General features: G+C 47.7%; 64 protein-coding genes (1 of these 64 only partly in view). 7 read left to right on the forward strand and 57 right to left on the reverse strand.

The window, feature by feature from the left end:
* The 5 genes from B5G03_RS01675 to B5G03_RS01695 form a co-directional block, all read left to right on the forward strand.
* Nucleotides 1–341, forward strand: the 3' portion of a protein-coding gene (locus tag B5G03_RS01675) for a helix-turn-helix domain-containing protein (RefSeq protein WP_025543819.1). The gene continues 157 nt to the left of window position 1, outside the view; the window shows 341 of its 498 coding nt (coding positions 158–498); the start codon falls outside the window, past its left edge; it ends in the stop codon at nt 339–341.
* 467 nt (nt 342–808) lie between these two features.
* Nucleotides 809–1,318, forward strand: coding sequence for an RNA polymerase sigma factor (locus tag B5G03_RS01680; RefSeq protein ID WP_242962253.1), 510 nt, complete (start codon nt 809–811; stop codon nt 1,316–1,318).
* A gap of 580 nt (nt 1,319–1,898) precedes the next feature.
* Entirely contained in the window at nt 1,899–2,276 is a 378-nt protein-coding gene (locus B5G03_RS01685) for a type II toxin-antitoxin system PemK/MazF family toxin (RefSeq protein WP_087180050.1), read from the forward strand.
* Complete coding sequence (locus B5G03_RS01690) at nt 2,269–2,511, forward strand: helix-turn-helix domain-containing protein (RefSeq protein ID WP_006354177.1); 243 nt, start codon at nt 2,269–2,271, stop codon at nt 2,509–2,511. Before B5G03_RS01685 ends, B5G03_RS01690 begins: the two co-directional genes overlap by 8 nt.
* A 147-nt stretch (nt 2,512–2,658) precedes the next feature.
* A complete protein-coding gene (locus B5G03_RS01695; RefSeq protein ID WP_242962254.1) occupies nt 2,659–3,816 on the forward strand; it encodes a tyrosine-type recombinase/integrase in 1,158 nt (385 codons plus the stop codon).
* Between the two features lie 139 nt (nt 3,817–3,955).
* Here B5G03_RS01695 and B5G03_RS01700 read toward each other — a convergent pair whose 3' ends face one another.
* The 23 genes from B5G03_RS01700 to B5G03_RS01810 form a co-directional block, all read right to left on the reverse strand.
* A complete protein-coding gene (locus B5G03_RS01700; RefSeq protein WP_087180051.1) occupies nt 3,956–5,488 on the reverse strand; it encodes a recombinase family protein in 1,533 nt (510 codons plus the stop codon).
* Nucleotides 5,485–7,089, reverse strand: a complete 1,605-nt coding sequence (locus B5G03_RS01705) for a recombinase family protein (RefSeq protein WP_343286877.1) — start codon at nt 7,087–7,089, stop codon at nt 5,485–5,487. The genes B5G03_RS01700 and B5G03_RS01705 overlap by 4 nt, the downstream gene beginning before the upstream one ends.
* Before the next feature lie 28 nt (nt 7,090–7,117).
* Nucleotides 7,118–8,737, reverse strand: a complete 1,620-nt coding sequence (locus B5G03_RS01710; RefSeq protein ID WP_087180053.1) for a recombinase family protein — start codon at nt 8,735–8,737, stop codon at nt 7,118–7,120.
* A 144-nt stretch (nt 8,738–8,881) separates the two neighbouring features.
* Nucleotides 8,882–9,112: a DUF6870 family protein gene (locus B5G03_RS01715; protein WP_087180054.1), complete on the reverse strand. Its 231-nt coding sequence runs from the start codon at nt 9,110–9,112 to the stop codon at nt 8,882–8,884.
* A gap of 650 nt (nt 9,113–9,762) precedes the next feature.
* Nucleotides 9,763–10,188 carry an RNA polymerase sigma factor gene (locus B5G03_RS01720; RefSeq protein WP_087180135.1) on the reverse strand — a complete coding sequence of 142 codons (426 nt, stop codon included), beginning with the start codon at nt 10,186–10,188 and terminating at the stop codon, nt 9,763–9,765.
* Nucleotides 10,189–10,701: 513 nt separating this feature from the next.
* On the reverse strand, nt 10,702–11,007 hold the full coding sequence (locus B5G03_RS01725) for a winged helix-turn-helix domain-containing protein (protein ID WP_343286878.1): 306 nt from the start codon (nt 11,005–11,007) through the stop codon (nt 10,702–10,704).
* A 235-nt stretch (nt 11,008–11,242) separates the two neighbouring features.
* Nucleotides 11,243–11,596 carry a response regulator gene (locus B5G03_RS01730; protein ID WP_087180056.1) on the reverse strand — a complete coding sequence of 118 codons (354 nt, stop codon included), beginning with the start codon at nt 11,594–11,596 and terminating at the stop codon, nt 11,243–11,245.
* 64 nt (nt 11,597–11,660) lie between these two features.
* Nucleotides 11,661–12,392, reverse strand: a complete 732-nt coding sequence (locus B5G03_RS01735; protein WP_071433743.1) for an ABC transporter permease — start codon at nt 12,390–12,392, stop codon at nt 11,661–11,663.
* Between the two features lie 12 nt (nt 12,393–12,404).
* Nucleotides 12,405–13,136, reverse strand: coding sequence for an ABC transporter permease (locus B5G03_RS01740; protein WP_071433745.1), 732 nt, complete (start codon nt 13,134–13,136; stop codon nt 12,405–12,407).
* Complete coding sequence (locus tag B5G03_RS01745; RefSeq protein WP_087180057.1) at nt 13,129–14,052, reverse strand: ABC transporter ATP-binding protein; 924 nt, start codon at nt 14,050–14,052, stop codon at nt 13,129–13,131. Before B5G03_RS01745 ends, B5G03_RS01740 begins: the two co-directional genes overlap by 8 nt.
* 17 nt (nt 14,053–14,069) lie before the next feature.
* Nucleotides 14,070–14,495, reverse strand: coding sequence for a DUF3887 domain-containing protein (locus tag B5G03_RS01750; RefSeq protein WP_087180058.1), 426 nt, complete (start codon nt 14,493–14,495; stop codon nt 14,070–14,072).
* A gap of 12 nt (nt 14,496–14,507) precedes the next feature.
* Complete coding sequence (locus B5G03_RS01755; RefSeq protein WP_087180059.1) at nt 14,508–15,275, reverse strand: ABC transporter permease; 768 nt, start codon at nt 15,273–15,275, stop codon at nt 14,508–14,510.
* 92 nt (nt 15,276–15,367) lie between these two features.
* A complete protein-coding gene (locus B5G03_RS01760; protein WP_087180060.1) occupies nt 15,368–16,291 on the reverse strand; it encodes a sensor histidine kinase in 924 nt (307 codons plus the stop codon).
* 2 nt (nt 16,292–16,293) lie between these two features.
* Complete coding sequence (locus B5G03_RS01765; protein ID WP_087180061.1) at nt 16,294–16,995, reverse strand: response regulator transcription factor; 702 nt, start codon at nt 16,993–16,995, stop codon at nt 16,294–16,296.
* On the reverse strand, nt 16,988–17,176 hold the full coding sequence (locus tag B5G03_RS01770) for a helix-turn-helix domain-containing protein (RefSeq protein WP_087180136.1): 189 nt from the start codon (nt 17,174–17,176) through the stop codon (nt 16,988–16,990). The genes B5G03_RS01765 and B5G03_RS01770 overlap by 8 nt, the downstream gene beginning before the upstream one ends.
* 188 nt (nt 17,177–17,364) lie before the next feature.
* Nucleotides 17,365–17,670, reverse strand: a complete 306-nt coding sequence (locus tag B5G03_RS01775) for a winged helix-turn-helix domain-containing protein (RefSeq protein WP_343286879.1) — start codon at nt 17,668–17,670, stop codon at nt 17,365–17,367.
* Nucleotides 17,671–17,885: 215 nt separating this feature from the next.
* Entirely contained in the window at nt 17,886–18,248 is a 363-nt protein-coding gene (locus tag B5G03_RS01780; RefSeq protein ID WP_087180063.1) for a metal-dependent transcriptional regulator, read from the reverse strand.
* Nucleotides 18,249–18,258: 10 nt separating this feature from the next.
* On the reverse strand, nt 18,259–19,671 hold the full coding sequence (locus B5G03_RS01785; protein WP_087180064.1) for an ABC transporter ATP-binding protein: 1,413 nt from the start codon (nt 19,669–19,671) through the stop codon (nt 18,259–18,261).
* A 14-nt stretch (nt 19,672–19,685) separates the two neighbouring features.
* The gene (locus B5G03_RS01790) at nt 19,686–20,369 is read right to left on the reverse strand and encodes an energy-coupling factor transporter transmembrane component T family protein (protein ID WP_087180065.1); all 684 of its coding nucleotides are present in this window, start codon (nt 20,367–20,369) and stop codon (nt 19,686–19,688) included.
* Nucleotides 20,369–20,962 carry an MptD family putative ECF transporter S component gene (locus B5G03_RS01795; protein ID WP_087180066.1) on the reverse strand — a complete coding sequence of 198 codons (594 nt, stop codon included), beginning with the start codon at nt 20,960–20,962 and terminating at the stop codon, nt 20,369–20,371. Before B5G03_RS01795 ends, B5G03_RS01790 begins: the two co-directional genes overlap by 1 nt.
* A 26-nt stretch (nt 20,963–20,988) precedes the next feature.
* Entirely contained in the window at nt 20,989–22,713 is a 1,725-nt protein-coding gene (locus B5G03_RS01800; RefSeq protein ID WP_087180067.1) for an ABC transporter ATP-binding protein, read from the reverse strand.
* Entirely contained in the window at nt 22,706–24,457 is a 1,752-nt protein-coding gene (locus B5G03_RS01805) for an ABC transporter ATP-binding protein (protein ID WP_242962255.1), read from the reverse strand. The genes B5G03_RS01800 and B5G03_RS01805 overlap by 8 nt, the downstream gene beginning before the upstream one ends.
* A gap of 117 nt (nt 24,458–24,574) precedes the next feature.
* Nucleotides 24,575–25,195, reverse strand: a complete 621-nt coding sequence (locus B5G03_RS01810; protein ID WP_087180068.1) for a TetR/AcrR family transcriptional regulator — start codon at nt 25,193–25,195, stop codon at nt 24,575–24,577.
* 342 nt (nt 25,196–25,537) lie between these two features.
* On the opposite strand from B5G03_RS01810, the gene B5G03_RS01815 reads away from it, so the two are divergent.
* Nucleotides 25,538–25,906 carry a helix-turn-helix domain-containing protein gene (locus B5G03_RS01815; protein WP_087180069.1) on the forward strand — a complete coding sequence of 123 codons (369 nt, stop codon included), beginning with the start codon at nt 25,538–25,540 and terminating at the stop codon, nt 25,904–25,906.
* Between the two features lie 254 nt (nt 25,907–26,160).
* Here the strand turns inward: B5G03_RS01815 and B5G03_RS01825 are convergent, their stop codons facing one another.
* The 25 genes from B5G03_RS01825 to B5G03_RS01945 form a co-directional block, all read right to left on the reverse strand.
* Nucleotides 26,161–26,649: a winged helix-turn-helix domain-containing protein gene (locus B5G03_RS01825; protein WP_087180071.1), complete on the reverse strand. Its 489-nt coding sequence runs from the start codon at nt 26,647–26,649 to the stop codon at nt 26,161–26,163.
* Nucleotides 26,650–26,703: 54 nt separating this feature from the next.
* Nucleotides 26,704–27,396, reverse strand: coding sequence for an ATP-binding cassette domain-containing protein (locus B5G03_RS01830; RefSeq protein ID WP_087180072.1), 693 nt, complete (start codon nt 27,394–27,396; stop codon nt 26,704–26,706).
* Entirely contained in the window at nt 27,389–28,807 is a 1,419-nt protein-coding gene (locus tag B5G03_RS01835) for a hypothetical protein (protein ID WP_140401617.1), read from the reverse strand. The genes B5G03_RS01830 and B5G03_RS01835 overlap by 8 nt, the downstream gene beginning before the upstream one ends.
* A gap of 12 nt (nt 28,808–28,819) precedes the next feature.
* Complete coding sequence (locus tag B5G03_RS01840; protein ID WP_087180074.1) at nt 28,820–29,146, reverse strand: hypothetical protein; 327 nt, start codon at nt 29,144–29,146, stop codon at nt 28,820–28,822.
* A gap of 27 nt (nt 29,147–29,173) precedes the next feature.
* On the reverse strand, nt 29,174–30,292 hold the full coding sequence (locus tag B5G03_RS01845) for a helix-turn-helix domain-containing protein (protein ID WP_087180138.1): 1,119 nt from the start codon (nt 30,290–30,292) through the stop codon (nt 29,174–29,176).
* 158 nt (nt 30,293–30,450) lie between these two features.
* Nucleotides 30,451–30,780, reverse strand: coding sequence for a winged helix-turn-helix domain-containing protein (locus B5G03_RS01850; protein ID WP_481808402.1), 330 nt, complete (start codon nt 30,778–30,780; stop codon nt 30,451–30,453).
* A 314-nt stretch (nt 30,781–31,094) separates the two neighbouring features.
* Entirely contained in the window at nt 31,095–32,459 is a 1,365-nt protein-coding gene (locus tag B5G03_RS01855) for a sensor histidine kinase (protein ID WP_087180075.1), read from the reverse strand.
* Complete coding sequence (locus B5G03_RS01860; RefSeq protein WP_087180076.1) at nt 32,450–33,109, reverse strand: response regulator transcription factor; 660 nt, start codon at nt 33,107–33,109, stop codon at nt 32,450–32,452. Before B5G03_RS01860 ends, B5G03_RS01855 begins: the two co-directional genes overlap by 10 nt.
* A 39-nt stretch (nt 33,110–33,148) precedes the next feature.
* On the reverse strand, nt 33,149–33,526 hold the full coding sequence (locus tag B5G03_RS01865) for a NisI/SpaI family lantibiotic immunity lipoprotein (RefSeq protein ID WP_087180077.1): 378 nt from the start codon (nt 33,524–33,526) through the stop codon (nt 33,149–33,151).
* The gene (locus B5G03_RS01870) at nt 33,519–34,262 is read right to left on the reverse strand and encodes a lantibiotic immunity ABC transporter MutG family permease subunit (RefSeq protein ID WP_087180078.1); all 744 of its coding nucleotides are present in this window, start codon (nt 34,260–34,262) and stop codon (nt 33,519–33,521) included. The genes B5G03_RS01865 and B5G03_RS01870 overlap by 8 nt, the downstream gene beginning before the upstream one ends.
* A gap of 2 nt (nt 34,263–34,264) precedes the next feature.
* Nucleotides 34,265–35,002: a lantibiotic immunity ABC transporter MutE/EpiE family permease subunit gene (locus tag B5G03_RS01875; protein ID WP_087180079.1), complete on the reverse strand. Its 738-nt coding sequence runs from the start codon at nt 35,000–35,002 to the stop codon at nt 34,265–34,267.
* 2 nt (nt 35,003–35,004) lie between these two features.
* Nucleotides 35,005–35,706 (reverse strand): lantibiotic protection ABC transporter ATP-binding protein, encoded by a 702-nt coding sequence (locus B5G03_RS01880; RefSeq protein WP_087180080.1) that lies wholly within the window; start codon nt 35,704–35,706, stop codon nt 35,005–35,007.
* Between the two features lie 240 nt (nt 35,707–35,946).
* The gene (locus B5G03_RS01885) at nt 35,947–37,338 is read right to left on the reverse strand and encodes a relaxase/mobilization nuclease domain-containing protein (RefSeq protein WP_087180081.1); all 1,392 of its coding nucleotides are present in this window, start codon (nt 37,336–37,338) and stop codon (nt 35,947–35,949) included.
* A 92-nt stretch (nt 37,339–37,430) separates the two neighbouring features.
* Nucleotides 37,431–37,832: a hypothetical protein gene (locus B5G03_RS01890; RefSeq protein ID WP_087180082.1), complete on the reverse strand. Its 402-nt coding sequence runs from the start codon at nt 37,830–37,832 to the stop codon at nt 37,431–37,433.
* Nucleotides 37,833–37,923: 91 nt separating this feature from the next.
* Complete coding sequence (locus B5G03_RS01895; protein ID WP_087180083.1) at nt 37,924–38,268, reverse strand: plasmid mobilization protein; 345 nt, start codon at nt 38,266–38,268, stop codon at nt 37,924–37,926.
* Nucleotides 38,265–38,678, reverse strand: coding sequence for a hypothetical protein (locus tag B5G03_RS16950; RefSeq protein WP_140401618.1), 414 nt, complete (start codon nt 38,676–38,678; stop codon nt 38,265–38,267). The genes B5G03_RS01895 and B5G03_RS16950 overlap by 4 nt, the downstream gene beginning before the upstream one ends.
* 294 nt (nt 38,679–38,972) lie before the next feature.
* Complete coding sequence (locus B5G03_RS01905; protein ID WP_087180085.1) at nt 38,973–39,899, reverse strand: DUF4316 domain-containing protein; 927 nt, start codon at nt 39,897–39,899, stop codon at nt 38,973–38,975.
* A 12-nt stretch (nt 39,900–39,911) separates the two neighbouring features.
* On the reverse strand, nt 39,912–40,544 hold the full coding sequence (locus B5G03_RS01910) for a hypothetical protein (RefSeq protein WP_087180140.1): 633 nt from the start codon (nt 40,542–40,544) through the stop codon (nt 39,912–39,914).
* Between the two features lie 472 nt (nt 40,545–41,016).
* Nucleotides 41,017–41,856 (reverse strand): radical SAM protein, encoded by an 840-nt coding sequence (locus tag B5G03_RS01915; protein ID WP_087180086.1) that lies wholly within the window; start codon nt 41,854–41,856, stop codon nt 41,017–41,019.
* A 180-nt stretch (nt 41,857–42,036) separates the two neighbouring features.
* The gene (locus tag B5G03_RS01920; protein ID WP_087180087.1) at nt 42,037–42,516 is read right to left on the reverse strand and encodes an MGMT family protein; all 480 of its coding nucleotides are present in this window, start codon (nt 42,514–42,516) and stop codon (nt 42,037–42,039) included.
* Nucleotides 42,517–42,762: 246 nt separating this feature from the next.
* Nucleotides 42,763–43,137 carry a cysteine-rich VLP protein gene (locus B5G03_RS01925; RefSeq protein WP_087180088.1) on the reverse strand — a complete coding sequence of 125 codons (375 nt, stop codon included), beginning with the start codon at nt 43,135–43,137 and terminating at the stop codon, nt 42,763–42,765.
* A complete protein-coding gene (locus B5G03_RS01930) occupies nt 43,134–45,242 on the reverse strand; it encodes a type IA DNA topoisomerase (RefSeq protein ID WP_087180089.1) in 2,109 nt (702 codons plus the stop codon). The genes B5G03_RS01925 and B5G03_RS01930 overlap by 4 nt, the downstream gene beginning before the upstream one ends.
* Nucleotides 45,239–45,382, reverse strand: a complete 144-nt coding sequence (locus tag B5G03_RS01935; RefSeq protein ID WP_087180090.1) for a DUF3789 domain-containing protein — start codon at nt 45,380–45,382, stop codon at nt 45,239–45,241. The genes B5G03_RS01930 and B5G03_RS01935 overlap by 4 nt, the downstream gene beginning before the upstream one ends.
* A 185-nt stretch (nt 45,383–45,567) precedes the next feature.
* Nucleotides 45,568–46,050, reverse strand: coding sequence for a GNAT family N-acetyltransferase (locus B5G03_RS01940; RefSeq protein WP_087180091.1), 483 nt, complete (start codon nt 46,048–46,050; stop codon nt 45,568–45,570).
* A gap of 64 nt (nt 46,051–46,114) precedes the next feature.
* Entirely contained in the window at nt 46,115–46,642 is a 528-nt protein-coding gene (locus B5G03_RS01945) for an SLOG family protein (protein ID WP_087180092.1), read from the reverse strand.
* Between the two features lie 153 nt (nt 46,643–46,795).
* Here B5G03_RS01945 and B5G03_RS01950 point away from each other — a divergent pair, with 153 nt between their 5' ends.
* Nucleotides 46,796–47,110 (forward strand): helix-turn-helix domain-containing protein, encoded by a 315-nt coding sequence (locus tag B5G03_RS01950; RefSeq protein ID WP_087180141.1) that lies wholly within the window; start codon nt 46,796–46,798, stop codon nt 47,108–47,110.
* A gap of 106 nt (nt 47,111–47,216) precedes the next feature.
* Here the strand turns inward: B5G03_RS01950 and B5G03_RS01955 are convergent, their stop codons facing one another.
* The 9 genes from B5G03_RS01955 to B5G03_RS01995 form a co-directional block, all read right to left on the reverse strand.
* Nucleotides 47,217–48,215, reverse strand: a complete 999-nt coding sequence (locus B5G03_RS01955) for a nucleotidyl transferase AbiEii/AbiGii toxin family protein (RefSeq protein ID WP_087180093.1) — start codon at nt 48,213–48,215, stop codon at nt 47,217–47,219.
* Nucleotides 48,208–48,828 carry a DUF6088 family protein gene (locus B5G03_RS01960; protein WP_087180094.1) on the reverse strand — a complete coding sequence of 207 codons (621 nt, stop codon included), beginning with the start codon at nt 48,826–48,828 and terminating at the stop codon, nt 48,208–48,210. The genes B5G03_RS01955 and B5G03_RS01960 overlap by 8 nt, the downstream gene beginning before the upstream one ends.
* Before the next feature lie 129 nt (nt 48,829–48,957).
* Complete coding sequence (locus tag B5G03_RS01965) at nt 48,958–49,371, reverse strand: dUTP diphosphatase (RefSeq protein ID WP_087180095.1); 414 nt, start codon at nt 49,369–49,371, stop codon at nt 48,958–48,960.
* A complete protein-coding gene (locus B5G03_RS01970; RefSeq protein WP_481808400.1) occupies nt 49,368–50,111 on the reverse strand; it encodes an FAD-dependent thymidylate synthase in 744 nt (247 codons plus the stop codon). The genes B5G03_RS01965 and B5G03_RS01970 overlap by 4 nt, the downstream gene beginning before the upstream one ends.
* A gap of 10 nt (nt 50,112–50,121) precedes the next feature.
* The gene (locus tag B5G03_RS01975; RefSeq protein ID WP_087180096.1) at nt 50,122–50,448 is read right to left on the reverse strand and encodes a hypothetical protein; all 327 of its coding nucleotides are present in this window, start codon (nt 50,446–50,448) and stop codon (nt 50,122–50,124) included.
* A 13-nt stretch (nt 50,449–50,461) separates the two neighbouring features.
* Nucleotides 50,462–50,944, reverse strand: coding sequence for a hypothetical protein (locus tag B5G03_RS01980; RefSeq protein WP_087180097.1), 483 nt, complete (start codon nt 50,942–50,944; stop codon nt 50,462–50,464).
* A 69-nt stretch (nt 50,945–51,013) separates the two neighbouring features.
* Nucleotides 51,014–55,975, reverse strand: coding sequence for a class B sortase (gene srtB / locus B5G03_RS01985; RefSeq protein WP_343286880.1), 4,962 nt, complete (start codon nt 55,973–55,975; stop codon nt 51,014–51,016).
* A 51-nt stretch (nt 55,976–56,026) separates the two neighbouring features.
* Nucleotides 56,027–57,190, reverse strand: a complete 1,164-nt coding sequence (locus B5G03_RS01990) for a DUF4366 domain-containing protein (protein ID WP_087180099.1) — start codon at nt 57,188–57,190, stop codon at nt 56,027–56,029.
* Nucleotides 57,180–57,437 carry a DUF4315 family protein gene (locus B5G03_RS01995; RefSeq protein ID WP_087180100.1) on the reverse strand — a complete coding sequence of 86 codons (258 nt, stop codon included), beginning with the start codon at nt 57,435–57,437 and terminating at the stop codon, nt 57,180–57,182. The genes B5G03_RS01990 and B5G03_RS01995 overlap by 11 nt, the downstream gene beginning before the upstream one ends.
* Between the last annotated feature and the right edge of the window lies 1 nt (nt 57,438).

Consider the following 57,438-nt stretch of genomic DNA (forward strand, 5'->3'; position numbering starts at 1 on the left):
GTTTTAAGGTATCTACTGACTATTTGTTAAAGGACAATATTACCGAGCCGACCCCACCACAAGAATCTGCATTGAAAGGAAACAAGCGAATGTCATGGAGAACGTGGCTTGGAGGAAGTTTGTTTGGAATATCGGCGCTGATTATATTTGTATTATGGCGACTTTCTGTTCGTTTTCCTATTTCGGGAATGACCGGAAACGGTGTCCATTTAACCGGATTTAGTGGCTTTCTTGGCTTTCATGGAATTTTACATGAAAGCTATGTAATAGTTGCGATTGGAATAATCGGTTTGATACTTCTGATTACTGACTTTATCCGCATAAAAAAGAATAATCGCTGATGACCGGACAATGCAGAGTTGATCTTAAACTGAATAGGTTTATTTCGGCTCGGCAGCATTGACCTGTCGGTAGAAATACATATATTTGAATTAAGAAAGGGAGTGATGCTGCCGGTGTGCCGTCCGTTTGTATGGACAGGAGTCTGATGCACTATGCAATACCTCAAGAAGCGCATTATGCTGTTCCGCTGTCTTTACGCACCACGACACACGGCTTACAAGACAAAGAAAATCATCTTTATATGGAAGTATGGTGGCCGGGAGTATTGTTCTAAAAGCGAAAAGCCTCCACCTGCCAAAAGATACTTTTTCTGCGGACTTTTTAATAAACGACTTGGAGCGGTCGAATTTGTACTGAGTTACAGATTCGGCCGCTTTTTGATTTGTTCTCGACTACTTGGTCACTGGTGTCGAGCACCACCACTTCCGATTTGTTTTCCACAAAAAACAAATCGGAGGTAACAGAGGTGCAAAATTATCGCAAAAGCGACTATGCGATAAACAAAAACAGCCCAAATATCGTTTATCGCTTTCATAACGAAATCATAGAAATCACACTGGAGGATTATCTGAAGGAGAATCCTGACAAAACGGAACATGACTTTGCAGAGCTGAAAGCCCTGTCCGATCAAATTTACTATGAGCAGGATCGGGCAGAGAGCGCCCAGACCCGCAAGGATGTTTCGATCCACGGTTTGGAGGAAACGGAGCATTGTGCCACTCGCGCTCTGGATGAAGAATGGGAAGAACGAGTTGTTGACATACAGAACCGCAAGTATGCCTGGAAAGCCCTGGAGCAGCTTTTTACAGTGGGCGCTTTGACCGAGGTTCAGAAACGGCGATTCCGGCTTTATGTTTTTCAGGGACTCTCTACCCGGCAGATCGGTCGCATGGAAGGGACAAGCCATCAAGCCGTTGCCAAGTCCATAAACCTGGCGATTGCCAAACTTAAAAAATATTTTGCGGCACAGGGTTGACACCCCTGCGGTTTCAGGACGATAGGTGAAAGGCATTCTTTCGAGTGTTCTTCTTTCACCTGTACCTTGACAACCGCATACTCATTCATCAGTAACATCCCCCCTTTCCAGCTCGAAGAGCTAAAGCCGATTCAGGGGCCGCGCCATGATATACAGACATGATGAGCAGATCCCACCTGATTATCATAATTGGTCTTGCATACAATCCTGTCCTGTATGAGCGAGTAACGGCAGCCTGTAAAAACCGGGCAGCACCCGGCGCGGCCATGACAGGAAAGGGGCATAATGGTACTCCTGTCCAGCCACAGCCCTGCTTAAGATCAGAGTAGTCCATAACATTTGGAAACCATCTGGTTGCAGGATCACGCAATGGGGGCAGCTCGGAGAGATCCTCGGAGGGGTGAGATTCCCGTGGGCCGGTTCGCTGCCGGTCACTGATGACTTCCCAATATGTGCGGGGTGTCAAGGACAAATGGCACATAACAAGAAAACAAATCGGATTTTGTATTTCGCCGGAAATGGGGCAGGTCTTATGGCCTGCCCCGTTTTCCGGCTTACTTAATATTCAGGAGGTCAGTTTATGCGAAAGGCTATCCGGCGTGGCGATCTGTTCTATGCAGACCTGAACCCGGTGGTCGGTTCCGAGCAAGGCGGCATCCGCCCTGTCCTTGTTATCCAAAATGATGTGGGGAATCACTTTAGTCCTACCGTTGTTGCAGCAGCCATCACCAGCAGAAAAGCGAAGAACAGTCTGCCTACCCATATCCTACTTGAGAATGTGCCGGGGCTTGCGCCTACCTCTCTGCTTCTGTTGGAACAACTGCGGACAATAGACCGGAAGCGGCTCCGTGGTTACATTGGGCGTATCAGTAAAGAAAAAATGCTGGAGGTAGATGCAGCCCTGGCAATCAGCATCGGCATAGGATACCTCAACGAAAGGAGGACTCACAATGTATGAAAATGACGGCGGCCTACTCTCTCCCAGAGATGCCTACCGATTGATGTTAAAAGACTACCCGGATGTGATGGACATTGGTCAAATGTGTGAGGCGCTTGGCGTCAGTACAAAAACCGGGTACAAGTTACTTAAAGATGGGAAAATTGAGTACCTTAAAATTGGACGGGCTTACCGCATCCCCAAAGCCCACATTCTTCGTTATTTGAAAATCACCTGCTCCACTTTTGCGGAGTAGCAGGCTATGGTGTCGATCTTCACCGGATAGACGCAGAAAGTTAACAATTCTGACGCGGATTTACCTGGAGTTTTGTTCTGTCCGATGATACAATAAAGGTGTCATTGGTAGGTGAACTCAATGCCGCAAAAGGAGGAACAGATCAGTATGCCAGCGGTACACCTGCAAGAAAACAGCAAACTAATCTCCGGCCATGTGGCCGAGAAAAAAGGGTATCTCTATTGGGTTCTAAACCTTACCGATGAGAACGGTAAGAGAAAGCCCAAATGGATTCCCACCCATAAGAAAGTCAAGGGCAATAAGACCTGGGCAAACAATATGCTTCCCACCATCCGAAAAGAATGGACGGAAAAGCTGCTTCAGGAGGCTACGGCCTCACAGCAGTCGGCTTCTCCGTCTGGCCCGTCATCCGCAGCGATTTCCTTTGTGGATTTCCTGTACCAGTGGCTTGAGTACAAGTACAAGTCTGCTACCGGACGGGTGATGGACAGCAAGCCCATTGAACTCTCGACCTATTCGGGATACGAACAACAGCTTAACAACCCCATCGCCCCGTATTTCCGAGAGCATCCTGTCGCACTTTGTGACCTTACCAAACAAGATATTCTCGCTTTTTATGAGAAAGAATTGGAACGGGTCAAGCCGACCACCGTTAAACATTACCACGCTCTGATTCATGGGGCGTTGAATTATGCGGTTGACAAAAATCTGATTCCAAGCAATCCGGCTGACCGGATTATCATTTCCAAGCCTGAACCCTTCAAGGGTGACTACTACCTGGATTCGGAAGTCCTGAATCTGTTTGAAGTTATCAAGGGGCATAAGATCGAGCTGGTAGTTCTACTGACTGCTTTTTACGGCCTGCGCCGCAGTGAGGTTATCGGTTTGAAATGGAGTGCCTTTGACTTCAACCATAACTGCTTCTCCATTCGGCATACGGTAACAACCTGCAATGTAAAGGGAGAGCGGGTCACGATTAAGAAGGACAAGGCAAAGAACAAATCCAGTCTGCGGACTTATCCATTGATTCCTTTTTTGAAAGAACGGTTGCTGGAGGCCAAGAAACAGCAGGAAGAAAATCGCAAGCTGTGCGGGCGCGCCTACAACAAAGAATATCTGGGATATGTCTGTGTCGATGTGATTGGCAATCTCATTAAACCCAACTATGTGTCCTCGACCTTTGGGAAGTTGCTTGCCAAGAACAATTTACGGCACATTCGTTTCCACGATCTTCGCCACCCTTATGTCAAGCCCACGACAAAAAAATATTTATTTTTTCTTGTCCCCATGATACAGCTTTCTTGATAGGGATTTTGCCGCCTCCCGTTTCTGTTCGGCGGCAAAAAAAGCATGAAGTCGTTCCTTTTCTTCCGGCAGCATACAGCCAAAAGTTGTGCTGCCTTTTCTGTAATAAAACGCAATCCGCATAATCAATCCCTTTCCCTCATTTGTGAGCTGCCAAACTGTCCCTTATCTTAAATTCAACATCCACCCGTTTATCAGGGTAAACATAAATCTTATCAATCAGAAGATCAACCAATTCCGAAGTCAGCCCATCGCTTTCCGTCAGCATCCGGGAAATATCCATCTGCTGGCGCTGGTGCTGCCGTTCTTCCTGTTCGGCTTCAAGACGGGCCATGACAACCGCTTTGGTATTCTGCACTTCCAACAGCCTTTCACTGATCTGCTCTTTTTGCTCCTTGTATTTCGGGAGCGGAATCCCCCCGGAAACAAGCGATTCATACAGCTTCCGCTTTTCTTCCTGCAGTTCAAAAACCTGCCGGTCAAAGTCAGCTTGACGTAAAGTAACGGTATCTACCTTACGGAGATCCGCTAAGCTGTCAACGCCAAATGCTACCTGGAACTGTTTGCACAGTAATTCATAAACAAGCTGGTTCAGTTCTTTTTCTCGGATATGAATATTATAACAGTCCAGTGAAGGAATCGTGCTGGAAAAGCGGCACCGGTAAGATGTCCCGTTTGCCAGGTGCAGGGCATGTTTACAGCATCCACAGATAACCTTCCCACGCAGGAGATAGTTGTGCTTTTTCCTGTTTGGAATCTTAAAACGCTGAATAGAGGCATTGGCCTTTGAAAAGATTTCCTCATTCACCAGCGGTATATGATGGTTCGGTATTTTGATCCAGTCGCTTTCCTCTTTGCTCCGCATCTTGTGGCCGCCAATTTCCGTAACCTCTCTTTTGCCAATCACATAAGTGCCCATATATCGTTCGTCAGCAAGAATCCGAAGCACCGTAGAATTGCACCACATTCCGTGAGTTCTTGAAACATCGTGTGTCTTAATTCCTTTTCGGGCCTTATGTTCTCCGGGCGTGGGAATTTGCTGACGGGAAAGCTCCCGTGCAATATCGGCTGCGTTCATGCCATTTACGGCATATTCAAAAATTTTCTGGACTACTTCGGAAGTCTCCGGGTCCTGCACCATCCGTCCGTTTTCCCCTTTGCGATAACCGTAAGGGCAGATTTTACTTTGGTATTCGCCACGCTGGAATTTCAGGTATTTGGCCGTTTTGGTCTTTACCGACATATCACGGCTGTAATACTCACTGATTAAATACTTGAAGGCGACTTCCATACCTCCGGTATCACCTTTTAACTTTTGGGTGTCAAAATCATCATTGACAGAGATAAAGCGGGTATGAAACAGCGGAAATACCCGCTCGATAAAGTAGCCGGTTTCCAAACTGTTGCGACCAAACCGGGAAAAATCTTTTACCATGATACAGTCAATCCGATTGGCCCGTACCAGGTCAAGTAATTCCTGCACCGCAGGGCGCTCGAAGTTTGCCCCGCTGTACCCGTTATCTACAAACTCCATAAGTTCCGCATTGGCATATTCAGGCAGTTCAGAGGCATATTCCCGAAGGATGCTTCGCTGGCTGGAAATACTCATACTATCTGTTTTGGCATCCTCCAAAGAAAGACGGATATAAAGAGCAATCATATATTTTTTCATTCTGCCGCCGCCTCCTTAAACGCCTCAAATTCCGTGCGGAATGTAAATTTTACATCTACCTGTTTATTCGGGTAGACCGTGATCCGCTCAATCAAACGCTCAATGAGGGCGGCAGTCAGGGAGCCTCCGGCCAAAAGTTCCTGCTCGTCTTTTTCCAGGTGCTTGCACTTTTCGGCCTGCTTCTGACGGGCGGCAGACTGGTTTTCATAAGAGGAAAGCTCTTTTTGGGCCGCCTGCATCTGTTCTTCGTAAGTCGCTTTCAAGACGAAATATTCTTCGCTGTCAATCGCTCCGTTCATCAGATTTTCATAAAGAGTCTGCAAAAACTCACGGCTTTGGTTAAGCTGTAACTTTGCCCGGTTAATTTTCTCACGGGTGGCAGCCTCTTTTTCCTGCTTTTGAATGTTGTCGTTCAGAAGCAGTGCGTAATCCCCCAGGACGGCAGCAAGTTCCCTTTTAAGAATGTCCAGCACCGTTGCGATCAGCTCGGTTTCGCTGATGGAAACACCAGCGCATTTATCTTTATGTACCCTGGTAGGGGTCAGACAGTGGAAGCGATACACTCCATGAGAACGCTGCCGGTGCAGGCTTCTCCCGCAGTCTCCACAGAAAATCCGCCCCTTGAAAATATTGGGCGTATATGGAATAACCGGATGCTTCTTGCTTTCCTCGGCCACTTCTGCCCGGTACTTCTGGACAGCATCAAAAATCTCTCTGGAAACAATAGGCTCATGGGTGCCAGTAACCACAATCAGGTTTTCCTCGCCTGCGGGCACCTGCCGGTGAAGAACGGTTTTTGTCCGCCCTTGCACCATGTCGCCGGTATATTTATCTTCCTTCAAAATCTTGGCAACTGTCCAGGTCTGCCAGTAGCCGCGCCCGGCTAACGCCTGATGGGTGATCTCCCCGGTCTGCATCTTATATTTTCCGGGAGAGGGGTAGTTTCCTTCATTAAGCAAAAGCACAATCCGGTTGAGGGGGACTTTCTCATAAGCCCACTGAAAAATCTGGCGTACCACAGGAGCCGCCACAGGATCAATAATCAATTTGTGGCAGTCATCAGGGTCTTTCATATATCCAAATGGCGCCCTGCCACCCACATACTTGCCCTCTTTCATATCCTGACGGGCTTGGGCCTTTATCTTACGTCCTATGTCCAGAGCATAGGCTTCGTTAATCATATTTTTCAGCGGAAGGATAATACCGCCGTGGAGATTATCAGGGTTTTCAGAGTCAAATTGATCCGTAACGCTGATGAACCGGACATTATGGGAAGGGAAATACCGCTCAATGTAATATCCCGTGTCAATGGCATTGCGTCCCAGGCGTGAAAGGTCTTTGACGATCACACAGCCTACTTTACCGGATTCAATATCCGAAAGCATCCGTTGGAAGCCGTCGCGGTTGAAATTCGTTCCAGTTGCTCCATTGTCAATATAAATGTCATAAAGACGCAGTTCAGGTTTTCCCAATAGGAATTTTTCGAGAACCAGCTTTTGCGTTTCGATAGAATTTCCACGTTTATTGTTATCCTCCACAGACAGCCGGATATACAGCGCCGTGCTGATAAACGGGGAAGCAGGCATGGCAGCCTGCGCCATAGTATGTTTCCTGCTCTTTCTCGCCATTTCAGACCACCATCCTTTCCTGTACCGGCGTAATCAGGGCGAGGGCTTTTTCATATTCGTCCTGATAATTAAATTGAATCTGCAATTCGTCTTTTCCCAGCACTGTAATCACCTGCACAAGCTGGATCACCGCCTTGCGGTCCAGTTCTTCCAGATCGGAAAAACGCCTGAAATTCTCAATCCAGCGATTCCGCTCACTCCGGTTTTCCATTACATCGGTCCGTTTCTCCTTAAGGGCGGCAACCGCCTGTTCCAGTTGGGTGATACGGGCACTGTAACTGCTTTTGTTATAAAGGAACTCCGACTTGTCCAGAAAGCCGTTTACCATGCTCTCATACAGTTTCATCTTATATTGACGGATCTGCTCCAACTGCTGCTCATTTTGGGCGATCTGCCGCGAATACTCTTTGATAAGTTCACGGTTGATACGGCTCTGGTCTATGCCGGATAAGATTTCATCCAGAGAGACTACATTGGCAATAAACCCTTTCAGGCTGTCCCGCACGCACTCCATCAGCTCATGTTCCTTTACCATGACCGGATGGGCGCAGCCGTTCTTCTTTCCGGTGGGACAATAGTAATAGTGATATTCTTTGTCTTTGTAGCGGTTCGTTTTGCGTACCATCCGGCTGCCGCAGCAACCGCAGACCAGTATGCCGGAAAACAGATAGACTTTATCTTTTTGGGGAGATGTACGGGTGTCCAGGTTGCGAATCCTTTGCACCAGGTCAAAATCATTCCGATCAATAATGGCTTCGTGAGCATTTTCCACGCGAATCCACTCGGAGGAAGGGCGGCTCTCCATCTCTTTCAGTTTGAAGTGCTGAGAACCCTTTCGGCCCTGAACTAGCGTGCCGGTATAAGTTTCATCCTGCAAGATCCGGGTGACGGTATTGGCCGACCACCGGCAATCCTTCCGGTCTGTATAGCCTTTCTTGGCATGGGGAAGGCCATAATACTTTTTATATGCCAAAGGAGAGAGCGTACCCAGCCGGTTCAGCTCATTTGCGATAGCGTAGGGGCTGAATCCTTCCAGGCGCATCCTGAAAATGCTCCGCACCACCTGGGCAGCATATTCGTCTACTACAAGAAGATTATGGTTATCTTCGGATTTACGATAGCCGTAAACCGGGAAAGCTCCAACGAAATCCCCATTCTTACGCTTAGTTTCCAGGGAACTTCTCGTTTTGATGGAAATATCCCGTGCATAGGCTTCATTCATAATGTTCTTTACTGATACAGTCAGGTCATCGCCTGCACTCTCATTGAGAGTATCAATATTGTCATTGATGGCAATAAACCTCACGCCATAGGCCGGAAAGACACGGCGCATATAGCGGCCAGTCTCAATATACTCACGGCCAAGACGGGAAAGGTCTTTGACGATGACACAGTTGATCTTTCCCTCCATGATGTCATCCATCATTTCTTTAAAAGCCGGACGGTCAAAGATAACCCCGCTGTACCCATCGTCTACCTTTTCGGAAACCAGCTCGATTTCCGGGTGACGGCTCACGAAATCTTCGATCAGCTTTCGTTGATTGCCGACACTGTTGCTTTCATTTGATTTGTCATCCGTATAAGATAAGCGGATATATTTGGCAGCTTTATAAACCTGCATAGAAAAACACTCCTTTCATCACGGAAAAATCCCCGCAATTCAAGGAGTGCAGTCTGCGTATCGGTATTCAATTCCTTTTCCATGTTTATTATAACGCTCCATGCGGGAAAAATCAGCCCCCAAAATAAAAAATATCAATGATTTTCAGCGTAGGATTCCGCGGAGGCATTCTTCCAGGGTAGCGCCTCCCTGAGAAAAACTTGCCCTGACAACAAATCCACCGCATTTGAAATGATACGGGTCCCGGATCTGCCGGACAAACTCGGCAATCCTTTCTTCCCGCGGCAGGTCCTTATTGACAGATACATCCCGGATGTCGGCAAGTCTGTCTGCTTCCGGGGTATGTATGACCGTATAGGCCGGTGTTTGAGTCATAACAACAGCTCCTTTCTTTTCATACAGGATCATCAAAATCACATGAATAAGGCCGGACACACGAAAAGAGCGGCCCGGCCTCATGGTATCTGATTTCGATTTTATAAGAATCCATGCCGCTGCTCGAAAATCAAAACAACGGCATGGATGTTTTCTTAGTAGCTTGCCGTATTTGCCACGCCCCCCGGCAGGCCCTTTTCCGGGCCGGGGATGCCACAGGCTGCGGCCAGCTTTACCGCATCATAGCCCTGCTTGTGCCGTCGCTTCGCCAGAGCTAACGAACACAGAAGGGACTCCCCCCAAGTCTTTGACGGGTCGTGAGAAAGTATCATTATACCCTGTATCAGTCATCGCGTCTGGCCTGCCACAGCCAGATCAATGGATAGCGTAGATCGCTCGGACGGCTGGGCTTCATCACCTCCTTAAAGCCGCCTGTCATCGCGCCGCTCTATTTGCCGCTCGGAATACAGGGAAAGTACCTATGGCACCGTATATGCAGTTTTCAAGGTCCAGATGAAGGATTGGGAGCTTGTCTGCATATACAGGTGGGTGTGGCACCGTTGAAGGTTCTCACTCACCGAAATGGCATTGTCCCCAAAAATTGTCCTTCTATAAGTCGTGACATTTTCGGGGGTAAATTTATAGGGGGTTTAGAAATTTTCTTCTAAAATTTTTTCCAGACGCAGAAGTCCGCGCCGAATACTTTCATGGACAGCATGGAGAGAAACACCTTCCATCTTGGCAATATCCATCAGGGTAATGCCGAGAATATAGTGAGCGTACACACGCTGGCGTTGTTTCTCTGGCAATGAAGAAATCGCCTGGTACAGCCGTTCTTCCTCCAGGTGCCTTTCTACGATCTCCTGCAGCGTTGGGGTAAAAAGAACAGCTTCGCGTTCAATATCATCCCCATAATCAAGAGAAAGGAATGCCTTATGCCGGTATGTACGGCGGCGATATGCCACTTCTTTTCGCTGATATTCTACCAGCACATCTACAACCTCATCGGGCAGGCTGATAAACAGATCCGTTTTATATATTTCCGGGTAAAATTCCCGCAGATTGATTTCTTTCATGGTAATCCTCCAATTTCGATTTTTGAGTGGGTTAATGGGCAAATCGAAATCAGAGGGGCGGTGACCTACACCGTACAGGTCCGGCGGCAGGCTTGTCCTGCGCCTTATTTGTAAAAAAGAGCGCCCACCGTACAGCGGTAAGCTGCGCCTGTCGTATTCCGTCACCATCTGACGGAGCAGAATGGAAAATGCAAAATCCTGTCGAATGGAAAAACCCCGCAATCCATCGCAGGATTACGGGGTTTGAATCTCTTTTATATGACCGGCTATGTCGAGGCCGGTATTCTGACCTCGGCAGCATTTTCCATGCCCTCCTTTATTGAAGGAGAGCAGAGTTACCTATTATGTCCACCTCCCTCATTTTGGGGCATTATATAGGGATAAATGCTATAATTCTTCCAGAAGCGTCATGGTTTTACTGAATTTAATCAACAATACATGACAAAATCAGGCATTATCCACACAGCAGAAAAAACGAAAATTTAAGGGTGCGGCAGAAATACCGCACCCTTTCTATACATCAAATTTATAGCCCACACCATAGACGCTTTTCACATAATCCGGCAAGTCGGGGGCAACCCGGAGCTTCTTTCGCAGATTGCTTATATGGTTGTTGATCGCTTTCCGGGAATAGTAGGAATAATCCTCATGCCATACCAGATCCAGGAACATTTCATAAGTGAACACCCGCTTTGGGTTCAGTATGAGCAAAGCGAAGATTTCAAATTCCTTGACCGTCAGCGGAATTATCTGGCTCCGTACAGTAACAAGGCGCTGCTCTAAGCAGAAATATAAAGCACCTTCCCGGATTTCTGTCAACGGCTGATCTGCCTGCGGCGGGATAAAATACTGGCCTCGAAGAAGTGTAGAGTATGGGACATCAGCCGGAATATTGCCAGCATCATAGTCACGAACAAACTGAGCCAGTTCCTTCTTTTGGCAGGGAGAAAGCAGAGCAAAGAGCTTTTCACCGATTTGTCTGCCAGAATCTTTTAAATCCAGTACGGCTAATTTCCCATAATATTGTCACCTCCTTAGCGTTCGATAGGCAATATCAGATTTCAAAATTCACCAGTGCTTTTATTTTAGTAATCAAATTACATTCAGTTTTACAGCAGTAAGCACCGCCATAAAATTGGGCCTGTTGTTTTATCAGGTAATCATCATCACAAGTCATAAGCAGAAAAGGAACAGAGATTCCTTTATGGCGTATATCTTCGAGCAAATCCAATCCTGTGCCGTCCTTCATATTATAATCAGAACAAATTGCTTCGACTTTTTGATATTCCAGCAATCGCAACGCATCTTTTACCCCTGTTGCTGTATAAACCTCAAAATACTTTTCTAAAGCAGAGGTCAAAAAACCTAAAAAATCCAAATTGTCGTCTATGACAAGCAATTTTTTCATTAACTTCCCCTTTCTATCAGCTCCTTACTGTGTTCCTATCTGGTTGGTAGTTAGATAATCTGAATTATTTTGCTTTCCTGTTCAGCCCTTTCAGAATGAAAAGCGCCAGAGCAGCACAGGCCAGCAGAACTATGATACCAATGAAAACCTGAACCATATTTGCATCGTAATAGCCGGAGATATTGAAAACGGCTGTCATGGGATATACCGTTTTTAGCTGGCTGGACATACTTGCGAACAGCCCGGCGAACGAATAAATTTCAGCAAATACCAGCGCCAGCCAGTAACCTTTTTTCATCCGGGCCACCAAAGCGATGATCGGAGAAATGGCAAGGAACACACCAATCCCGTCCAGAAGATATGTTTTCAGGTTTTCCAAAACAAGGCCAATGGAAAGAGCTTCAAAGTGTAAAACGGCCTCAACGAGAAAGGTAATCGCAAAAAGCAGAAGATAGATTAAGACGCTGAATACCAGAGCAAGCACCATTTTGGAGAGCGTCAGCTTCACTTCATCCACGGGAATGAGCCGCAGGGATTTTAGGGTGTCCTCCTGTTCCTCCCGGCAGATCATATAGCTTCCCAGCAGGGCAATGACCGCAGGCAGCACATAAAAGGTGGCGAGGGATTGGGCCGCTGTCATAAACCATCCGGCACCGTCAATATAGCGGCTTTCATAAAATGTGAACTGCCCCTGTGCAAAGACAATCAACGCCACCATGACCGTTGCAAAACCGGCAATCCACAAAATTTTGGAACGGCGGAGTTTCCGGCGCTCCGCCCAAAGTAAAAGCTCCATTTCAAATGCACCTCACTTTCTCTTTTTCAAAGCAGCCCCAGCCAGCAGGACAGAAGCAACGCCCCACACGCCTATGCAAAGGAACGCCCCCGGAATATTGAGTGGCTGGGTAATTACGACACCCGGAATATCCCGCATAACAATGGCGGTCATGCTGGACAGCGGATGCAGGTACATATTCACCATCAAGAGGATAAAGCCGAGGAATGTATAAACCAGTGTCAAGCAGACGGGAAGAATATACCCCTTTTGTGCTGCGGCAGCCGCCAGTATTGGCAGTACCGCAAAGGCGGTCAGCAGAGAGATTTCCATACACTTCCGCAGAAGATAAAGGACGCTCCCGCTGTCAAAGGCAATATAGCCGGGCAGGACGCCGGTAAGGATGGACGCGGCTGCGGTAATCAGCATGAAGCAGACCGAGTACACCAGCACCACAGCAAATTTGCTGAAAAAGTACGCCATCTTATTGACCGGCACAATCCAGAGCTGTTTGAGCATATCATATTGGTTTTCGTTATACATCAGCATGGTACACAGCATCCCCAGCACCACCGGCAGGATAATCCACGGGGTATAGCTGAACGCCGTCCACTTGTAAAACTCGATGGGTTCCACGCCGGTTCCCTTAACACTTGCGAAGTAGAACACGGCGGCCAGCGGCATAAACAGAGCTGCCAGCAGCATGAGCCAGATAAACTTTCTCCGGCGCAGCTTTAGAAATTCAACCTGTATCAGTTTAAGCAATGCCCTCTCCCCCCGTAATCTGCTTGAAATAGTCCTCGAGGGTATCATTGCAGATTTGGGAGCTGATAACAGCCACATCCTGCACCACAAGGGCCTTGTTGATTGCCGCCATATCCAGTGCGGTGTCATAGAGCCGCAGGCTATGTTCGTCCTGCACCGCATAATCCGTCACATGGAACTGCCGTTCCAAAATCAGTGAGGCTTTGGGGACATCCGACACCTGAAGCTGGATGTATTTCCGATTTTTCTTTTCCAAATCCTCCATGCTGCTTTCTTCCAGCAGTACGCCGTGGTCGATGATGCCAATATCATCCGCCAGAAGTGCGATTTCGGAAAGAATGTGGCTGGAAATCAGGATGGTTTTGCCGCGATCCACACTTAAATCCTTGATAAATTTCCGCACTTCGGCAATGCCGATGGGGTCAAGCCCGTTGGTCGGTTCATCCAGGATCAAAAGCTCCGGGTCATGCAGGATGGCGTTGGCAATGCCGAGGCGCTGCTTCATACCGAGAGAATACTTGCTGAACAGCTTTTTGTCCCGGTAAGGAAGTCCCACGACTTCCAGTGCGTTTTTGACGGCGTTGGGCCGGGGCGTCCCGCGTAGCTTCGCAAAGATTTCAAGGTTTTCTGTGCCGGTCAGGTTCGGGTAAAAGCCGGGAGTTTCGATGATAGCCCCAATACGGGGATAAATGCGTTTCTCATGGCCTTTGATGTTCTGGCCGAACACATCCACTTCGCCAGAAGTGATTGGCGTAAGGCCCAAAATCATTTTCATAATGGTGGTCTTACCGGCTCCATTTCGGCCCAAAAGCCCGTAAATCCGGCCCGGCTTCACATGAATATCCACAGAGCTGACGGCGGTTTGCTCGCCGTAAATCTTCGTCAGCTTTTTGGTTTCAATCACAAAGTCACTCATAAAGATGCCTCTCTTTCTTATTCTGCTTCATTTTTCCAAATGACATAGTTGTAAAGACTGCCATCCGGGGAATAGTTGATGAACACTTTGAAATCGCCCTTTTCACAGGGAATGACAAATTCAACACGGATTTGGTCGGAGTGTTCCGGCACATAACAGGACACCTCCGGGGAAGCGTCCTCCGGCAGTCCGCCCAGCTTATCGGCTTCTTCCTCCCATGTTTCCTGTATCGCCTCCGCAGAAGTGTTGTCCTGTACGCCCTGCGGCAGCGCATTGAAGAAAGTTTCAAAATCTCCATCCATCATCTGGTTAAAGTATTCGGTTGCTTCCTCTGTAATGGCCTGCTGGTCGGGGGCCTTGATGGAAGATGGGGCGGCCTGCTGGCAGGCGCAAAGTGAAAAAGTGAACAGAACACAGAGGAATAAACTAATCAATCGTTTCATAGGTCTTTCCTTTCAGTAAGATTGCTTTTTTAGAGCCACGACGGATGCGGCGGCAAATGCGGCACCAATCAGGAGCAGCGAACCGGAACAAACAAGCGGTGAAGTGTGGGGCAAAACACCTTGCATCAGGCTTTCTACCATAACCGCGGCTGCTTCGGAAATATGGGGATAAATCCCCATCACGCTTGCCAGCGGGTGTATTCCCGTAAGGTAGGCTGGGGCAATGACTACGGGAACCAGATAAAGCAGCGTTGCGCCAATCGGCAGGATATATCCTTTTGACAGCGTGGCAAGAAATACTATCGGGAGCATGGCTATGGGGATTAGAAGCCCGCCCGCCAGATACAAAAGGCCAGCATCCATCAGCGTTTTGGCGTTCAAGTCGGGAAAGCCCCCGGCGATCACCCCGCCGACAACGCACAAAAGAAAGGTAATCAGGCACAGTCCCACAGACATCAGGATCACCACAGCGACTTTTGAAAAGTATAGCTGCGCTTTTGTGATCGGGATGATAAGCAGTTCTTTCAGCGTGTCGTTCTTGTGTTCGTCAAAAAACAAGGTTGTGGCGAACATTCCCAGCACGATCGGCAGGAACAGGCTGGACAAGTTCTTAAACGCCAGTGTGTAAAGGTCGCCAAAGCTATCCATGTAGGGGCTGCTCCTTGCAATGCTGCAAGCCCGCTCAATCGCAAATGCTCCAAACAGCAGCGTCAGAGCCAGAATACACCAGACAATCTTATTTCGCTTCCATTTCTGGATTTCAGTTGCAATGATCGTCATGCGGTTTCCTCCTTTCATGGTTCCCATTATAAAGGGCAAACCTTGCCATAACCTTGCCGAGAAAAAATTTTTTCAAAAAAAGCTCTGTGATTTCACAGAGCTTTCGGAAGCATGATGGTAAATGTTGTTCCAGCTTCAAGGATACTGTCTGCCGTAATGGTTCCTTTATGGACGCTTACCAGTTCCTTAGCAATGGAGAGGCCCAGCCCGTTCCCTTTGGCAGATCGGGAGTGGTCGCATTGATACATCCGCTCAAAGATATGGGGGAGATCAGCGGCGGAAATCCCTTTCCCGTTATCAGCCACTATGATTTTTGCCTGCTGCTCCGTTTCGGTCACGGTCAGGGTCACTTGTCTTGCGCCGCTGTGCGTCAGGATATTTTGCAGCAGGTTATTGAGAATACGGGTGTAGGCGGTAGGGTCAACCCTCGTCATGTATTCTGTTTCGGGTATCTCAATTTCATAGATGAGATCGTGGCTTTCCAGCAGCGGCACCCAGTCAGCCATGATGTCGCGGGAAAGCTCGTTCAGGTCGCAGACTTCAAAATGAAAAATCTGCTCCCCGGCATCCAGCTTCACCCATTCAAACAGGGCGGTCACAAAGTCTTTCAGGTGGTGGGCTTTTTCCATAGCCACCCGGATATATTCTTCCTGCTCGGCCCCTGTCACCATCTTGCTTTCCACGGCTTCCAAATAGCCCACCAGAGAGGCAAGCGGCGTTTTCACATCATGGGAAAGGCTTGTCATAAGCCGTTTATAAGCCTGCTCGGATTGCTTCTGCTGTATCAGTCGGGATTGGCTGCTCATAGCAATCTCGTTGATGTCATAGCAGATTTGTTTCGTCAGATCGCTTTCCCGCGCCAGTACACGGCGGTTCAAGTTCCCGTTCTTTATATCTGCCAGAGCGTCTTTGATAAGGGAAAGCTGGCCCCGGACGCGGTGAAGTTTTGCCAAAAGGTAGCCGATCACCAGCAGAGCAATCAATAGGGTCAGCAGCAGATAAAGATTTAACTCCATGCTCATGCCTCCTTGTTGAACCGATACCCCACACCCCGGACGGTTTGGATATAAAACGGCTGTTCTGGATTTGGCTCAATCTTCTTCCGTAGTTTACTGATAAAGGCCATGATATTGTTATCGTCAAAGTCGTATTCTTCCGTCCATACCTGCGTGTAAAGTTGCTTTTTTGTAAATACCCGTCCCTTATTGGACGCCAAAACCAGAAGCAAATCAAATTCCTTGCCGGTTAGCTCTATCGGGATATTTTGGACAGTCACCGTCCGATTGACTTTATCAATCACCATATCTTTCAGAAGCATGGTGGCGGCCTCGTTCCCGGTCACGGGATTTAGGGTGGTGTAGCGCCGGATTAGGGAATTGACGCGGGCCATCAGCTCGTTAATGCCGAAAGGCTTTGTCAGGTAATCGTCCGCCCCCAGCCGCAGGCCGGAAACCTTATCTTCCTCGTCGCTTTTGGCGGTCAGCATCAGCACCGGCACATTATTTTTCTCCCGGATTTTTTGCAATACCTGAAAGCCGTCCATACCCGGCATCATCACATCCAGAATAATCAGGCAACAGGTGTCTTTGTTTTCTCCCAGCAGCTGTAAGCCCTCTAAACCGCCATACGCCACCACCGCAGACAAGTTTTCCTGTTCCACGCATTTCTTCATCAAGGCACAAAGTTCCTTATCATCGTCTATAATCAAAACACTATTCATGTTTCAAAGCCCTCCCTTGCTTTGTCCTGCCGTCCACTGGCTTTTGGGCGTCTTTGGGAATTAACCATAGTGTTGCCATTTTCACAGCGCCGGGAATACGGCCAGCAGCGCAGTAATAATTTATTTGACGGGCAGAAACGCCCCATTTTTCACTGGCTTCTTTAATCGTCATATAGTCCATACCTTCACCTCCAACATAATTCATTATATTTCTTTCTCTCGAAGAATACAATATGTGGAATGTAAATAATAGCGGATAGGGATAGGTAAAATGGCATACCGGTCAACAATATATGACAAAATCGGGCATTATCCACACAGCAGAAAAAGCGAAAATTTAAGGGTGCGGCAGGGAATACCGCACCCTATCTATACTTCAAATTTATAGCCCACGCCATAGACGCTTTTCACATAATCCGGCAAGTCGGGGGCAACCCGGAGCTTCTTTCGCAGGTTGCTTATATGATTGTTGATCGCTTTTCGGGAATAGTAGGAATAATCCTCGTGCCATACCAGATCCAGGAGCATTTCATAAGTGAACACCCGCTTTGGATTCAGTATGAGCAAAGCAAAGATTTCAAATTCCTTGACCGTTAGCGGAATTATCTGGCTCCGTACAGTAACAAGGCGCTGCTCTAAGCAGAAATATAAAGCACTTTCCCGGATTTCCGTCAATGGCTGATCTGCCTGCGGCGGGATAAAATACTGGCCTCGAAGAAGTGTAGAGTATGGGACATCAGCCGGAATATTGCCAGCATCATAGTCACGAACAAACTGAGCCAGTTCCTTCTTTTGGCAGGGAGAAAGCAGAGCAAAGAGCTTTTCACCGATTTGTCTGCCGGAATCTTTTAAATCCAGAACGGCTAATTTCCCATATTGTCACCACCTCCTTAGTCCTCTAAAGCATCTTTCAGCTTTTGAAAGGATTCATTGCTAATAACATGTTCAATCCGGCAGGCGTCGGCCTCCGCAATCCTGGGGTCAACGCCTGCTGCGATAAGCTGCTCGGTAAAAAAGCAATGGCGCTCGTAGATTTTTTCGGCAACCTCGCGGCCCACATCGGTCAGATGGAGAAGGTGATCTTCGTCCATTGTGAGAAAGCCGCCGTCCCGCAAGACAGCTACCGCATGGCACACGCTGGGCTTTGACACCTCCATGTGCCGGGCCACATCTACGGAGCGTACCATACCGAGTTTCTTTTGGAGAACAAGGATGGTTTCCAGGTAGTCCTCCCCGGACGCATAGAGTTTCATCTGAACCTCCTTATTTAGTTGTGAGATCGTAAACAGAGATTGATTCATTTGATATTTCCATTCGACGAGTACACAACAATCCCATTAACTCACGATCATGTGTCGCCACAAATACTATTCTATTGGAAGATAACTCTTTGATAAGTTCACAAACTTTGATCATGTTGCCATAATCCAAGCCGCTGGTCGGTTCATCAAAAATCATAATATCTTTATTTGCAAGAGTGGCTACTGCCAGAGCAAGTCGCTGCTTTTGACCTCCAGAGAGTGTCATAGGATGTTTATCCTTGTAATCCAATAAGTCCAGTCGTCTTAGAATTTTCGTGATTTCCTGTTCATCAACAGTTTTATTGAGAAGAGAAAATTCTTCCCATACACTATCCGAAAATAACTGATGGACAACATCCTGCATCGTCATGTAACACAGTTCTCGGCGCTTCTTATATGGATATGGCTTTCCATCAAACACAATTCTTCCTGCTTTTTCTTTCATAAGCCCACAAAGCACACGCAGAAAAGCGGACTTTCCACTTCCATTGCGTCCAGTAACTGCAATAATATCCCCGCGAGCCGCTGCAAAAGATGCGTTGCTGAAAATGGTTCTATTTTTATAGCTCACGGATAAATTATCAATCTCCAATATGCCTGAATTACACTTCGTAGGCACCTCATCTTTTTCGTTGTCTAATTTGAAGCAACGCAATCCAAGCCTAATACGTTCTGAATCCGCTAACGCACGAAATTCATCGCCTGTATATACTTTCTGAATAGCGCCGTGTTCAATATAAACAGCCTTATCCACTAAATCCATGAGAAAATATAAGCGATGTTCTGAGATCACAATCGTTTTACCCATTTGCTTCAATTTGAGAAGAATTTCATGCAGCCGGTCAATTCCATCTTTATCAATATTTGCCGTTGGTTCATCAAGGACATAAATATCCGGATTTACGGCATAAATAGAAGCGAGAGCAAGTATCTGTTTTTCGCCACCAGAAAGGCCAAAAACACTTCGACCCAACAGATTTTCAATCATAAGATCGTGAGCTACTTCTTGAACGCGGGCATTTATTTTGTTTGGCTCTATTCCTAAATTTTCCATTCCAAAAACCAGTTCGCTATCAGAGTCAAGATTAAAAAATTGAGTTTTAGGATTTTGAAAAACTGAGCCTACATCTTCTGATATTTCATAAACTGGTGTTTTGGCAATTTCTTTTCCTTTAACAACAACAGAGCCAGAATATTTTCCTTCTGTGAAATGCGGAATCAATCCGTTGATGCACTTGGTTGCAGTTGTCTTACCGCAGGCACTTCTTCCACAAAGAAGGACAAATTCCCCCTTTTTTATTTGCAGGTCAAGGGAATTTAACTGTTCTTCACCTGTATTTCCATAGGAAAATGACAGGTTTTCAAATGTTATCATAAAATCCCCCCTTCTTAAAGCAACACAAAAGCAATAATAAGAAGTACAATAGCGACAAAGCAGAGTACATAATCCTGTATATGGAACCGCATAGATACTGCACAGGTTTTAGGGCGTGGATTATCTATACCACGCGCAGTAATAGCCTGACTTAATTCATCTGCTGTTGTCGAGGCTGATAACATGAGCGGTACATAGATATACTCCAATTTTTGAAAAACACCATGTACATTTCTCAATTTCATCGCATCGCTGATTGCCTGTTGTTCTTCACGCAAAGTAGGGAAGTAGCGTACTGTGATTGCTAACGGTATAATTACAGTCTGAGGTAAATGCCACCTTTGCAATGCGTGCATAAGCAACCGAATAGGTGTCGTCTGAACGAGCAAAGTTGCTAATGTTACGCAGGGAAGCAACTTGCGGAAAGTAATGACAACAATATTCAGCGAAGTTAATATAATTTCCGGGCAAAATGGCAGCAAAAAGTATTTGATTGCAAGTAGAGCTATATATGTAACCGCGCTTTTTAGGGCAGCCTTATAAACGCCACATAACAACAGGAGAATAATTAAAGCTGCCATTACAATTATTTCAGCCCAGACATAGCTATTTGTGAAAACATAAATATTGATCCCCAACAGCAGGAGAATTTTGGTTCGTGGGTCAAGAACCAAAATTCCCTTTTTCATTGTACCCATTAAACGATTCCTGCCTTTTCAAAATGCTTTTTTAACATTTTGCGTCCAATTAAAGTTCCAATAAAACCGCCAACAAAAGCAACCGCCAACATTCCAATAAATGAGCCAACTGAGATCATAGACTGTAGCCCTTCCACATACTCTACACCCATACCCATTTCTTCAATGGATTTCATATAAGATTCTTGAAACAGCCACATAGGTAAAGGAGAACCAATAAAACCAATCGCAGAAAAACCGCCAGCTAATGCAATGCCTTTGAAGGATTTATATCCGAATATTTTTCTTGCAATTTCTCCCAGAATGCCGGCAACAGCAAATGTAACGATAATCACCCATGTGCATTCTCCTGTCGCAAAAAACAGGATACCGCTGATAATTGCAAGAAGGAGAGCAGATCCCATTTTAGGCACTTTTGCCAACAAAAGAGTAAAAAATGCTCCGCCGAACAGACCTGCGATTCCTGGCCAAAGCAACCAAAGAACGGGTGTGATTCCCACAGGAAGCATCACTACCATTGCGATGGCCATATACAATGCTGAAAAAATCCCAATGTTCACTAAGTCTTTGACTTTAAGTTTGTTGTTTTCCATAATACTCTTTATCCTTTCCTTGTGTTTTATAATTTCCAAGAGGACGCTGTCTGCCGTATTTTTACAAACCTACGGTAAATGCCATCCTGTTGAAGCAATGTTTCATGTGTCCCCTGTTGGACAACATGCCCGTTATCCAGAACGATAATCTGGTCGGCATCCTTGATTGTGGAAAGCCGATGGGCAATGATAACCAGCGTTTTGCCACATGTTAGTTCGTTGATAGCTGTCAACAATGCGTGCTGGTTTTCAGGATCAACACTGGATGTGGCCTCATCCAAAATGATAATAGGAGCATCCTTTAGGATTGCTCTAGCAATAGAAATACGTTGCTTTTCACCACCAGATAGTGTTGAACCACCTTCACCAACAATTGTCTGATATCCATTTGGTAATTTTTCGATAAATTCATTGCAGCATGCTCGACGTGCCGCTTCAACAACTTCTTCATGCGTGGCAGTAGGTTTTCCAAATTTTATATTGTTTTCTATAGTATCGTGAAACAGGTATACCTTCTGAAACACAATGCTCATCAGTTTCATCAATTCCTCAAACTCTATTTCTTTGATATTTTTGCCACCAATCATAATTTCGCCTTGCTGCACATCCCAAAATCTTGTAATCAAATTACATAGAGTTGTTTTTCCAGAGCCAGACGGTCCTACAATAGCCGTTACTCGATGTTCTGGGATTTTTAATGTAACATTCTGAATGATGGGACGATTTTCATAGCCAAAGGATATATTATGAAGTTCAATATTATAATTCTGTATTCTATCTATGGTGTCATTACCTGACATCTCCGGAATTTCCAATACAGACTCAACTTGACTAAGAGCAGTATCTACAATTCGTAGCAGAGCAATATTAGAGGCAAGTCCATCCATCTGTGAGTAAACAAGAAAAGCTGCGAAAAGGAACATAACACAAATAGGAAATGCCATTTCTTGTCTTACATAGAGCAATGCGGAAATCAATACTACTCCACAGCTCGCCAGTCGAAATATGTATCTGTAAAAGCTGATTGGCCAGATCGCTGTATTTTCCAGACGAATGTCTGCTTCCTGTTTTTTATGGAATGCTTCTTTTACTCTGTTCAAACCATCCCGCCCTGTTCCAAAAAGGCGCATAACCATATTGCCCTGTATAAATTCCAATGTTTTCTCTGTCATTTCTTCCTGAGCCTGAAAACGTACTGGCATTACTTTTTTTGCGTTTTCTTGTACGACACGGAGCAAAAGAATTCCGATTCCAAGGCCCGCTAATGTAATAAGCCCTATTCTCCAGTTAAAAAGAAGCAATACTAAAGTACAAACCGCAGCATAGATCAGGCTGCCCAAAATGTTTTCTACAACAGACATTGCCGAGGATTCCAAAGCATTCATATCTGTAGTCATTGCCATCTGGATTTCACCGAGGTTCTTTTCGCTGAAATAACCCATCGGCGCTCTCTTTAATTTTTCACCAGCCTCCAAACGCTTTTCATAAAAGACATCATAGCTGGAACCAGATATATGTTCAGTTATCTGATACTTACAAATAATCTTGCCTGTAAGACCCACAAGTAAAATCGCAGCAGCAACTCCAATTTTCTGTTGGGTAAGGGTATTGATAGAAAAAGAAATATAAAGTATGGCAAATAAGTCCATTGCGGAAAAGAAGGAATGTAATAAGCTGATGATAATTCCTATTGTAATTTTGTGACGATATTTGCCCGCCATTGCCAAAATTCGCTTTATGGTTTCAAGCATTGCAATCACCTCTTTTCCGCTCTGAAGTTAATATTGTCTCGTTCCACAGTCGCTTATAAAGCGCGCAATTTTTTAATAATTCGCTTTGTGTTCCTTCAGCTACAATCTTTCCTTGATCTACAACAACAATCTTATCTGAATTTTCAATCGTTTCCAGACGATGGGCAACTACAATAAGCGTTTTGTCTTTTACCAACTCATTTATAGCTTCTTCAATATACACCTCATTTTCTGGATCGGCATAGGCACTTGCCTCATCCAGAATTACAACATCTGCTGGTTTTAATATTGCGCGGGCTATCGTGATGCGTTGTCTTTCTCCGCCAGAAAGCTTTCCTCCTGCATCTCCGACTAAAGTATCGTATCCATATTCCATTTTGCTGATAAACTCATCACATCTGGCCGCTTTTGCTGCGGCAAGGACTTCCTCATCGGTAGCACAAGGGTTTCCCATTCGAATGTTTTCCTTGATACTAATATTGAAAAGAAAGTTATCCTGTGACACAAAACTAATGTGTTTCATTAACTGGCTTGTTGGAATATTGCGAATATCTTGGCCTCCATAAATGATGTGACCGCTAGTTACATCCCAAAAGCCCGCCATCAATTTTGTTATGGTTGACTTACCTGAACCAGATGGCCCTACTATGGCTGTTTTTCCACCCGCCACAGGGGAAAAGGTTATATCATGTAGCACTTCTTTTTTATCATATCCGAATGAAACATGCTCAAAATGAAAGCCATCATCTGTTAGCAAAACTTCTTTTGATGGCCGCACCAGTTCTTGTTCATCAAGAAAATTTCCTACTTGCCGGATACTGGCATCAACAACAGCAAAATTATCAGCATAATACGTTGCTTGAATCAGCGGACCGGCAATTCCAAGGGATAAAATAAGGCATGTAATATAAATAGAAAAACTGATACTTCCTTGCATAAGAAGATACGCTCCAACGGGAATACCTCCCACAAGGGTAGCAGGAATTACTGTTAATCCAAGTGCTGAATATAGCCAGGTATTTTTCCACCAATCCAATGTCGTATCATGGTAATTCTTCACAGCATCAGAGAATTTTTGGAATGATTTCCCTGTTTGGCTGAAAGTCTTGATTACTTCAATTCCATTGACATACTCAACCAAAGAGCTGTCCATGTTGCTACTGGCTTCAATATATCTATCAGATCTATTCTTATAGTCTTTCATTTGCCCCATTAAGAGTAAAAAGCCAATAGGAATCACAATCATACAGGCCAGTGCCATACGCCAGTCCAAAATGAAAAGTAAAATAATAATGCAAAGCGGTGTGAAAACATTTGCTGTAATCTCTGGCAACATGTGAGCTAAGGGCTGTTCCAATTTGTCAACAGTATCTACAACCATCGCTTTTAACTTACCTGATGGGGTATCAACCATAACTCCCATAGGAACACGCATCATTTTCTCAGCCAGTTTGCATCGAATATTCCCTAAGATATGATAAGCTACCCTGTGAGCTTTCAAAGAGGAAACCGTATTAAACAACATTTTAAGAGTCTCGCCTAACACAGCAATTCCCACATAGCAAAAGATGCGTTCTGCCGTTAAAGTGTTTTGGATCAATCCCGACAAAATTCCTGCGAGCGCAAAATAGGGTGCCATTCCCCACAATACTCCAATCACAGCCAATAGAATAGCTACCAACATTTTGCCTTTACATCCGCTTGTAAAAGAATAAATCCAATACAAGCTACCCTTTACTTTCACAGTCCATCCCTCCTATATAAGCTAATGATTTTAGTTAGCATTAACTAACCCATAAAACAGAAAAATTTTAGGACGATAACGCCCTAAAATTCAGTGCAGTCATTTATTATGTAATTTTCAGAAGCCAAGGACTTCTTTCATACCAGGGTAAAGCATTTTACCGATGAAGTCCAAATGCTTCAATGCCTGTTCTCTTGTATATTCATGTTTAATTGTTTCACAAAGAGCGGTGACAAATGTGGTACACAATATATGAAGTTCATTATCTGTTACTGTTTTATGCGGCAGTCCTCGCTTTTCAAGTACGCCAAACAAATCAATAATTCCTTGCATTTCGATTTCCACAAGACGCTCCTGAAAAGATTCGTAAGATGTACCTTTTGAACAAACAAGTAATAATCGAAAAACATCATAATTGTCATACATGAAGTTAATAGATTCCCTGTTTTTTTCCGTTCTGAACTCGTTAAAATTTTTGAGGAAATCATCGTCACTAAGTCGAGAATATGTTTCTTCCATAGAAACATCGCACATCTTCAAAAAGTCACTCGTGACTGGTTCTACCATTGCAGTAAACATAGCCTCTTTACTTGGAAAATGGCGATATATCCCCGCAGCAGTAATTCCTGCTCGTCTTGCGATATTTTGCATAGACGCTTTCTCATATCCATGCTCCAAAAATTCCTGCTTAATACAAGGGAGCAATTTATTATGTGTATCTGTCTTATCTCTTGGCATATAAAAACCTTCCCGTAAGTTAATCTAATTAGCTTACGTCATTCACTATACCACATAAGAAATAGAAATGCAAGAGAAAAGTGTTAGTTTATACTTACCATTTTCTGCTGCTTCTTGTTTACGAGAGAAATTCATCCAATATAGTTTTCTTCACCTACGCCTTCAACATGTTCATCAGCCCCGATAGCACATGGGATCATAGACTTTAAGTTACTCGGCGTGGACCTGTATCTCCAATATGTAATTCCTCTTTGCAAACGAATTATAAAATGAAACTAAAGCGCATATCATATCATTCCCAGCACATCCTATGAACAATAGAATGTAATAGGGTGATGTGATATGCCGAATGTAAAAGATTGCCCTGGATTTGAAACCTTCGGAGCAGATGTTCAGCAGGCGCGTGAAGCTGTGAAAATGTCCCGCCGGGAGCTGGCCGAAAAGGTCGGCATCGACCCGCGCTATCTTGCAAATATTGAGCTGTGCGGCACAATACCCAGCGTGCAGGTTGTGATGCAGCTCATCCGCATTTGCAAGCTGCCCGCAGAACGCTACTTCAACCCGGAACTGCTTCGGGAGGACAGTGAGCAGCGCCAGCGGACAAGCCACAAATTACAGCTTTGCCCGGAGAAATATCTGCCCATTGTGGAAGGTGTCATTGACGGAGCCATCAAATTGAAAGATGCGGATGATGAGAAGGAGGATGTGTAAGCCTCCTCTTTTCTCGTTTGAAGAAATACCGCCCGAAAGGGCAAAAATACGGGGTACGAGAAACCGGCAAGCAATGCAAACATATACATGTTTTGCGAATTTAGCCGGATTGCACCGGCTAAAATGCTTGTTGAGGGATAACCCCCAAGCCCCCAAGATCGCCACCTTCGGTGACGGCTACGCATCCTGCGGACGCTAAAAAAATCTTCAAAAGGAAAGCTGCAGAGTTGGTAATTGCTCTGCAGCTTCCTTTTTCATATATCGAATTTATAGCCTACACCGTACACACTTTTTACATAGTCCGGCAGATCCGGGGCAACCCTGATTTTCTTTCGCAGGTTGCTTATGTGGTTGTTAATCGCTTTCCGGGAATAGTAGGTGTAATCCTCATGCCATACCAGATCCAGGAGCATTTCATAGGTGAACACCCGCTTGGGGTTCAGGAGGAGCAAAGCAAAGATTTCAAATTCCTTGACCGTCAGTGGAATTATCTGGCCCCGCACAATGACAAGGCGCTGCTCCAAGCAAAAATACAAATCACCTTCCCGGATTTCCGTCAATGGCTGATCTGCCTGCGGAGGGATAAAATACTGGCCTCGAAGGAGTGTTGAGTATGGGACATCAGCCGGAATATTGTCAGCATCATAGTCACGAACAAACTGAGCCAGCTCCTTCTTTTGGCTGGCAGAAAGCAGAGCAAACAACTTTTCACCGATTTGTCTGCCGGAATCTTGTAAATCCAATACGGCTAATTTCCCATGTTATCACCACCTTAGTTACCAAACTTTTTCTTAACCTCAAACACAATTTCGGAAAAAAGCACTCTCCAGTTGAGCAAAATCCCGTGGATTTTCAAGTTGAAAAATCTTTCTCTGCTTGTCAATAAAAACCACATCGTCACAGAAATTCGCAACCAGATCAAGGTTATGGGCTGAAAAGAGTACAAGATTCCCAGCATCACGATATGCAAGCAGCAGCTTTTTTAGGGTGGCAACACTTTCTGGATCAAGACCATTAAAAGGTTCATCCAGGATTAGATTTCCTGCGCCAGAAAGAAAAGCTGCAATCAAATATACCTTTTGTTTCATGCCAAGCGAATAATTTGCAATATATTCGTTCAGCGACCGCTCCAATTTGAACGCAGTTGCTAATCCCCCAAGCGTTTCCTTTGCTTTTACGGCATTTTGATGATAGAGCTGTATAATGCACTTTAAGTATTCATTTCCTGTCAAATTCAGAAACATCTCTTTGCTGTCTGGAACATAGAAAAACTGAAACTTAGACTTAAACTCCCGATTATCAATCCCATCAATCTCCACCTTTCCGCTGTCCATACTGGCCGGTTGTGTGATGGCATTTAATAGTGTGGATTTGCCTATTCCATTGATACCAACCAGTGCATAAATCCGTTGATTGTCCAAAGAACAGGAAATGTTTTCAAAAATTATTTTGTTTCCATACTTTTTTGATATGTCTGTTGCTTTAATCACGAAAGCTCCTCCTGCAAATCAACCAATATACGCACTCGATCGCAACAACACAACCACTCACACAAACAGCAAATGGCAACAGAAAAATATAATCAATGATTTGCGTTGTAAAATAGATTTCCCCAACAGTCAAAGTTATCGAAGCAAAAAGCACGATTACTTTGCTGATATTTCCGTGGAGCAGTTCATTTGTGCTATTGGGTGAGCGGGGCATTTTGTAGTCTAAAAATACTCCAAGCCATACACAGCCATAATTCATTACGGTTCCATAAATGAGAAGCAAGAAGGCATCCAGTGCAGATATACCATGAAAAAATGTTGCTCCCACCCAGAACAGCAATACCGTAATTTCTCCCCAAAAGAAACCTTGCAGGGTTTTCCAGAAAAATAATCGGTGTGTGGATATGGGAAGAAATGAAATATATGCTTTATTCGGATCGCTGGAATAGGCGGTGCTTGAAATGGTGTTCACAGCACAGCAGGACACCAACAGAAACAATTCTAAAGTATATCGTTCGGACACTCCTATCCAATCAAAGTTTTGCACCAATAGCCCGCACAGAACAATCACTGTCAGGATATTCTTTATGTTTGAAAAGAAAATGAGTTCCTTGTTTCTTGATACCCGTTTCCATTCCAACAGGAAGTACGGATTTTTAATTTTTGTAGGCGCTATGGCTTTATTGGCTTTTCGATACTGGAAGTTCTGGGTGTTCAAATACCCTCGAACATATCCAGCCTTTACGCAAAAGCAAGCGCAAAGAGTTGACGAAGCTGCGGCCAGTATTGCAATCAGGAGCCACTTGTCAGGGCAAAATACTTTATTCAGGTTTTCTAAAAATTCCGGCCTAAATAAAATCTCCGACACAAGATTTCCTGCTGATAGCGCCAACAACAAAAATGCTCCATATTGTAAGAGGATAAATCCATATCCCACAATGGATGCCGGAAGCAAATTGGCGATAGCCATAGAAATCAGCAGAACAAGCAGATCAATCAAACAGCTACCTATCCAACAAAACAGCATGATTGTTACTGTCGAAAACCAATCTGAAATGACATACAAAAAGCAGGCCCAAAATGCAGAAATGGTGACGCCTAATTGTAAACAGGCAAGACGGCCAATAACTAATAGGACTAATCTGCCTGACGATAGTGGGAAGCACAGAACATCTTTTATCCGCCGGTTGGTAAAAAGCTGATCGGGTATTTTATATATTCCAATAAATGCACTGATCCAAATTGCAAGGATGGACACGAATACACGATAGTCAGATATTGATCCGGGCAGGTAGTGACCCAATACATACCATATCAAGTACCCCACATAAATACCGATCATGGAAAGTGAAAGCGTAATAATGGGGGTGCTTCTGCTTTTTAAGATTGCTTTATAGAGTGTGCGCTTCATAGTTCATCCGGCTTATATCTGTGAAATATAGGATGCCATCATGATTACTAAAAGAACAGCAAACACAATGCTATTCATTTTTGAAAGCCGCTTCTGCTTGATAAAGCCGATGTTTATAACCAGCGCAATGATTGGAAGCAGCCAGACAGCTAAAACGCTGGGTAAGGGATAATAGGTATCACCCGTATGCAAAATAGAAATCTGCTCCGGCAGGAAGAACAGCATAATGCCGGACAGGAGAAACATCAAAAGAATAATCGCAAAATTGACGGTTGCCAGTTTTGCATTATTTTCGGTGAAATTCTCACCAAGAAGGTTTTTTAACAGTTTGCGAATCATTTTATTAGCCTCCGTTGCTAAACCGGCTCAACCATTTTCTTCAAGGGTTTTCAGCCGCTTTATGATATTTTGGAAATGAACATCGTCTTTCAACGGTTCAAAGGTCTTGCAGTTAATAATGGCTTCTACTGCGCTTTTCTTAATCGTCATCTCATTGCGCGGCATATCGCTTCCCATTGTGAGCGTGTTTTCCAGCCAGCCATCTAAAAGGTCAAAGTATTCATCGCCATGTAAGCTCAAGGGATAGATATTGCTGGTTGCCAGTTGTGTATAGCCTTCCAGCAGCTCCAACGCTTTTTCAGAGTTTCCCAGTTTCATATATCCTTGTGCAATCGTGAAATACAGTGGAAGTATAATTCCTGGGTGCAATTTAGTCAGATTAAAAGCCTCTATCATTGCATAAGATTTTCTTGCAGTTTCTTCAAAAGCATCTTTGTTCTCTAAGCAAAGGCCCAGATAAATGGACAGTAGATTGATAAGTACAACGGTATGTTGAAAAATACCCACTTGTAAAATACTCTTGGCCTCTTTTTTGTTGCCTAAAAAGTGGTAGGCCGAAGCCAGCAAAGGTTCTGTGGATGTCATAGAAAAATCTGGCTCGCCCAAAAGATTTAATACTTCTGATGGATTGCCCAGGGTTAATTGGCATAGAGCCTCCATATTGAGGGCCTGTTTTGCCAGATCCACATTGTCTGTTTCGGACTTTACCCGTTCAAATAACCTGCTGGCATCCTCTAACATTTCTTTTGCCGCAGTCTTATCCTCAACGAATGGGCTATAGTTTACATACAAGCTCCCAATCTGATACAAAAGAGGAAAACAGGAGAAATACTTTTTCGTGATCTCACGGCATTGCTCCCGTACCTGTGCTATCGGCTGCGTAGAAAAGTCAGTTGCTAATTTTCGATACAGGGCTCGAATCTGCTCCTTTGTCATTTGCGGCTCATAGCCAATCAGTTCGTCAATACTGATATTAAAATAGGTAGCAAGCTGCGGTAACAAAGTAATATCAGGATATGTCATTCCGGTTTCCCATTTTGAAACCGCGGCTTTCGATACTCCTATATATGCGGCCAGTTCATCCTGGGTAATCCCGCGCTTATGGCGGTTTTCAACCAGAATACGGCCAAGATTGATTTCTTTCATTATCCCTACCTCCTGATAATAGTATAGAAAACTGGAATCAAAAAAACAATGGAGCATATTTTAACTTCCTGGGGAAAAGTCAACCAATAGGAAACCAAGGTATCTCATGCACCGCCCCAATATGAATAAAGGGTGCGGCAGGGAATACCGCACCCTTTCTATACTTCAAATTTATAGCCTACACCGTAAACACTTTTCACGTAGTCCGGCAGATCCGGGGCAATTCTGATTTTCTTTCGCAAGTTGCTTACATGGTTGTTGATTGCCTTTCGGGAATAGTAGGCATAGTCCTCATGCCATACCAGATCCAGCAGCATTTCATAGGTGAACACCCGTTTTGGATTCTGTATAAGCAAAGCAAAAATTTCAAACTCCTTGACGGTCAGCGGGATCACCTGACCTCGGACAGTAACAAGGCGCTGCTCCAAGCAGAAATATAAATCACCTTCACGGATTTCTGTCAACGGCTGATTGGCCTGCGGTGGGATAAAACATTGATCTTGAAAGAGTGTTGTGCATGGGTCATCAGCCGGAATATCGCCAGCCTCATAGTCTCGAATAAACTGAGCCAGTTCCTTCTTTTGGCAGGGAGAAAGCAAAGCAAACAGTTTTTTACCTATCTGCCTGCCGGAATCTTTCAAGTCCAGTACGGCTAATTTCCCATGTTGTCATCACCCCCATATTTTTCAAATACTTCCTTATCATCTTCTGATAGTTAATTTCTTATAAAATTATCATAAATGCAAGTTTTGAAGATTTCATAAAGATTTGAAAAAAAGGCGGCCCAAAGCCGCCCTTAAGGTCAATACGGAATTGAGATTGTTACCTGTGCGCCACCAGTTTTTTCGGAATTGCTCAAAATAAGCTGTCCGCCATGCTGTTGGACAATGGATTTTGTAATAAACAGCCCCATTCCGAAATGCAGGTTAGAACTACGGCTGCGGTCTGCCATGTAAAACTGTTCTTCGGCGTGCAGCAAATCTTCCTGCGAGAAACCGGGGCCTGCATCTGTTACCGAAATTGTCAGACTTCCTTTATCACCCGTCATTGAGATTAAAATGGGGCTGTCCTGCGGAGAATAATCCAACGCATTATTTACTATATTCATAATTGCCCGTTCCAGCAGTAATTTATCCGCAGGCAGGACAGCAGGTAAGTGTTCTATTTCCACCTGCAATCCGATTTTTTTCGTCTGGCACAGAGCGTCAATCTGCCCCCGTAACTGTTCCACATAGGCAGGCAGATCAATATCCTCCATGTGGAGCTGATAGCCGGTCGCTGCCCGTGAAATATCAATCAATGTCCGAATATATAACCGCATCTGTTCGGAACTGCTGCTAATATATTCAGCATATAAACGCTGTTCTTTATTCAGCTCTGTTTCGCTGATAAGGTCAGCATTTCCCTGAATTACTGTCAGGGGTGTTTTCAGATCATGGGCGAGTGCTGCAATCTGTTCCCTCTGTAATTTTTCCGCGTTCCATTGCTTTTCCAAAGATGATTTCAAATTGTCTTTCATGGAAGAAAAAGAACATAGGACATCCTCAAATTCTTTGATGTTTGAATGTCCCACTTCAAAATCAAGATTTTGTTCAGAAATTTCTTTTGTAGCTTCCATAAGTGGGCGAAGTTGTTTGCGAAATATCTTTGCAAACCTTGCTGTTAAAAGGGTAATAACCAGTAAGGAATTAACAACAATCAAAACCAGCATAAGGATATCTGGGGATGGAAAAAAATCAGGCAGCCACGAAACAGTAAATTGTGAGCCTATAAAATATTGCAAAACGCACAATTCATTATCCCTAACAACAAGGACATATTGCCGCTTGCTCCCTTGATTGATATATTCTCCTTTTGCATAAGATAGTGCATCTTCCTTTTCGTCAGCGGCCATATTGCTGTATAACTCGTTAAAGTCCTTGTCTAAAATTAGATAACGGCACCCCTGCGGCAATACCACTTTGGTTACATCGGGTGCAACCGTCAGTGTCGGAACAATCTCCCTTACTTGTAGCTCACTTTGATTAGCTCTTGTGGCTATCCCCATATTGACGGCGGTTGTTTGCAGCAAAATAGGAACTAAAATAGCAACGCCCAATAGCACAACGAGCGATAGAGCAAATCTACGGAATAATGCTTTTACGGTATGTGATCTTTTCATTCCCATTTATACCCAATCCCCCAGACTGTAGAAATTGGCTGAATATTTAGCTTTTCCAGTTTGGCACGAATATTTTTTATATGAGTAGCAATGGTAGAATTATCGCTATCACCATCCAAACCGAAAACAGCTTCATAAATCTGTTCTTTGGTAAACACTTGACCTTTATTTCGGGCAAGATACTCACAAATAAGATATTCACTTTTCGTCAAAGTTACTCGATTTCCCGCAACCCAAAGTTCTTTCGCTGCCAAGTCAAATTTAATTCTCTCAAATGTGAGGGTGGAATGTCGTTCTCGCTGTTCACGACGCAAATGCGCGTTTACTCTGGCCCTTAATTCCGCTATGCGAAACGGTTTTGTAATATAATCATCAGCACCTATACCCAAACCATATAGTATATCTTCTTCCAGCGTTTTTGCCGTTAAAAAGAGAATAGGGCAGTCAACTATATTTCTGATTTTTTTGCAATATTCAAAGCCGTCCACTCCCGGCATCATCACATCTAAAAGGATAATGTCGTATAAATGGAGTTTCTGCATATCTACATCAGCGACAGTTTGGCAAGCTGTTATCAAATAGCCATCTTTCCTAAGACCATTCTTTATCAGTTCTAAGATGGGCTGTTCATCATCCACCACAAGTATATGCGTCACAAGATCACCTCCATTTTTATTATATCACTCCATGCGGCTTTAGTCAGTCATGTCTTTTGCTGTTGCTTGCCGGTATTCATTGTTTATGTTGACAGCAACAGCAACACTTGTATCAACATTTTCGATACGGTACACATATCCAAAGCTGAAATCTTTTCCCTCTACATTCTTGAAACGCTTTGATACTTGTCCGATTTCTTCTTCCAAGTCTGTTCTGTTCAGGCAGATGTCCGTAATGACATAGGTTGTTCCGTCATAAGATATTTCACTGTAATCCGCAGTATTCAGCTCATAATAGGGCAATGTTTCATTTAGCTTTTCGTTTTTATCCGCCGTATCGCGTAAGTTTCCACACGCTGATAATATAAGCACACTCATCAGAAACAGAGATACCATTGTAAACGCTTTTTTAGTCATTTCCTTTACCTCCTTCCCAAGAGCAAAACCAAATTATGCTAAAAAGGAAAAACAAAAGCGAACACAGCAGAGCGATCACGATGCCACTCATAAAATCAGCACTTAATAGCTTGAAAATATCTGGCTGGCTCCATTCAAGCACGATATAATCCATGGAGCGTACCCCCCATGCCCAAGGATTATATTTCCACACAACATCGCCTAATCCAGTTATCATAAGTGCTGCAATCAAGCTGCCTGCAATGCCAAGCCCCATAGAAGCGCCTTTGCCAAAATTCAAGCCAACAAACAAATGTATCAGATATAAAGGAAGAGAGGTCAATATTAGTAAAGTACCGGCTTTCAGATATAGTGCAAACGGTGCCTCTTGATATATAAGCGCAAAAACGCCCAGTGCTAATACTACTGCTCCGATGGCTCCGATTATCAGCAACAAAATCTTTCCAATATAGGTGGCGGGACGAGATGGAATTGTACCAAGCATGAGTTGATAATGTCCCGCTTGATGTTCAATCTGAACTACTATTCCAACGATAATGCCTGCCAGAAACGGAAAAGATACTGCTAAAACCTCCAAATACGCACTAACCTTTGTTTGGACATCCCAGCCGGAAACCAGAAAATACCCAGCAAAAATGATAGCTCCCAGTAAAGGGATCAGTATGTGGATGTAGAGCAATACACTATGTTTACATTTCAAGAACTCGGCTTTCAGGCAACGAAAGATTGAGGTCATTATCATTTTACCTCCTTTTCAAATCCTTTTGCCGTAACAAGCGAAAGAAGTACAAACACAATTACGGAAAGTAGAAGTGTGAAGCCAATTTCCACAAATGTGAGTGGAGTGTTTTGCATTGTTGTGGGTACTCCGTTCGGCATGATTTTTAGTACAGAGATCATCAAATGTGGAACCCAGCTATACGGACATAAAAACCACAAATTCGAGGTCGCTGCAAAAATCCCTAAGATACTGCCAACTCCTACATTCAGAACAACAGTCAAAAAGATGCCAACCTTTTTTGAAAGCCATAGGGACAACGGCACTTCCCACAAGCTTGCAATTACAATGCAAAGTGTACCGAAAACAGCCCGTAAAACATTGACAGCGAGAGGAATTTCATAAACCGCAAAAATTATATAGCCGCCAACCAGATTTAAGACAAGAAACAATAGATTTCCCCATGTCACATAAAGTCCGGCAATTCCAATTTTTGCTTTCCATGTTTCCCTTAGATCAACTGGTAAGGTGAGAACAGCCTGATATTTCAATTTGCCGTTATCCCGCTGTTCCAACATAGCACATACCAATGTTAAGAAACCGGGATAGAGCAAGATATACCACCAATTATAGGAATTGAGCTGGAACCAAAGAGGCGCAAAGATATTCATAAGCACCGTGACCACTGGTGCAAGCACTATCAACTTTTTGGCAAAAGTTCTCTTGTTCTTCAAATGTTCAGCCTGCAAATAGTTCATACTTACACCTCCTTAGAGTATTCGCGAACGACTTCCATAAACAGTTTTTCCAAATCTTCCCCTGCATGGAGTTGACTTTCATATCCCAACACACCACCGGCAATAATGCCTACATGGTCGGCAATCTGCTGGACTTCCGATAAAATGTGGCTGGACAAAATCACTGTAATCCCTTTTGCTGGGAAAGAACGGATCAGTTCCCGTAGTTCTTCAATGCCTACCGGGTCAAGACCATTGGTAGGCTCGTCAAGAATTAAAAGCTGCGGGTTATTCAGCAAGGCGATGGCAATGCCAAGCCGCTGCTTCATACCGAGGGAAAATTGTCCGGCCCGCTTCTTACCTGTATCGGTCAGACGGACGATGTGCAGGACTTCATCAATTCGATTATCCGGCAGCCCCAGCATCGTTGTCCGCACTTTCAGATTTTCGTATGCGGTCAGGTTTTCATATAAGGGCGGCGTTTCAATCAATGCACCGATCTGTGTCAAATCGCCACGCTGCCACGGATGACCGTCAAACTCGATGCTGCCGGAAGTGGGCCTCAAAATACCTGTAATCATTTTTAGCGTGGTAGACTTGCCTGCACCATTCGGCCCCAGTAGTCCATATACGGAATTTCTCTCGATGTTCAGCGATACGTTATTTACCGCCATCTGCCCTTTGAAGTTTTTGCAGAGGTCGGTTGTTTTCAAAATCATATCCATGCTTTCAAGTCCTTTCTTTTGATTTCAAAGACAGGGTACAAAATAACTTTGAAGATTTCATAAAGATTGCAAAAAATAAAAAACAACTCGAAAGCAGTCTGCGAAATCACCAATACTATAATTTTACAGAAGTGTCATGGTTTCGGTGAATTCCACCAACAAGTTATGACAAAGCCAGGTACTATTGGCACAGATAAGTTGGCTAATATTCTATTGATAAGGTTGTAAATTCGGAATTTTTTAAGAGTGTTCTATAGTTTGATTTTTCTCTGTAGACGATCCCAGCAGATAGTCAATATTGGCCTTCACATTCTGCAGCTCCCGCATTTCTTCCCGTACCTGTTTATATTCCGCATAGGCTTTTTTCTTGGCCTCCAGCACTTCGGCATATTCTTCCCGCAGAGCTTTTATGGTAGGCAGCTTCCCCACGCCCAGGCTGTCAAAGTATTTCTTTGCTGCCTGGTGGATCAGGATGTCGGCCTCATGCTCGGCCCGGAACTTTTTGCTGTAACCGGCTTTTCGATACTCAATGTAGACAGTTCTCGTCTTAGAGTAGTTGACGATCTGTTTCTGCAATTCTCCATTTTGAGATAAACGGCTCTCCATATCCTTGATCTGCGTGGAAAGCTCATTAAACCGGGAAGTCATGGCCTGGGACTTTGCTTGAAGGTCCTCATAGCTCATATTCCCATGCTCCTTCAAGTAAGCAACAGCTTTCGCAAGCTGCTTCACATTGAACACTTTGGCCCAACGCTCATAACCGGCGCCTTTACCGGCCCGCATTGCGGCGTCAATATCAATCAGCATCTTCACCGAAGAATTGGACCGTTTGGGCTGAACAGAGGAAATATAGGTTCCGGCGATCCTTTCCCGTATGGCCTGCTCGGTATAATCTCCTTTCAGAGTATTGCAGCGAGTAGGCTTCTTTTGGCCGGGAACACGGAAGTTGACAGATTTCCCGCGCCGGGTGACTTCCACACCGGACGCTTCCAGAATTTTGAGAAAATCCTCAAAGGTGGAGGGGGACTGCTCCAGGGCGGCGTCAATGGCCTGTCGGATTTGATTCTGAAAGGAAAGAGGTTTGTTTCCATCACCCAGCCATTTCCCATAATGGCCGCGGCTGGGTTTGGGATCTTCGACAATAGAAAGGCCATGCTCCAGGCACAACTTATCGCTGATCCGGCGCAAAGCCCAGGAGGAACCCCAGAAGTTGCGGAATTTCCGGGTACATTCCAAATTTACCGCGCTCACGATGATATGATTATGGACATGGTGCTTGTCTATGTGCGTGCAGACGATAAAAGCGTTGTTTCCCTTCGTCAGCCTCAGGGCAAGTTCCTGGCCGATCTGATTGGCTTCCTCCGGCGTCACTTCACCAGGCTTAAACGCTTGCCGGAAGTGATAGGCAATCACATCATCTGTGCCCCGGACTCTGCCGGTCAGGTTGATATACTGCCGCTTGGCTAAGGTAAATTCTGCATCCGCTGTACGGGTATCACACTCAAAACCGTAAATCAGCTTCCCATAGTCGGTTTTCTCTGGATTTTCTACATAATCAATGATGTCCTCGATTGCGGTGGAGAAGGAGCGGCCCTCTCCGATATGCAAAGGCATCAGCCTTGTGGTCGCCATTGTCCACCTCCTTTGAAGAATGTGCGTTACCAAAACATTTTCAATAAATAAAAAAGCGGCCCGCCGGTTGATCGGCGGGCCAAATCCTTACCTTATGCAATTTTGTATCGTGCCCGCAGGTGAAGGGCAAAGACCAGTACCGCCCCCAGCGCCCACACCACATAGGTCCACACCATATCCTTGCCGGAAAACTCATAGGCCATGGTAGCGAAAACAAATCCCCATACAATGGACAGACCGCCGCCGATCAGCCAGAAGCCGGGGCGGGTACAGTGCAGCAGGAGAAGCCCCAAAAGGACAGCAATGCCAATCACAACCGCCAGGGCAGGATGAACCCCTAAAAGCCCGTGGGAAAGAAAGCCCGCCAGGATTGCCAGCGCAATGCTGTCAAAAACAATGATGTTTCCCCAAAAAAGCCCGATCACCGTCACAATCAGTCCGATCACAATGCCGATTAGCAACTCTAAGCCAACGGCCAGTAAAGCAGCGCCCATACGATGGCCTCCCTTCTCAAAAACAGGTTTTCTCCTTCTATGAAAATTCTACCGCTCCCGGCCACAGGAAAGCAACCGTTTTTTTGAATGTTCATGGAATGTTTGTAAATTCTGTCAGCAGCTTTTTTGCAATTTCCCAAAGCCCATCCATGCGGGATTGCAGATCTGCAATATCCACCGCATAGATACTGCCGGTCTCATGGGCTTTCCGAGCATACTGGTTCAGATTGTTGGAGCAGATACGCAGCAGCCGGGTCAGCTCCCGGACTTCGGACAGATCCAGGTTGATCACATATCCGTCAATCGCCATTTTACGGATAAAAGCCGAAGTATTTGTGATACCGGTTTGCGCCATGCGTTCCCTGATCTTATCCATTTCCTGTTCTGAAATCAAAATGTGAATCTGGGCGCTGCGTTTTTCTTTTGGGGCCTTCATCGCTGGGGCTGTTCCTTTGTCTTTTTGTTAGGAGCCGGGCGCGGAGCATTTGCGGCGGCCTCTTTCAGAAAGTGGGTGACAGAACGCTTTTCTGCCGCAATCATTTGATCCAGGTGATTTTCAAACACGCCGGGTATAAAGTTATGCCGGTATTCCTGTTCGCTTGCCAGAATCCCGCGCAGCAGGCCCGGAACAGCCGGCTCCAGCCGGAATTTCTCGGCTTTGCCAAATTGGGCGTGAAGGGACAGCTTATGCTCATGGTAATACGCATAACGAAATTCCATTGGCTCGCTCTGGCCTTCAAACTGGACGGTCACGGACGCAGCGGGAAGGGCGGTCCGTTCAATATGCTCCGCCATAGCCCTGTAATCCTGCGTATAGAGATTTCCCTTGATTGCAGCGCCTTCCATGCCGGTGATCTCCACCGTGTACGCAAGGATCGTATCACGGGTATCTTTGTAAAACTGCCAGGTGTAAAACGCATCGGAATCCCGGATAAAAACATCCCGTTCCCGGAAGCACCATGTCCCGGAGGGGCGGGACATCCAGAACAGCGGGGTACGCTCCGGGTGCTTTGTTTGGGCGATACGCTCCATGCTGCCAACATCATATTCAAAATCAGATTGATAATGCTTTGTGTTCCGTTCCATAACAGAGCGGAGGCATTGTTCCACATCCACATTTTCAAATTTCAGCTTCAAGCCTTAAAGCCCCCTTTCCGGCGGGGAAGGCTGAAAACCACGGGCCTCATGCCCCGTGCGGTCTGCCCGCAGCTTTTCCATGATCGAAGGCTTCTCATTGGGCAGCGTTTCCGGGGCCAGTTCCCTCACTTCCTCATGGGTCTGCCCATCGGTAAGGTCGGCCCGGACCGGCGGGTCGTTATTCACAATGCCGTCAATCATGTTGTAGTTGCCCTTTTCGCCCTCCAGGTCCAGCTCCGCGTTGCGAAGATAGTTTTCCGGCGCCTGGAAGGGCTGGCCCGCAAACAGGATTTCCCGGCGCGGGGTGAATTGCCGCAGAACACCTTCCTGCAGGCGGGCAAATTCCATATACAGATCCATCGTCAGCCCCCGGTCCAGCATTTCCTCCTGTGAGTGCGACCAGCCTTCCCCATAAAGGAAATAATACATTTCCGGCATATCGCTCACAAAGCATAAAGAGCCGTCCCGGTTGTCATAGCTTCCCGGCTGGCCTGGGGTAAAGGAATAGCGTTCCTCCTTGCCAAGATATACCTTATTGTCAGCGGCAAGCATGGCGACCATATTGGCATAGTTGCTGTGTACCGCAGAGCGGATCTCCACAACCGGGTCCGCCTCCGGCGCCATCTGCCTGCCGGGAATCTCATTATGTTTTTCGGCCACCTCATTTCTCGGCACACGGTCCACCGGGCCAACAGCTTCCATATCCGGCTGCGAGGCCGGGACTCTTGCAGCGTTTGGTTCCGGTTCTTTCTCTTTGACAAAGTAACGGACATTGACCGTTGCCTTACGGTTCAATTCCAGGGCATAAGCCTGGGCCGCCTCCAGGGATTCAAATTCCAGGGGGCGGCCATCTTCTTTGCACCATGCTTCCGCATGGCCGAACATGGAAGCGGCACTTCTTACCGCCCAAACTCCATACACCTGTTCCATTTCACATCCTCCTTATCGTTCCGGCTCCTTTGCCGCCTTTTTAGGGGCAGCCGTTTCCGGGGCTTTATTATTTTTAAGCTGCTGCCGGATAGAGTGAGGCCGCCCGGCCTCCCGGTCAGCCGAAGTGATATTGACATATTCCCCTATAATGCAAAGTGCCTTATGATAACTGTCACAGGAAAATACCCGGTCTGCCATTCCCTTCGCCTGGTCGGGCATCCCATGGGCTTTCAGAGTGCGGGAAGCAATACCTACCAGGTTGAAGATATTCCCATCCTGGCCGATCAGCGGGCAATCCGGCTTTTCTGGCACTTCCTGCGCCGGTTCATGGTCCAGGCGGTTGTCGATATAATCGGACAGCCAGGTGCCGCCGAAAGTATCATGGGTTTGCAGACGCCACATAGCAAGTTTCCCTATATCCAGCTTGACATCCTCAAAAGGGAACAGCAGACAGGTAAGATCCTCATTTTGGAATACGCTCACATGGGTAAAGGTGGTTCCCTCTAAAAGAATCCCATCCTGTGTCAGCAGGTCATTGATCCCCTGGACCCACTCACCAGGCTCACCGCCGCATCCCTGCAAAATAAGCCCTTCTTTATCCTCCATACGGCGAAGATCCTCCACCGTGATATTCTGAATTTCCATAGATTCCTCCTGATTTGAGATCATTTTGTTATATGCCGGGGAAAGGGCTTCGGAAAGCACCTGTTCCCACTGTCTGCCAAATCCCCGGACCACTGTATCGGGAAGCGCACCGTTGCGCTGAAACATTTCTAAGGTATCAAACGCCCGATTGAACAGGGAAACATTTTGGGCGTCCACATTCGGGGCAAAATGAATGACACCCGCGGGATAGCTCTTTCCAGTGCCTACCCAGCCGCGCACAAAATCATCAAAGCCACTTCTGATTCCGGCTTGGGCCAGATCATCGGCATGGCTGCCGGGCAATCCTCTTGTTTTCCCGTATTGCTGGCCCAAAACCAGAATACCGGTCTTGGGATTATACATAAAGCGCCGGTTTGAAATATCCTGCATATCAAAAGCCTGGACCGCCACATCCAGCTTCATCATTGCGGGGATTATCGGCACAACTTCAAGTTTCTGCTTCTCCGTATCATCACCTCCCGTCAGATTCTTTCAGTTGGCTCATTACAATCGCCGGACGGACCCAAAGCCGTTGAAATTTTCTCCATTCACTGTCTACAATGCCTTTTTCATCCCGGTAGAGCATGGCATAGGGAATAAACCCGGCTTTCCAGGCATCCCGCAGGCGCTTTTCCGCTGCCTCCATGGTATCGCCCCGGTAGCCGATCAGGACATAACAGCAGGCTTTATGCGATTTCCTTTCAAACCCTCCAGCCTGCAAAAGCCGTCCGGCCTCCACAAGCGGCTCATAGTCATCCGGGGTATCAAAAGCAAAATACATGCGCTGCGTCCTGGATTCCCGCAGAAGGTCCACATGCCAGGGCCGAAGAAGGCGGGCCTCCAGCCCGCCCGTAAAGGCCGGACGCTCTTTCTGCCTGCCCAGCATTTCAAATACCGCTTCAATATGCTGCCGGGAACAGGCAAGCAGGTTATCGTCCAGCACTATATTCCCTTCGGTGATCGGCAGTTCCCTAAGCCTTCCGCCTTCCCGCCTGGGGACGGAACAGAACCAGCAGCGGTTGGGACAGCCCCTTGAAGTGATAACATAACCTTTTTTCAGATACATCCCCGGCACGAAATCACCGCCAGGCATATTGAAGGCAGGACCGCCCATGTGGACGGGGACGCCCAGCTTCATCCACTGTTCGGCAAGCTGGCACGCCTTCTCCATGTCATAGGTAAAGGCCACAGAAACATGCACTTCTTCCATATCTGGCAGGCCGCCCTTTGGCGGCGGTCCGGTAAATGCCAGAGGATCATCCGGCGTTGCTTTTGTACGGCGTGGAAATACACGCACAATCTTCAAATACACATCCCTCCTAAAATTTAATTGTTTGGTCAGTTACATTTCCTTTCTCCCAGCATCCGGGCAAAGAAAAAGCAGAAAACCTCTTTCAAGATTTCCTGCTCGGTGGTGCCGCCGGTGGGCGGCGAGTATTCAGTTTTATAAAGTTTAGCTCAGATTGACTATATGAGGTACAACTCAAAATTGCTATTTCAAATCAAAAAGAACACTTTCATAGTCCTTCACGAAATACTTTATATTGGTGCGTCCTTTCTTAATAATTGTGTGACCTTCTGCTTCCAGCTTTTCCTTTTGTGCCTCTATACCGCCGGGATATTTTGCATTCAACTCCCCGTTTGCCTTTAAGGTTCGCCAATACGGGGTTTCATCTTCGGAACGCTGATAACTCGCCCATGCTGCAATAGACACAAAAATTCCTGCTGTGATAGGCTCTGTGAAATCCGCCCCATTCAGTTCAGCAAAATATTCACGGATTTTTCCGACAGTGATTACTTTGCCATACGGAATTAGTTTCATAACCTTGTCATAGTCGATTGGTGGGGCAAAGTACATTCTGCTTCCGCCATATTTCTCAATGCTTTTCTGGTCAGTAATGGTCTGAAATTTAGGCATATCCTTGCTATCGTGTAGCATGGCATTAAAATCTTTCTTATCTTCATTCGCCATCTCTCAACACCTCCTGCTTTAATTATAGTGGAGTAGACTATTCCATGCAATGAGACGGTTTGAAAAAATCTTGAGAAAATGTATGTACCACGATTTTCAACCGAAAAACAGATAAAAATTTATGTTCCCTTTGTCCGCAACTTAACCTTCCTATGGAGGGGCAGAGTATAAATCTCTTGCCGCCTGTAAAAGCGTGGCCGGAAAGCCTTATAAATCAAGCCCCAAAAAGGCTAAGTTGCAGACATATCATCCCTTGTGATGGCGAATCCGGCGCTTGCGCTTTTTATCCGCGTCCCGTCTGGCCCAGGTCCGACAGGCGTCAGAACAATACGCCTGGCTGGTGACGGGAAGATACAGCTTCCCGCATATCGGACATTTTTTCTGGCGCTGGGAAGTATCGTTTCCCGTCAGAACTGCTTCCAGGGCCGGTTCAACTGGCAGCACTGACCGCTCAAAATACTGGCAAAGGCCGCCGGTCCACCATTTATGGAGCATATAGCAGGGGCAGTCCAGGGGAAGGCAGAGCTTTTCCCGCTCGTCATAGTTGGCGCATAAGCCTGTTACCAGCCTTCGGATCGCTGCGCGCTCGGAGCGGGTCAGCTCCCGCGGCGGGCCGGTCATTTCTTCCGTCCCCGCTGCTGCGGAAATTCCAGCTTGAAATTCACATACTTTTCGCCGGTATCGTCCAGCACCACCACAGCGTCATAGGTTTTGCCGGTTTTCTCACTGAAAAGCCCGGACATGGAAACGCGGCCCTCTTTTAAGAGCGCCGCGGCAACAGTTTTTGTGATAGTTTTCTTTTTACTGGAAAAGAACCGGTTTTCTTTCCAGAGCGCAAAGGCGCAGCCTTCATTTTCACAGAAGAAGCCTTTCTTCCCCTCATAGACAGCGCCGCCGCACCGGGGACAGGTCCCGACAGCTTCCCGGTTGGCCGCGCTCTTGCTTCCGAATAAAGAGGAATAGGCAGGATCGGGGGCGGTGTTCTGCCGGATCAGGTCACGGATTAAACCGGCAATTCCTTCCATAAAAGCGTCAGCCGTCATTTCTCCGCGTTCCACCTGTTTCAGCATGGACTCCCATTCCGCTGTAAGCGCCGGGGATTTTATCACATCGGGCAGGACCGCAATCAGGTTGACACCCTTATCCGTAGGCAAAAGCTGTTTCTTTTTCCTCTGAACAAATCCCGTGGACACCAGCTTTTCCAGTGTGGCGGCACGGGTGGCCGAAGTGCCCAGCCCTTTTCGCTCGGCGTCCTCCGGCATATCCTCCGCACCGGCTGTCTCCATAGCCGCAAGCAGAGAATCTTCTGTGTAGTGCTTGGGCGGGCTGGTTTTGCCTTCCCGGATCGTGGCGGCAGCCTTTTCAAATCTCTGTCCTTCTTTCAACTCCGGCAGGCGGGACGTATTTTCATCGCCGTCCTCCGGCTGTTTTTGTTTCAGGCTGGCACGGAAAGCCTGTTCAATGCCTTTCCATCCCTCATGCAGAATCGTTTTCCCTTTGGCGGTAAATGTATGGCCCTCGGACTCCAAAACTGCCAGCACCGCCTCAAAGCGGTGGGGCTGGGCGGTAGCACAGAGAAGGCGGCAGGCAAGGAGCATCAGGACATCCCGCTCACCGGCAGGCAAAATAGACAGGTCGGTGCGGGCTATCTCCACCGTGGGGAGAATGGCATGGTGGTCCGTTACCTTGCTGTCATCAATAATTCCTTCCAGCTCCGGTGCCGTGGTACTGTCCTTGCCAAAAGGCATATTCTGCCACAGCCACAGGGCCAGAGAGCCGACTGTGGCCTGCATATCCGCTGTGATATACTGGCTGTCTGTTCTCGGATAGGTCGCCAACTTTTTCTCATACAGGCTTTGTAAATAATCAAGGGTCTGTTGGGCAGTAAAGCCATACAAGCGGTTGCACTCCCGTTGCAACGTAGTTAAATCGTAAAGGCGGGGCGGCTGGACAGTCTTTTTCTGCCGCTCCACTTTGCGGACAACGGCAGGCTTTCCGTCACAATCTGTCTGTATTGCCTCCGCAGCCGCTTTGTCCTCCAGCTTCTCCCCGGCAGTGGTAAACCCTCCACAGGTGAGTTCCGGCACATAGAAGGGCTTGCTCTGGAAAGAGCGGATCGCATCCTCTCGCTGGACGATCAGCGCCAGTGTCGGCGTCATTACCCGGCCCACATTCAAGGTATCACCATACAGGACAGAGAAAAGGCGGGTGGCGTTAATCCCCACAAGCCAGTCCGCACCGGCCCGACAGAGTGCCGCCCGGTAAAGCAAGTCATAGTCCGCACCAGGCCGCAGGTGTTCAAATCCATCACGGATAGCCGCATCCTCCATAGAGCTGATCCAGAGCCGGAGAATGGGCTTGCTGCATCCGGCGTGCTGATAGACCAGCCGGAAAATCAGTTCACCTTCCCGGCCAGCATCGGTAGCGCACACCACAGCGTCCACACGTTTATCCTCCATCAAACGGCGCAGGACGCCAAGCTGCTTTTTCTTATCCCTTGCCACATCATATTTCCAATGGGCGGGAAGGATAGGCAGATCCGCATACCGCCATTTGGCGTACTGCTCCCCATAGGCTTCCGGCTGGGCCAACTCCACCAGATGGCCCACGCACCAGGACACCAGCCAACCGCTGCCCTCCAGATACCCATCTTTTTTCTCCTTTGCTCCCAGCACTGCGGCCAAAGATTGGGCCACGCTGGGCTTTTCGGCTACCACAAGTTTCATTCGTCCGAACCTCCCTCTTTATCAAAGAATTTTGTAAACTGCTCGTCTGCCTGCCTTCCGGCCTGCAGCAGACACATCAAAGTTACGCCTGCGATTGTGCCAAGCGTGAAAGACAGAAAATGTGATACTGCGCTCCACATGTGCCGAACCTCCTTTGGATTTTGAATATGAAAAAAAGCGCAAAGGGATAAAAACACCTTTGCGCCGTGGTTATATAGCAAAACGCCACAGAAAGGTTCTGCGGCGTGAATTCATAGTATTTAGTTTTGGTTGACAACTTAGGATTTGTCACTCTGTTCAACTCCACGGTAAATGGAAAGTTGTCTTAGAGTTTTAATACAGCAATCTGTTCTTCTCCGTCTTTTTCTCCAGTCTCTATAAATCCAAAAGAGGCATACAGTGATTTGGCAACCGCATTTTCTGGCTCATATGACAGCCAACAGAAATCGGCTTTACCACAGGGAAATGTTCTGATAAATCTTAAAGCAAGTTCTACTGCCTGTTTCCCATATCCTCTGTTTTGATAGTTCTTATCTATCATCAATCTCCACAGGTTATAGTTCCCCTCTGCTATGGCAGGTGCATCCTTCCAATAGTCATCTTTGTCATAACCAATCATCACAAAGCCGACTGGGTTATTGCCTTCAAAAATTCCAAATGGAAAAGCATATCCGTTGGATGTAATAGCGATATACGCTTCAATAATACTAATATTATTGCTGGCGACAAAATTTTTCTGACTATCTGAAACATTTAGCTTTAGAATATCCCAGATATTTTCGCCATTTATTTTTTCCAGATGAATCATTCTATTCCCCCACAAATTCCAATTTGTCCACTTATATTTCTTATTTTACCACACTGGCAAATTCTTATCTACCAGAAGCGTTCCTGAAATATCCAAGATTTATCATGCTTTCAGGAAGATACGGCCCCACAGGAACCTCCCGCATTTCTTTTCTCTGGGCGTGGACCATGCGGATTGTGGACACCGTGCCACCGTTTTCCCGTCCATCATAGACAGCGATCACCCGGTCCGCCTGGCCTACCATATAGCGGTTGCGCTTCATGTAGACATTGGAAGCCCATTCTTCGCTGATAACCTCGACCTTCGCACATGCCTCCAGCATGGCCCTGGTCCGCTCGTCCTCCACCAGCCGCTTATAGCGGTTGCGGTAAGGAATCGCCGCCTCCAGGCGCAGCGCCGGATTATCTTTGGCCTTTTCCAGAACAATCCCGGCAAATAGCTGATCTGCACCGTCAGCAAAGCCGGAAATAAAGTAGGTATAGCCGTCCGCAATGGCTTTTTCGATTTCTCGCCGCAGACCTTGTTCTGCCTGCTCCATATATTCAGCGGGGATTTCCCGGTGTCCGGTCACTCCGCATACTTTTTCTTTCATATTGCAGCCTCCCTTTCAGATGATAGTTGAAAACTACCATACCTCTTATTTTAATAGGTTATATTTAACGTGTCAACTCAAATACCCCTTTTCATTTAGCGAATAGAGCCAGCCTGTAAGGTACAATCTATTATAGAATGGGAGGTGACTATGGTGTATGAAGATTTTGTCCCGGAAAGGCTGGCAAAATTGAGGATGCAGAAGGGTGTTTCCGCACGGGATATGTCGCTGTCGCTTGGGCAGGCCAACAATTATATCAACAACGTGGAGAATAAGAAAACGCTTCCTTCTATGCAGTCCTTCTTTTATATCTGCGAATACCTGGGCGTGACACCGCAGGAATTCTTCGATGAAGGCAATCCGAATCCTACCGCCTTAAACGAATTTATCGCAGAGGCAAAGAAGCTGGATTCCAAAGCGATGTCCTACATCCTCGGTATTATGAAAGAACTGAACAGCAAAAAGTAGAAGCAGTCGGCACGATGAGGCAGGCTGCTTTCTTTATCCATAAGTATTTCCATTTGCTGTTTTAACATACAGCCATAAGAAAAGGCCGCAAATGCGGCCTTTTCCGTTATAATGCGTGGATTTCCTTCTCCAGTTCTCCAACGGCTTCCATCATGGTTTCAAAAGATGGAATCTCCCCATAGAGCATATTCCGCATGGCAGAGTAATCCTCCTGCAGCGCACCCAGGCGGTATGACGGAGGAAGCAGCTTTAAGGTGGCCGGAACAGCCTCCGGGTAGCGCGCCCAGGCCCGCGGATAAAACTTCATCTTGAAATCGACCACTTTCTGCAGCAGGTCCAGCCGTGCAAACGCTTTTTCCTTCACGGGCGATTTCGCCATACAGTAAAGGTCATAATAATGGCGGGAATACCGCTGGGGCATGGAAAGATGTTCAGGCCGGTTGGCCTCATGGTGAAGGATCGTCGCCTTTTCCCAGAAAGTCCGCTCCGGCGCCACCGTCAGGACAGGAACCTCTTTCTGTTTGAATAACTGCGGGTACTGCTCTGCGGCATACGGTACAATATCCACCAGCTCTGCCGGTGTCCAGGCTGCCAGCGCCCCGATCTCCAATCGAATCACCTGTAAGGTAGAGGCATCGGTAAACAGGTTTGGATAAGCAAAGATCACCGTCTGTTTATCTTCCTCATCTATGTAAAGATTGGCCGGAAGGCCCAATTCAGCAGAAAGCCCTTCCCGGATCTGCGGGCAGAAGGTTTCTGCCAGGAAAACCTCGGCCTTTCGGTTCGCCTCTTTATTGAAGGCGTCCTGCTTGGTGTTCGAGCGTTTTTCCCAGGGTTCATTGACACCATACCCCAGGACACGCCAATCCAAAATCAGATCAATGTCCTCGGAAAACCGGCTGATAAGGTGATACCCTTTGGATAAGCTGGTTCCGCCCTTAAATGTGACCGCCTTTCTCCACGGAGAGCGGTGGAACAGGTAATCCAGCGTCAGGCATACCCAAAAATCCTTTTCCACAATGGCATCGTGAAGGCCGGTTTTTGCTGCGGTGTTATGAAACAGCTCCCGCCGGTCATCAGCCGGAAGTCTGGCAATCTCAATCATTTTCTCTTTCTCCTTTGCAGATCTCTTTAATCACAGTGTAAATCCAATCCGTCGCTTCGGCTCCTTCTGCAAGGAGCGCCGCCTTTTCATCTTCATTCAGCCTGCGGGAAAGCACCCGTATGGTTTTTTCATCCACATGTTCTTTTCCCAGGGTCTTTAACGCCTGGATCACCAGGATCGTCATAGGCGACAGGCCCGTGACCTCTTTGTTGGTCCGGTGCTTAAATTCAATCTTTGTCTTATCCCATTCATAGGTTTTATACGGTCCATCACTGATATAGGACCATACTGCCGTTACCTGAGTAGACAGCCCCAGCATATTTAATGCGGTATCTCCACAGGGAGCGATAGTCCAATGATAGCATCTCGCCAGTGCTTTGGCAACCGCATCCGGGTCCGCCGCCACATATTCCCCAAGGAGCTTGCTGTATTTCGGCTTTTCAAAAACGCCTTTCAAAATACGCCGGAGCGTCCCAGCCTGCACAAGCCGGTTCAGGTTCCTGCGTATGGTTTCGCTGTCCGCCACATCCGCAAAATCGGAAACAATAAAAATCGTGCCGTCAGGAGCCGCACCAATGCGGTTTTGAATCTCTTTCGCATAACCATTTGCCATGCGTATCGCCTCCTTTTGTCCCGTTTATTATATATTATTCAGGACAAAAAAGCAATAGACCTGTCCCTTTTCCTAAAGGGTTCCCAAGAAATGACCTCTTTATACGTCATGGCAAAACAAAGGGTGATATTATTCCCCCGTACTGCCAAAAGCGCCCGCGCCGCGTTGTCCGCCCAGGTCATTCACGAAATCCGCGATCACCACAGGCATGATGATAAGCTGCCCGATCCGGGAATCTTTCGCAAGCGTTTGAGTTTCATTTCCCACATTGCTTACAATGGCGTGGATCTCGCCCCGGTAGCCGGAATCCACAGGGGGCAGCTCACAGACCACCCCTTTTGCCGCCAGGCTGCTTCTGGGGAACACATAGGCGGCATAACCGTCCGGCACCTCCAGACCAAAGCCCAGCGGGATTTTGGCAATCCCGCCAGGCTCCAGGGTACAGTCAAAGGGCATATAGACATCCGCTCCGGCATCATTGGCGTGGGAACGGAGGGGACGGTGGTTCTCCGGCAGCCCGAAATCAATGATCCTGATCTTCACTGGCCGCCTCCTTCCAGTGCCGCGGGATAGTCCTGGCGCAGCAGGGTAAGAGGCAACGCCCCTTTTTCACACGGGCAGCCGCAGGACATATCTTTTTCCCGGCAGCCCTCCCGCTGGCAGAAGGGGCCGGTAAGCTCCGGGCTGAACAGTTCCGGGTCCAGCGCATACAGGTCTGTCCATATCTTCAGCAGAACAAAGCGTGTTTCATCCGTATTGCGGCGGCAAGTCCGCTGGCCGATCATGTGCTTCCACTGATAAGGCGTGGCGCTGATAATCAGCACATTGCGAAGGCTCTGCGGGGCAAGATACCCCGCGGCGTCCCTGGAAATCCCGCAGGCGCCTATATCCGCATAATGCTCCATGGCCGCCCGGCACTTTTTCAGGTAGAAGTCATGTACCCACTGGCTGGCCGTCAGGATCTCATAAGGCACCACAAAATCAGCCTGCCCCGCATAATTGCTGTACTGCAAAGAGGCGCTGATAAACTTGACCTCGTTTTGGTGCCGGGTGATCTGCGCCAGAAAACGCCTGCTGGCGCCCACAACCGCCACCGTGATAACCGAAAACTTCTGTACGGCGGGGTGAGGCAGAGAGGCAATCCGTTTAACCGTATCGGCAGTATAGGCTTTCTCATAAAGGGCCATAAGATCATCCATGGAATGGATCGCATGACCCCGCTGGGTAAGTCTTGCCGCAAACACCATGTTTTTCTCGGCTTCCTGTACCGCAGTGCAATTCAAAATTTTAGTTTCAATCTGATTGATGTTCCAATTCCTCCTTTATCACAGCTTTTAGTAAAAACAGATAGTTGAGGCTGTCGGTGATCTTTTCCTCCCAGACAGCCAGCTCAAAAGTTTTCCGATCCGTAAAGCACATATCATAAATGGAGATGATGTGCTTTGCCATCATCCCGGCCAACGCACGCTGCGGGGTGCTGTCCTGAATCGCAGCCGCCGCTTTGAAGGCGCTGAGCCGGTCCGGGTTGTCGCCGGTATATTCTTTGGCCTTCTGAATCAGAAGCCCTTCACACTGCCGTACCTGTTTCCGGAAAACGGCCTGAAATTCTTTTTGTGTCATAACTCACCCCGCTTTACGCCGTAGGCAGGTACACCCAATCGTGCATCAGGCACACGCTGGGTTCGTCCTCCCGTGGGATCAGCCGGAAGGCGCACTCGGAATACACCGTGCGCTTATCCTCAAATTCCATGTTGTATGCTTTATAAAAGCGGTATTCCAGGTTGGAGATCACGCACCGGAGCATTTGAAGGGCCTCCCGCTGGGAAGTGACAATACAATCCCGGTCAATGCTGCGTTTCAGGGCCAGAAGGGATTTATAAAGCTGCACTTCCGTCCGGTAAGGGCGGGCATACCGTTGATCCAGCCAGCCGCAGAAGGCCACCGGGCCGCTCTCGACCACATGCGCCTCCGGGTGGTGGAAGCCGTAGCTGTCCAGGTTTGCGGTATTCAGAAGGTAGAGCATTTCTTTCAGCTCCGCGCTGGGCATATCGTAAAACCGCAGCATGGAGCGGTAGAGATGGACATATCCGGGAATGGGAACAATGTTATTTACCATTGCAAATCCTCCATATATAGAGATGGGCGCGGGAGCAGCCGGCATCCCGCGCCATCTTTCTAAAATCTGTTATTCAGTTACAGCTACCAGCCTGCCCATGACGATAAAGCGGTCAGCGCCGCCATTGGTACAGGTGGAAAGGGTCAGCACCTTGTCGCTGGAAGTGACGGAAACGCCCGTTTCGATCACAGAACGCTCCTGCATTGCGGAAAGCCAGGTCGTATAAGCGCCGCTGTCTTTCCATTCCAGCGCCCAGGGAGAGGTTTCACTGCCGGATTCCTTCGGGCTTGCCACAAACGCGGAAAACACCTCGACCACATAGCCGCCCTCCGGCGTTACCAGGTACATTTCCGGGTGTTCGTCATAGTAAGCCTGCGCTTTGTATTCCACCAGCGTGGAGAACATGGAGCCGTCCCGCATGTTGTGCCCATAGATGATCGTGTTGTTGTCGGAAAAATCCTCCGCGTTTTCATAGTCGATGAACAGACAGCCCACCTTGTTTGCCGTACCGTCATACAGGTGTTTCAGGTAGTAACTGTTATCCTCGCACTGGGCCACCGGGTACTGAATGACCGTACCGGGAAGCTCCAGCCACGCCTTGACATCCGGCCCCTGGGCCAGCAGGCTTTCAAAATCCACCGTGGGAAGGGAAACGGAGGAAGCGCCGGTTCCCTCCGGCGCCTCCGCGTTCTCTTTTTCCCCGTCCGTTTCTGCCGGGGTGACATATTCCGAAAGACCGGCATAGGTATCGGCGCTTTCCTTGTACTGGCCGATCTCCCGCGCCAGCATGAAGCCGCTGCCTACCGTCATGGCAATACAGATCAGAAGCGCGCCGGCTGCCGCTTTGCGGCGCCCGGTACTGGCCTTCTGTCCCTTTTTCTTGTAAGCGCACAGGAAAAGGGCAATGCCGCTGCCGACCACCGCTGCGCCCAGCACGCCGATCCAGATATACAGGTTATAATCATCGCCTGTCTGCGGGACCGGCTTGGAAGGATTGGAAGGCGTTGCCGGGCTATCCGGGTTATCCGGCGTATCAGGCGTTTCCGGGGTTTCTTCCTCCGGCTTTTCATTAAAGAAGCTCACCTCGGCAGTTTCATCGGCTTTGATCTCCACCGTGGCGCCATCCGGGATGATATAGTCCTCACTGGCCTTATTTTTCACCTCGGTCACAGTATATTTGCCCACACGCAGCCCTTCAATCAGGATGATACCGTCCTCCGGGCTTGTGAAGGTCTCGCAGTAGGTGCCATCTTCACTTTTCACCTCAAAGGCAAAGCCGTCCTTGCGACCATCACTGGAATCCTTCGTGATTTTCAGGTTTCCGCGGTACGCCTCATTGACAAATCCGCGGCCGGATTCGCCATTTTCCACAACGACAACCTGCCCGTCCGTGATGATCTCAAAGTAATAAGCATTGGGGTCCAGCTTGTGGCCTTCCGGGGCGGTTTTCTCTTTGACAAAATAGCCCTTCGCCAAAAGGCCGCTCATTTCATGGAACCCTTCATCGGTTTCCGTCAGCTCCCCAATCAGGGCGTCGCCTTCATCAAATGCCTTATCGCCGTTGGTGTCCTCGTAAAGCTCAAAGACGGCGCCAGGCAGCCGGTGGAGGAACGGGTTGTCTGCGGAATCCTCGCCGGTATCGTCAGCAGCGTTTTCTTCCGTCTTGCCAGCCTCACTTTCGGAAGCGTTTTCCCCTTCCTCCTGGATAGACTTCAATTCGTCCACAGCCTCGGTCTTGATAACCTGCACCGTACCGTGGATCAGGGTATTGTCGATCTCAATTTCAATGGCCTGCCCATCGGTGCCGATATAGACATGGTGCTGTTCCGGGCTGATGGAGTACAGGGCCGAAGGGCTGGCAATCTCCTTGATGATCCAATGGCCGAAAGGCACGTCCTCAAAGGAGAAGGCGCCGTTTTCCCCGGAAGTCGTCACCAGCAGGGCATTTTCCTCGGTAAATTCTTCCGTGCCGGGAGCAAACAGGCCGATCAGCGCGCCCTCCAGGGTAAGGTCCTCACCGCCTTCGGGGTCCTCGCCGTATTTCACGCCGTCAATACGCCCGCGGATCATCTCATTGGAAATGGCCTCGCCGTCATTGACCGCAATCGTAACCAGAGCGGTTTCCTGCCCGGCATACGCAAAGACTACCGGGTACTGCTGATCGGAAAGTACAAATGCCTCATTGGTGGCGCGCTCCTGGACATAGAAGCTGCCAAAAGGCAGGTCGGAGGCAAAGGCAGCCGAATACTGGCCGGGCGCGTCCTCCACCGGCGCAACCGCCACGACTTCCAGAAGCCCGCCTGCCGGAATCACGCTGCCGTCCAGGGCAGTCAGGTCCTCCGAAGCGTACAGGCCAAAGGAAATATCCTTGTATTCCTCGCCAAGCCCAATGCCAAAGGTTCCGTCCGTTTCCAGGGATTTCAGAAGGTCGATCTCCACCTTCTGGCGTTCATCATAAAGCCCGATGGCCGCCTGGGTGATCTCTACCTCCTGACCGGCATAGGTAAGCTCGGTATAAACTGGCGTGGGGTCCAGCACCATGCCCTCCGGCGCTTGGCGTTCCTCCAGACGGTAGCGGCCCAGGTATTGCGGTTCGCTGACCGCCGTTCCGTCCTCCCCGGTGGTAAGGGTAGCGACTACCGTATCTTTTGCCACCCGCAGCGTGCCGTCGCCGGTATAAATATCTTCATCGGCAATCAGGTCGTACACAGCTCCAGGCTGTCCAACTACCTCATAAACCGGCTGATAGAAGCCATCGTTTTCCTGCACGCTGGCAAAAGCCTCGCCGGATTTGCTGATGGTGAGCTGGGCTTTCTGCGGCTGGTTGTACTGTACGACGGTAACGACCGCCTCGGAACCATCTACTGTGAAAGGCACCGGCTCGTCAGAAAGGACATACCCTTCCGGGGCTGTTACTTCGTAAAGTTCAAATTCGTGGGCGGGCAGCGGCTCCGGCAGCATCAGCCAGCCTTCATCCGAAGTGTAAAATACGTCAATGGTTTCAGGGTTGGGATAGTAGATCTCCTGGCTGATAAATTCGCCGGTGGTAAGGTCTTTAATACGGAAGCCCGTACCGGCCATAGGAATGATCTCACCGGTTTCCGCGTCTCGTTTTTCCACACGCACCCTTGCAGTGATGGCGTCATTGTTCAGGATATAGGAGTAGGTCTTTCCGTTCTCGCTGATAAATACCGTGAAATCCGGCACAAAGGCTTTATCGTCCTCGCCTGCGGTCTGATGGACGGTATAGCGGCCATAGGGCATATCCTTGGAGGCGGCAAAGCCGTCCGCATCTGTCGTCAGGATGTCCCGCTCGCTTTCTTTGGCGTTTTCATAACTGCCCGCGCTTGTCAGATAAACTTCAAATACCGCGCCTTCCTCCGGCTTTTCCACCATACCGGCATTGGCGTCGTCACTGTGTTCCCCGTCCGATACATCCGGGTCCGGGTCATCGGTATGCTTTACAAGCTGGATATTGCCGCGGATCACCGTTTCCGGCAGCGTATTTTCCGTGGTATTCATCTCGATTTCATAAAGGGAAGGAGAAGCGCCCACCTCATGTACCGTTTCATCCAGCAGGTAGCCGGGGCTTGGGGAAATCTCCTGCAAGGTCCAGTCATCCCCGCAAGGATAGTAGCCGGTGGCAAAGCTGCCGTCCGGCCCGGTGGTAAAGGTATCTACAAGCTCCCCGCCTTTATACAGGCCATAGACGGCTCCCGCAAGGGAAGCGTCCCCCTGAGCCTCGCCGGTTTCCGCATCTACCTTGTGGCCTTCCACGCGGAACTTCTTCAGGATATTGGAAAACTGGACACTGGCGGTCTGGCCGCTCTCAATGGTGATATACTGTGCGGCAGGCGTCACATAGCGGTCAATGGGCTGCTCTGTTACAAGATAGGTGCCGGGCAGAAGATCCAGGGAGACCATGCCGTCCGCGCCGGTGACAACCGATTCCTCCACGCCGTTGCCGCTGATGGTAAAAGGAATCCCCTCAACAATGCCGTCCTCGCTGGTCTTTACGATCTTTGCCTTGCCATAGGTTTCCGTCTTGATCTGCATATAGAAGGAAACGGGGTCTTTGGCGCCCGTCATCATGGTCTGCCAGCCCTCGCGCCCCCAGATCAGCATGGCCTCACCGATAGGCACATTTTTGCGGAATTGGAGCGCCACCGGGGATTCCAGCATTTCCTTGCTGGTAAAGGTGTAGCTGTTGCCGCTGCGGGTCACGGAGATCCCGCTTGCAGTAAGGGCCTCCAGGTCGATATTCAAGTTGTTGGCATCGGTCAGCGTCAGGGTATAAACCTTTGCGTTGGAATCCCATTTCAGTTCATGCACCGGGGCGCTTTCCGCAGTAGCACCGGCAAAAGAAGGAATGGTAGAATGGGAAGCGATCTGGTCCAGAATCCAGTAATAGACCTGTTCAGCAGGCCGTCCCTGCACAATGCGGAAGAAGGTGTTTTCCGCAACACTTCCATTGTCGTGGCGGCTGGTGGCGTCGCTGCGGAGCTGCTGCTGGTATTCCCAAATGATACACTGCGCCGCCATGTACCAGTCATCGGCATTGATACCGGCCATGGGGAGCGAAGCCCCAGGCTGCCAGCCATACAGGGAGGCCAGCATGATCCCGCGCCGGGAAGCCTCCGGCAACTGGTTGAAATACTGGCTGTTATCCGTCTGCTCGGAATAATAGCCATCGTCCGAATCACCGAACCGGATGCCGCTCTCAATGCAGTACACCCAGCGGAAGCCGCCGCCATCCGTGTTCAGCACATAATGGCGGTAGGCCACATTCCCGCCGTGATACACATAGGAAGTGGAACCGTCATCATGGTAGGTCATCGTGTAATAGCCCGAAGGGGAATAATAGGGCTGGCCGTCAGAGCTGATGACCGTATCGCCATAAGCGGAGCTGGCCTGCTGGCCTTCCGAAGCCGCAAACGCACTGACGGGAAAGATCCCTACCAAAAGCAGCAGACAAAGAAAACCGGCCAGAAGCCGGGAAAGGCCATGGCCGCGCATAGATTTTGTATTCAAGCTGTAATCCTCACTTTCATAAAATTTGTTTGGGAAACGGAAAGGACGGCGTTATCTGCCGTCCTTTGTGGGTTCTTCGTCCTCGTCATAAGAAAGATCATCGCTGTACGCCAAATCCTGCTCATAATCTTCCCCGTAACCGTCATCCTCGAACTCGTCCTCGTCCATAGCCGCCTGCTGTTTCGGGCGCACGATCTTGAAGTAATAACCCAGCCCGCCAGCGACCACAAGAGCGATCACCAGGAAGATAATCATGCCGGTATTGCCGCCGGATTTCTCCGTCTCGGCTTCCGGCTGCTCGGTTTCCTCCGGCGCCGGTTCTTCCGTCACTTTCCCCAGGCAGCCGTTCAGGTCATTTTTGCAGACCGGGCAATCGGTATTCACCGCGCCCGCCTCGCATTTTTCCGTACAGTTACAGGTGACAACCTCAATGGCGCTTTCGCTGCCATTATCCTGCTGGGCCAGGGACAGCAGATCTTCCTCCGTAACGCCATTCAGGAAGTAGACGTTTTCCGAATCCCGCTTCCCGTCAATGATAAGGTAAAACACATTTCCGTCCGCGGTGGTGATGGTATAAAACTGCTTATCATCTTCCTGCTCGGTGGCTGAGTCCAGGACCGTGCCGGTGCCTTCCGGGGTAAATGCCCCTTCCGGCACAGCCGATTCCGTTTCGTCCTCCGTATCAGAGCTTTCAGAAGAAGCCTCTGTTTCTGCCTGGGAGGTCGAAGGGGTCTCGGCGGCCTGGCTGCTTTCCGAATTGCCGGAAGCATTGTTTGATGAAGGAGAAGGCGCGGGCGTTTGGGAAGGCGCGGCCTGCGTTTCCCCACTGGAAGATTGGGGCGCAGCAGAAGAAGCCGCCTGGGTCTGCGCCGGTTCCTCATAATAAGGGTTATCCAGCTTTACCTCTTTGGAGCGGTTGCCGGAATAGTCCACCGCGTAAACCGTCACTTCTTTGCCGTCCCCGGCGTAATCCTTCAAGGCTACGGTCCCCTTGCCGTTGACAAGGCTGTTGATACGGGTGTCATCCACATACACCGCCTCCACGCCGGACATATCATCGCTGGCCTCCACTGCCAGTTTGTCGTTATTTAATGTAGCGGAAAGGGTGGGCGGCGTAGTATCGCTGCCCGTGGAAGCGTAAGCGGTGACGGGCAAAGCAATGGCGCTCATGCAAAGCACAAGCGCCGCCAGAACATTCCTCACTTTATTCTTCATGGCCGGCCTCCTGTTCTCCCGCAGGCGGGGCAGCCTCCGGGATCGTGAGGGTGCCCGCCCTGTGCGCTTTCAAAAATTCTGCCAGCTCCTTCGGGGTGAGGTGGAAATCACGGCCAATATCGCCGTAATCCTCGTTCTCCAGCCGGGTCTTTTCCTCTTTGAAAAGCTCCAGCTTTTTTTGCAGGTCTGCGATTTTCTTTTCCGTTTTTTCTATATCCCTTGCGAGTTTGTCAATTTTGGGATTCAAT

The sequence above is a fragment of the Gemmiger sp. An50 genome (assembly GCF_002161595.1).
In the GTDB taxonomy this organism is placed as follows: Bacteria; Bacillota; Clostridia; order Oscillospirales; family Ruminococcaceae; genus Allofournierella.

Bases quoted from the DNA above. Each gene is read 5' to 3' on its own strand.
- B5G03_RS01685 (WP_087180050.1), top strand. From the start codon at position 1,899: ATGCGAAAGGCTATCCGGCGTGGCGATCTGTTCTATGCAGACCTGAAC.
- B5G03_RS01690 (WP_006354177.1), top strand. From the start codon at position 2,269: ATGTATGAAAATGACGGCGGCCTACTCTCTCCCAGAGATGCCTACCGA.
- B5G03_RS01695 (WP_242962254.1), top strand. From the start codon at position 2,659: ATGCCAGCGGTACACCTGCAAGAAAACAGCAAACTAATCTCCGGCCAT.
- B5G03_RS01700 (WP_087180051.1), bottom strand. From the start codon at position 5,488: ATGAAAAAATATATGATTGCTCTTTATATCCGTCTTTCTTTGGAGGAT.
- B5G03_RS01705 (WP_343286877.1), bottom strand. From the start codon at position 7,089: ATGGCGCAGGCTGCCATGCCTGCTTCCCCGTTTATCAGCACGGCGCTG.
- B5G03_RS01710 (WP_087180053.1), bottom strand. From the start codon at position 8,737: ATGCAGGTTTATAAAGCTGCCAAATATATCCGCTTATCTTATACGGAT.
- B5G03_RS01715 (WP_087180054.1), bottom strand. From the start codon at position 9,112: ATGACTCAAACACCGGCCTATACGGTCATACATACCCCGGAAGCAGAC.
- B5G03_RS01720 (WP_087180135.1), bottom strand. From the start codon at position 10,188: ATGAAAGAAATCAATCTGCGGGAATTTTACCCGGAAATATATAAAACG.
- B5G03_RS01730 (WP_087180056.1), bottom strand. From the start codon at position 11,596: ATGAAAAAATTGCTTGTCATAGACGACAATTTGGATTTTTTAGGTTTT.
- B5G03_RS01735 (WP_071433743.1), bottom strand. From the start codon at position 12,392: ATGGAGCTTTTACTTTGGGCGGAGCGCCGGAAACTCCGCCGTTCCAAA.
- B5G03_RS01745 (WP_087180057.1), bottom strand. From the start codon at position 14,052: ATGAGTGACTTTGTGATTGAAACCAAAAAGCTGACGAAGATTTACGGC.
- B5G03_RS01750 (WP_087180058.1), bottom strand. From the start codon at position 14,495: ATGAAACGATTGATTAGTTTATTCCTCTGTGTTCTGTTCACTTTTTCA.
- B5G03_RS01755 (WP_087180059.1), bottom strand. From the start codon at position 15,275: ATGACGATCATTGCAACTGAAATCCAGAAATGGAAGCGAAATAAGATT.
- B5G03_RS01760 (WP_087180060.1), bottom strand. From the start codon at position 16,291: ATGGAGTTAAATCTTTATCTGCTGCTGACCCTATTGATTGCTCTGCTG.
- B5G03_RS01765 (WP_087180061.1), bottom strand. From the start codon at position 16,995: ATGAATAGTGTTTTGATTATAGACGATGATAAGGAACTTTGTGCCTTG.
- B5G03_RS01770 (WP_087180136.1), bottom strand. From the start codon at position 17,176: ATGGACTATATGACGATTAAAGAAGCCAGTGAAAAATGGGGCGTTTCT.
- B5G03_RS01780 (WP_087180063.1), bottom strand. From the start codon at position 18,248: ATGAAACTCTATGCGTCCGGGGAGGACTACCTGGAAACCATCCTTGTT.
- B5G03_RS01785 (WP_087180064.1), bottom strand. From the start codon at position 19,671: ATGATAACATTTGAAAACCTGTCATTTTCCTATGGAAATACAGGTGAA.
- B5G03_RS01790 (WP_087180065.1), bottom strand. From the start codon at position 20,369: ATGGGTACAATGAAAAAGGGAATTTTGGTTCTTGACCCACGAACCAAA.
- B5G03_RS01795 (WP_087180066.1), bottom strand. From the start codon at position 20,962: ATGGAAAACAACAAACTTAAAGTCAAAGACTTAGTGAACATTGGGATT.
- B5G03_RS01800 (WP_087180067.1), bottom strand. From the start codon at position 22,713: ATGCTTGAAACCATAAAGCGAATTTTGGCAATGGCGGGCAAATATCGT.
- B5G03_RS01810 (WP_087180068.1), bottom strand. From the start codon at position 25,195: ATGCCAAGAGATAAGACAGATACACATAATAAATTGCTCCCTTGTATT.
- B5G03_RS01815 (WP_087180069.1), top strand. From the start codon at position 25,538: ATGCCGAATGTAAAAGATTGCCCTGGATTTGAAACCTTCGGAGCAGAT.
- B5G03_RS01835 (WP_140401617.1), bottom strand. From the start codon at position 28,807: ATGAAGCGCACACTCTATAAAGCAATCTTAAAAAGCAGAAGCACCCCC.
- B5G03_RS01840 (WP_087180074.1), bottom strand. From the start codon at position 29,146: ATGATTCGCAAACTGTTAAAAAACCTTCTTGGTGAGAATTTCACCGAA.
- B5G03_RS01845 (WP_087180138.1), bottom strand. From the start codon at position 30,292: ATGAAAGAAATCAATCTTGGCCGTATTCTGGTTGAAAACCGCCATAAG.
- B5G03_RS01855 (WP_087180075.1), bottom strand. From the start codon at position 32,459: ATGGGAATGAAAAGATCACATACCGTAAAAGCATTATTCCGTAGATTT.
- B5G03_RS01865 (WP_087180077.1), bottom strand. From the start codon at position 33,526: ATGACTAAAAAAGCGTTTACAATGGTATCTCTGTTTCTGATGAGTGTG.
- B5G03_RS01870 (WP_087180078.1), bottom strand. From the start codon at position 34,262: ATGACCTCAATCTTTCGTTGCCTGAAAGCCGAGTTCTTGAAATGTAAA.
- B5G03_RS01875 (WP_087180079.1), bottom strand. From the start codon at position 35,002: ATGAACTATTTGCAGGCTGAACATTTGAAGAACAAGAGAACTTTTGCC.
- B5G03_RS01880 (WP_087180080.1), bottom strand. From the start codon at position 35,706: ATGGATATGATTTTGAAAACAACCGACCTCTGCAAAAACTTCAAAGGG.
- B5G03_RS01885 (WP_087180081.1), bottom strand. From the start codon at position 37,338: ATGGCGACCACAAGGCTGATGCCTTTGCATATCGGAGAGGGCCGCTCC.
- B5G03_RS01890 (WP_087180082.1), bottom strand. From the start codon at position 37,832: ATGGGCGCTGCTTTACTGGCCGTTGGCTTAGAGTTGCTAATCGGCATT.
- B5G03_RS01895 (WP_087180083.1), bottom strand. From the start codon at position 38,268: ATGAAGGCCCCAAAAGAAAAACGCAGCGCCCAGATTCACATTTTGATT.
- B5G03_RS16950 (WP_140401618.1), bottom strand. From the start codon at position 38,678: ATGGAAGGCGCTGCAATCAAGGGAAATCTCTATACGCAGGATTACAGG.
- B5G03_RS01905 (WP_087180085.1), bottom strand. From the start codon at position 39,899: ATGGAACAGGTGTATGGAGTTTGGGCGGTAAGAAGTGCCGCTTCCATG.
- B5G03_RS01910 (WP_087180140.1), bottom strand. From the start codon at position 40,544: ATGGAAATTCAGAATATCACGGTGGAGGATCTTCGCCGTATGGAGGAT.
- B5G03_RS01920 (WP_087180087.1), bottom strand. From the start codon at position 42,516: ATGGCGAATGAAGATAAGAAAGATTTTAATGCCATGCTACACGATAGC.
- B5G03_RS01925 (WP_087180088.1), bottom strand. From the start codon at position 43,137: ATGACCGGCCCGCCGCGGGAGCTGACCCGCTCCGAGCGCGCAGCGATC.
- B5G03_RS01930 (WP_087180089.1), bottom strand. From the start codon at position 45,242: ATGAAACTTGTGGTAGCCGAAAAGCCCAGCGTGGCCCAATCTTTGGCC.
- B5G03_RS01935 (WP_087180090.1), bottom strand. From the start codon at position 45,382: ATGTGGAGCGCAGTATCACATTTTCTGTCTTTCACGCTTGGCACAATC.
- B5G03_RS01940 (WP_087180091.1), bottom strand. From the start codon at position 46,050: ATGATTCATCTGGAAAAAATAAATGGCGAAAATATCTGGGATATTCTA.
- B5G03_RS01945 (WP_087180092.1), bottom strand. From the start codon at position 46,642: ATGAAAGAAAAAGTATGCGGAGTGACCGGACACCGGGAAATCCCCGCT.
- B5G03_RS01955 (WP_087180093.1), bottom strand. From the start codon at position 48,215: ATGATTGAGATTGCCAGACTTCCGGCTGATGACCGGCGGGAGCTGTTT.
- B5G03_RS01960 (WP_087180094.1), bottom strand. From the start codon at position 48,828: ATGGCAAATGGTTATGCGAAAGAGATTCAAAACCGCATTGGTGCGGCT.
- B5G03_RS01975 (WP_087180096.1), bottom strand. From the start codon at position 50,448: ATGACACAAAAAGAATTTCAGGCCGTTTTCCGGAAACAGGTACGGCAG.
- B5G03_RS01980 (WP_087180097.1), bottom strand. From the start codon at position 50,944: ATGGTAAATAACATTGTTCCCATTCCCGGATATGTCCATCTCTACCGC.
- B5G03_RS01990 (WP_087180099.1), bottom strand. From the start codon at position 57,190: ATGAAGAATAAAGTGAGGAATGTTCTGGCGGCGCTTGTGCTTTGCATG.